This window comes from Streptomyces sp. NPDC059895 (assembly GCF_042731035.1).
GTDB lineage: Bacteria > Actinomycetota > Actinomycetes > Streptomycetales > Streptomycetaceae > Streptomyces.
Window position 1 is genome coordinate 1 of the sequence record NZ_JBHWKO010000051.1, and the last position, 52,768, is coordinate 52,768.

General features: G+C 72.4%; 51 protein-coding genes. 33 read left to right on the forward strand and 18 right to left on the reverse strand.

Annotated elements, in window-relative coordinates; genetic code table 11:
* Positions 1-55: 55 nt before the first annotated feature.
* The 3 genes from ACFV9M_RS35740 to ACFV9M_RS35750 form a co-directional block, all read right to left on the reverse strand.
* Positions 56-1,351, reverse strand: a complete 1,296-nt coding sequence (locus ACFV9M_RS35740) for a DUF5667 domain-containing protein (RefSeq protein WP_385075552.1) — start codon at positions 1,349-1,351, stop codon at positions 56-58.
* 233 nt (positions 1,352-1,584) lie between these two features.
* Positions 1,585-2,364, reverse strand: coding sequence for an ECF subfamily RNA polymerase sigma factor, BldN family (locus ACFV9M_RS35745; RefSeq protein WP_385075555.1), 780 nt, complete (start codon positions 2,362-2,364; stop codon positions 1,585-1,587).
* 625 nt (positions 2,365-2,989) lie between these two features.
* Entirely contained in the window at positions 2,990-3,892 is a 903-nt protein-coding gene (locus ACFV9M_RS35750; protein ID WP_385075557.1) for an HAD family hydrolase, read from the reverse strand.
* Between the two features lie 186 nt (positions 3,893-4,078).
* Here ACFV9M_RS35750 and ACFV9M_RS35755 point away from each other — a divergent pair, with 186 nt between their 5' ends.
* The 5 genes from ACFV9M_RS35755 to ACFV9M_RS35775 all read left to right on the forward strand — a co-directional run bounded on the left by ACFV9M_RS35755 (position 4,079) and on the right by ACFV9M_RS35775 (position 9,964).
* Positions 4,079-4,366, forward strand: coding sequence for a glutaredoxin family protein (locus ACFV9M_RS35755; protein ID WP_385075560.1), 288 nt, complete (start codon positions 4,079-4,081; stop codon positions 4,364-4,366).
* A gap of 420 nt (positions 4,367-4,786) precedes the next feature.
* Positions 4,787-5,572, forward strand: coding sequence for a redox-sensing transcriptional repressor Rex (locus tag ACFV9M_RS35760; protein ID WP_385075562.1), 786 nt, complete (start codon positions 4,787-4,789; stop codon positions 5,570-5,572).
* Positions 5,569-7,272 carry a glutamyl-tRNA reductase gene (locus tag ACFV9M_RS35765; protein ID WP_385075565.1) on the forward strand — a complete coding sequence of 568 codons (1,704 nt, stop codon included), beginning with the start codon at positions 5,569-5,571 and terminating at the stop codon, positions 7,270-7,272. Before ACFV9M_RS35760 ends, ACFV9M_RS35765 begins: the two co-directional genes overlap by 4 nt.
* Complete coding sequence (hemC, locus tag ACFV9M_RS35770; RefSeq protein ID WP_385075568.1) at positions 7,269-8,264, forward strand: hydroxymethylbilane synthase; 996 nt, start codon at positions 7,269-7,271, stop codon at positions 8,262-8,264. The genes ACFV9M_RS35765 and hemC overlap by 4 nt, the downstream gene beginning before the upstream one ends.
* On the forward strand, positions 8,261-9,964 hold the full coding sequence (locus tag ACFV9M_RS35775; RefSeq protein ID WP_385075571.1) for a uroporphyrinogen-III synthase: 1,704 nt from the start codon (positions 8,261-8,263) through the stop codon (positions 9,962-9,964). Before hemC ends, ACFV9M_RS35775 begins: the two co-directional genes overlap by 4 nt.
* 60 nt (positions 9,965-10,024) lie before the next feature.
* On the opposite strand, the gene ACFV9M_RS35780 is transcribed toward ACFV9M_RS35775, so the two are convergent.
* Positions 10,025-10,231, reverse strand: coding sequence for a DUF397 domain-containing protein (locus ACFV9M_RS35780; RefSeq protein WP_385075574.1), 207 nt, complete (start codon positions 10,229-10,231; stop codon positions 10,025-10,027).
* Positions 10,228-11,064 (reverse strand): helix-turn-helix transcriptional regulator, encoded by an 837-nt coding sequence (locus ACFV9M_RS35785; protein ID WP_385075576.1) that lies wholly within the window; start codon positions 11,062-11,064, stop codon positions 10,228-10,230. Before ACFV9M_RS35785 ends, ACFV9M_RS35780 begins: the two co-directional genes overlap by 4 nt.
* Positions 11,065-11,215: 151 nt before the next feature.
* Between ACFV9M_RS35785 and ACFV9M_RS35790 the strand changes: the two genes are divergently transcribed.
* Both ACFV9M_RS35790 and ACFV9M_RS35795 read left to right on the forward strand, forming a co-directional pair.
* The gene (locus ACFV9M_RS35790) at positions 11,216-11,659 is read left to right on the forward strand and encodes an ATP-binding protein (protein ID WP_385075637.1); all 444 of its coding nucleotides are present in this window, start codon (positions 11,216-11,218) and stop codon (positions 11,657-11,659) included.
* Between the two features lie 293 nt (positions 11,660-11,952).
* Positions 11,953-12,555 carry a hypothetical protein gene (locus ACFV9M_RS35795; protein WP_385075579.1) on the forward strand — a complete coding sequence of 201 codons (603 nt, stop codon included), beginning with the start codon at positions 11,953-11,955 and terminating at the stop codon, positions 12,553-12,555.
* Here the strand turns inward: ACFV9M_RS35795 and ACFV9M_RS35800 are convergent.
* Positions 12,525-12,893: a winged helix-turn-helix transcriptional regulator gene (locus tag ACFV9M_RS35800; protein ID WP_385075582.1), complete on the reverse strand. Its 369-nt coding sequence runs from the start codon at positions 12,891-12,893 to the stop codon at positions 12,525-12,527. The genes ACFV9M_RS35795 and ACFV9M_RS35800 overlap by 31 nt on opposite strands.
* Before the next feature lie 160 nt (positions 12,894-13,053).
* Between ACFV9M_RS35800 and ACFV9M_RS35805 the strand changes: the two genes are divergently transcribed.
* Complete coding sequence (locus ACFV9M_RS35805) at positions 13,054-13,404, forward strand: DoxX family protein (protein WP_385075584.1); 351 nt, start codon at positions 13,054-13,056, stop codon at positions 13,402-13,404.
* A 113-nt stretch (positions 13,405-13,517) separates the two neighbouring features.
* Here ACFV9M_RS35805 and ACFV9M_RS35810 read toward each other — a convergent pair whose 3' ends face one another.
* Entirely contained in the window at positions 13,518-14,909 is a 1,392-nt protein-coding gene (locus tag ACFV9M_RS35810; RefSeq protein ID WP_385075587.1) for an FAD-binding oxidoreductase, read from the reverse strand.
* A gap of 248 nt (positions 14,910-15,157) precedes the next feature.
* On the opposite strand from ACFV9M_RS35810, the gene hemB reads away from it, so the two are divergent.
* Both hemB and ACFV9M_RS35820 read left to right on the forward strand, forming a co-directional pair.
* Positions 15,158-16,150: a porphobilinogen synthase gene (hemB, locus tag ACFV9M_RS35815; protein ID WP_385075590.1), complete on the forward strand. Its 993-nt coding sequence runs from the start codon at positions 15,158-15,160 to the stop codon at positions 16,148-16,150.
* Between the two features lie 76 nt (positions 16,151-16,226).
* Positions 16,227-17,513 (forward strand): PLP-dependent aminotransferase family protein, encoded by a 1,287-nt coding sequence (locus ACFV9M_RS35820; protein ID WP_385075593.1) that lies wholly within the window; start codon positions 16,227-16,229, stop codon positions 17,511-17,513.
* A gap of 39 nt (positions 17,514-17,552) precedes the next feature.
* Here ACFV9M_RS35820 and ACFV9M_RS35825 read toward each other — a convergent pair whose 3' ends face one another.
* The 3 genes from ACFV9M_RS35825 to argS form a co-directional block, all read right to left on the reverse strand.
* Positions 17,553-18,410, reverse strand: coding sequence for a DUF4253 domain-containing protein (locus tag ACFV9M_RS35825; protein ID WP_385075596.1), 858 nt, complete (start codon positions 18,408-18,410; stop codon positions 17,553-17,555).
* A 37-nt stretch (positions 18,411-18,447) separates the two neighbouring features.
* On the reverse strand, positions 18,448-18,600 hold the full coding sequence (locus ACFV9M_RS35830; RefSeq protein ID WP_385075598.1) for a hypothetical protein: 153 nt from the start codon (positions 18,598-18,600) through the stop codon (positions 18,448-18,450).
* 93 nt (positions 18,601-18,693) lie between these two features.
* Entirely contained in the window at positions 18,694-20,460 is a 1,767-nt protein-coding gene (argS, locus tag ACFV9M_RS35835) for an arginine--tRNA ligase (RefSeq protein ID WP_385075601.1), read from the reverse strand.
* A gap of 135 nt (positions 20,461-20,595) precedes the next feature.
* Between argS and lysS the strand changes: the two genes are divergently transcribed.
* Positions 20,596-22,338 carry a lysine--tRNA ligase gene (lysS, locus tag ACFV9M_RS35840; protein ID WP_385075603.1) on the forward strand — a complete coding sequence of 581 codons (1,743 nt, stop codon included), beginning with the start codon at positions 20,596-20,598 and terminating at the stop codon, positions 22,336-22,338.
* 76 nt (positions 22,339-22,414) lie between these two features.
* On the opposite strand, the gene ACFV9M_RS35845 is transcribed toward lysS, so the two are convergent.
* From ACFV9M_RS35845 to ACFV9M_RS35855, 3 genes are all read right to left on the reverse strand, one after another.
* Positions 22,415-23,914 carry a DUF2637 domain-containing protein gene (locus ACFV9M_RS35845; RefSeq protein WP_385075606.1) on the reverse strand — a complete coding sequence of 500 codons (1,500 nt, stop codon included), beginning with the start codon at positions 23,912-23,914 and terminating at the stop codon, positions 22,415-22,417.
* A gap of 76 nt (positions 23,915-23,990) precedes the next feature.
* A complete protein-coding gene (locus ACFV9M_RS35850) occupies positions 23,991-24,950 on the reverse strand; it encodes a DUF3558 domain-containing protein (protein ID WP_385075609.1) in 960 nt (319 codons plus the stop codon).
* A 118-nt stretch (positions 24,951-25,068) separates the two neighbouring features.
* Positions 25,069-25,995, reverse strand: a complete 927-nt coding sequence (locus tag ACFV9M_RS35855) for a DUF3558 domain-containing protein (protein ID WP_385075611.1) — start codon at positions 25,993-25,995, stop codon at positions 25,069-25,071.
* Positions 25,996-26,216: 221 nt separating this feature from the next.
* Here ACFV9M_RS35855 and ACFV9M_RS35860 point away from each other — a divergent pair, with 221 nt between their 5' ends.
* Positions 26,217-27,410 carry an RtcB family protein gene (locus ACFV9M_RS35860; RefSeq protein ID WP_385075614.1) on the forward strand — a complete coding sequence of 398 codons (1,194 nt, stop codon included), beginning with the start codon at positions 26,217-26,219 and terminating at the stop codon, positions 27,408-27,410.
* A 105-nt stretch (positions 27,411-27,515) separates the two neighbouring features.
* Here the strand turns inward: ACFV9M_RS35860 and ACFV9M_RS35865 are convergent, their stop codons facing one another.
* Both ACFV9M_RS35865 and ACFV9M_RS35870 read right to left on the reverse strand, forming a co-directional pair.
* Positions 27,516-27,710, reverse strand: coding sequence for a hypothetical protein (locus tag ACFV9M_RS35865; protein ID WP_385075616.1), 195 nt, complete (start codon positions 27,708-27,710; stop codon positions 27,516-27,518).
* Complete coding sequence (locus ACFV9M_RS35870; RefSeq protein ID WP_385075619.1) at positions 27,710-28,486, reverse strand: SDR family NAD(P)-dependent oxidoreductase; 777 nt, start codon at positions 28,484-28,486, stop codon at positions 27,710-27,712. The genes ACFV9M_RS35865 and ACFV9M_RS35870 overlap by 1 nt, the downstream gene beginning before the upstream one ends.
* 286 nt (positions 28,487-28,772) lie before the next feature.
* Here ACFV9M_RS35870 and ACFV9M_RS35875 point away from each other — a divergent pair, with 286 nt between their 5' ends.
* From ACFV9M_RS35875 to ACFV9M_RS35930, 12 genes are all read left to right on the forward strand, one after another.
* Complete coding sequence (locus tag ACFV9M_RS35875) at positions 28,773-29,264, forward strand: hypothetical protein (protein ID WP_385075621.1); 492 nt, start codon at positions 28,773-28,775, stop codon at positions 29,262-29,264.
* A 137-nt stretch (positions 29,265-29,401) separates the two neighbouring features.
* Positions 29,402-29,875, forward strand: coding sequence for a MarR family winged helix-turn-helix transcriptional regulator (locus ACFV9M_RS35880; RefSeq protein ID WP_385075624.1), 474 nt, complete (start codon positions 29,402-29,404; stop codon positions 29,873-29,875).
* 144 nt (positions 29,876-30,019) lie between these two features.
* Entirely contained in the window at positions 30,020-31,030 is a 1,011-nt protein-coding gene (locus ACFV9M_RS35885; protein WP_385075640.1) for a permease, read from the forward strand.
* Positions 31,027-31,899, forward strand: a complete 873-nt coding sequence (locus tag ACFV9M_RS35890; protein WP_385075627.1) for a TIGR03943 family putative permease subunit — start codon at positions 31,027-31,029, stop codon at positions 31,897-31,899. The genes ACFV9M_RS35885 and ACFV9M_RS35890 overlap by 4 nt, the downstream gene beginning before the upstream one ends.
* A 237-nt stretch (positions 31,900-32,136) precedes the next feature.
* Positions 32,137-33,198 carry a terpene synthase family protein gene (locus tag ACFV9M_RS35895; RefSeq protein ID WP_385075629.1) on the forward strand — a complete coding sequence of 354 codons (1,062 nt, stop codon included), beginning with the start codon at positions 32,137-32,139 and terminating at the stop codon, positions 33,196-33,198.
* 319 nt (positions 33,199-33,517) lie between these two features.
* Positions 33,518-34,603, forward strand: coding sequence for an LLM class flavin-dependent oxidoreductase (locus tag ACFV9M_RS35900; protein WP_385075632.1), 1,086 nt, complete (start codon positions 33,518-33,520; stop codon positions 34,601-34,603).
* Positions 34,600-35,205, forward strand: coding sequence for an FMN reductase (locus ACFV9M_RS35905; RefSeq protein WP_385075635.1), 606 nt, complete (start codon positions 34,600-34,602; stop codon positions 35,203-35,205). Before ACFV9M_RS35900 ends, ACFV9M_RS35905 begins: the two co-directional genes overlap by 4 nt.
* Before the next feature lie 160 nt (positions 35,206-35,365).
* Positions 35,366-36,103, forward strand: coding sequence for a response regulator transcription factor (locus ACFV9M_RS35910; RefSeq protein ID WP_385078322.1), 738 nt, complete (start codon positions 35,366-35,368; stop codon positions 36,101-36,103).
* Between the two features lie 36 nt (positions 36,104-36,139).
* A complete protein-coding gene (locus tag ACFV9M_RS35915) occupies positions 36,140-37,594 on the forward strand; it encodes an ATP-binding protein (protein WP_385078320.1) in 1,455 nt (484 codons plus the stop codon).
* A gap of 288 nt (positions 37,595-37,882) precedes the next feature.
* Entirely contained in the window at positions 37,883-39,148 is a 1,266-nt protein-coding gene (locus ACFV9M_RS35920) for an ArgE/DapE family deacylase (RefSeq protein ID WP_385078317.1), read from the forward strand.
* 165 nt (positions 39,149-39,313) lie between these two features.
* A complete protein-coding gene (locus ACFV9M_RS35925; protein ID WP_385078315.1) occupies positions 39,314-40,069 on the forward strand; it encodes a hypothetical protein in 756 nt (251 codons plus the stop codon).
* A 198-nt stretch (positions 40,070-40,267) separates the two neighbouring features.
* Positions 40,268-40,921, forward strand: coding sequence for a sigma-70 family RNA polymerase sigma factor (locus ACFV9M_RS35930; RefSeq protein ID WP_385078313.1), 654 nt, complete (start codon positions 40,268-40,270; stop codon positions 40,919-40,921).
* A gap of 97 nt (positions 40,922-41,018) precedes the next feature.
* Here the strand turns inward: ACFV9M_RS35930 and ACFV9M_RS35935 are convergent, their stop codons facing one another.
* The 3 genes from ACFV9M_RS35935 to ACFV9M_RS35945 all read right to left on the reverse strand — a co-directional run bounded on the left by ACFV9M_RS35935 (position 41,019) and on the right by ACFV9M_RS35945 (position 43,509).
* The gene (locus tag ACFV9M_RS35935) at positions 41,019-41,957 is read right to left on the reverse strand and encodes a GlxA family transcriptional regulator (protein WP_385078310.1); all 939 of its coding nucleotides are present in this window, start codon (positions 41,955-41,957) and stop codon (positions 41,019-41,021) included.
* 327 nt (positions 41,958-42,284) lie between these two features.
* Positions 42,285-42,806: a toxin-antitoxin system HicB family antitoxin gene (locus ACFV9M_RS35940; protein ID WP_385078308.1), complete on the reverse strand. Its 522-nt coding sequence runs from the start codon at positions 42,804-42,806 to the stop codon at positions 42,285-42,287.
* Positions 42,807-42,861: 55 nt separating this feature from the next.
* Positions 42,862-43,509, reverse strand: coding sequence for a hypothetical protein (locus ACFV9M_RS35945; protein ID WP_385078305.1), 648 nt, complete (start codon positions 43,507-43,509; stop codon positions 42,862-42,864).
* A gap of 316 nt (positions 43,510-43,825) precedes the next feature.
* On the opposite strand from ACFV9M_RS35945, the gene hemL reads away from it, so the two are divergent.
* From hemL to ACFV9M_RS35990, 9 genes are all read left to right on the forward strand, one after another.
* The gene (gene hemL, locus ACFV9M_RS35950; protein WP_385078303.1) at positions 43,826-45,145 is read left to right on the forward strand and encodes a glutamate-1-semialdehyde 2,1-aminomutase; all 1,320 of its coding nucleotides are present in this window, start codon (positions 43,826-43,828) and stop codon (positions 45,143-45,145) included.
* A gap of 101 nt (positions 45,146-45,246) precedes the next feature.
* Positions 45,247-45,894: a histidine phosphatase family protein gene (locus tag ACFV9M_RS35955; RefSeq protein WP_385078326.1), complete on the forward strand. Its 648-nt coding sequence runs from the start codon at positions 45,247-45,249 to the stop codon at positions 45,892-45,894.
* A 279-nt stretch (positions 45,895-46,173) separates the two neighbouring features.
* Positions 46,174-46,803 carry a TlpA family protein disulfide reductase gene (locus tag ACFV9M_RS35960; protein WP_385078301.1) on the forward strand — a complete coding sequence of 210 codons (630 nt, stop codon included), beginning with the start codon at positions 46,174-46,176 and terminating at the stop codon, positions 46,801-46,803.
* 12 nt (positions 46,804-46,815) lie between these two features.
* Entirely contained in the window at positions 46,816-47,586 is a 771-nt protein-coding gene (locus ACFV9M_RS35965) for a cytochrome c biogenesis CcdA family protein (RefSeq protein WP_385078300.1), read from the forward strand.
* A gap of 3 nt (positions 47,587-47,589) precedes the next feature.
* A complete protein-coding gene (locus ACFV9M_RS35970; protein ID WP_385078298.1) occupies positions 47,590-49,455 on the forward strand; it encodes a cytochrome c biogenesis protein ResB in 1,866 nt (621 codons plus the stop codon).
* Positions 49,452-50,558, forward strand: coding sequence for a c-type cytochrome biogenesis protein CcsB (gene ccsB / locus ACFV9M_RS35975; RefSeq protein WP_385078295.1), 1,107 nt, complete (start codon positions 49,452-49,454; stop codon positions 50,556-50,558). Before ACFV9M_RS35970 ends, ccsB begins: the two co-directional genes overlap by 4 nt.
* 109 nt (positions 50,559-50,667) lie before the next feature.
* The gene (locus tag ACFV9M_RS35980; protein ID WP_385078324.1) at positions 50,668-51,261 is read left to right on the forward strand and encodes an RNA polymerase sigma factor; all 594 of its coding nucleotides are present in this window, start codon (positions 50,668-50,670) and stop codon (positions 51,259-51,261) included.
* Between the two features lie 5 nt (positions 51,262-51,266).
* A complete protein-coding gene (locus tag ACFV9M_RS35985; RefSeq protein WP_385102640.1) occupies positions 51,267-52,217 on the forward strand; it encodes a CU044_5270 family protein in 951 nt (316 codons plus the stop codon).
* Between the two features lie 39 nt (positions 52,218-52,256).
* Entirely contained in the window at positions 52,257-52,664 is a 408-nt protein-coding gene (locus ACFV9M_RS35990) for a hypothetical protein (protein WP_385078290.1), read from the forward strand.
* The last annotated feature ends 104 nt before the right edge of the window (positions 52,665-52,768 follow it).

A 52,768-nucleotide genomic window follows, 5' to 3' on the forward strand; every position in this document is an offset into this window, starting at 1 on the left:
GGGGTGCCCTTCCCGGGAAGGGCACCCCCACCGCCGTACCGGCCGGACGGGGCCGCTAGTCCGCGTCCTCGCTGTCGATGCCCAGGCCGGGCAGGAGGCCGGGGAGGAGGGGCGGGAGGGTGACGTCCGGGGCGGTGGTGGCGGGGTCGCTGGTGGACGGGAGGGCGCTGTCCGCGTCCTGGGGCGGGTCGAGCAGGCCGCCGGTGTCGCCGCCGAGCAGCCCGTCGTCGTCGGTGCCGGTGGAGGACGGCCTGCTCGGGCTGCTGGTGCCGCCGCCGGTGCCGTCGGAGCCGGAGGGGCTGTCGCCGGTGCTGGGGGCGGTGGAGCGGCCGGTGTGGGTGGTGCCGGGCGATGCCGGTCCGGTGCTCTGCCCGCTGCGGCCGCTTCCGCTCCGGGCCGGGGGCTCGGGGAGGAGGGACCGCAGGGGGGCGACTTCTTCGTCTATGGCGTCGAAGACCGACGAGACCTCTCGACTGACGTCGCCGAGCTGGACGGGGAGCCTGTCGCGCAGGGCGCCCCAGGCTTCGCGGTGCGAGCGGGAGAACGCGGACAGGGCCTGGATGGGGCCGAGCGAGTCCGGGTCGCGCTCGTACGCCTCGTGCAGCAGCCGGTGGCCTTCGGAGGCGTCGTGGCGCATGCCGGACAGGGCGCGGCGGATCTCGCCGAGGGACTCGTGGTCGAGGTGGGCGCCGCCGCGGCCGCGTTCCATGAGTCTGCGGGCCTCGCCGAGCCGTGTGGAGGCCTGGTCGAGGTAGGCCTCGCCGCGTTCGCTGTCGCCCTCGGCGAGGTAGTTGAGCTTGAAGTCCTCGATGCCGCGTTTGAGTCCGTAGAGCGAGTCACCGGGCAGCGCGTCGGAGCTCGCGGCGGCGACGCCGCCGAACGCGCCCGCGGCCACGCCGACGCTCAGGCCGCCCGCGGTGAGGCCCTTGGCGAGCCGTGTGCGCGGTCGGAGCTTTCCCAGGGGGCTCGCCCGGTGGGTGCCCCGCGCCCGGCGTGAGCGCTCGCCCGCCTCCTGCCGGCGCCCTTCGGCGGAGGGAGCGTTGCTCCCTCTCTGTCCGGGCACCGCGAAGTCCGGCGCCTCGCCCGTGGTGCCCGCCTGCAGCATGGCCTCCATCGCGGCGACCAACTGGGCGCGCTGGACGACCTTGACCTCGGGGTCCAGTTCCGGTTTGGGCAGCTCGGCGAGACTCGTCGCGAGGGCCAGGAGGCGGCCCCGCTCGGTCTGGTCCGCAGCGGCCGGGGCCGGTGCCGATCCTTCGGACTGCTCGGCCGCCGTGCCCCGGTCGGACTGCTCCTCCAGGGCCTGGGCGAAGGCGTTCGCCCGCCGGTGCGCCGATACGTTCGCGATCACTGGCGGCACCTCCTCTCGTCATGACGGTCGACTCCCCGGGGGTTCTGGGGGGTGCACGCCCTCGATCCTTTCCACCCGATCGAGTGAGCGGAGGTGGCGAGGACGTGTCCACAGGGAGCCTGTATCCCGCACAACGACTGGCGCGGCACTTGGGTTACGGACTGCCGACGACCGGATGCGAAAGTCAACCGACTTTCACGGAACGTGAGTTGAGGTGGCGGACGGTGAGCGGGTCAGCGCGCGTCGTCCGGGAGGAGACGGGCGAGGGTGCGTACGGCCCGGTACTGGAGGGTTTTGATGGCGCCTTCGTTCTTGCCCATCACGCGGGCGGTCTCGGCGACGGAGAGGCCCTGGAGAAAGCGGAGGGTGACGCACTCCTGCTGCTGCGGGTTGAGCCGTCGTACGGCGTCCAGCAGGGCGGCGTTGGAGAGGGACTCGAGGACGGAGTCCTCCGGGGAGCGCTCGACCTCGTTGGCGTCGAGCATCTCGCCGGTGGTGACCTCCAGGCGGAAACGGCTGGACTTGAAGTGGTCCGCCACCAGGTTGCGGGCGATGGTGACGAGCCAGGCGCCGAAGTCGCGGCCCTGCCAGGTGAAGGTGCCGATGCGGCGCAGGGCGCGCAGGAACGTCTCACTGGTGAGGTCCTCGGCGGTCGCCTTGCCGCCGACGCGGTAGTAGATGTAGCGGTAGACGGTGTCGCTGTACTGGTCGTACAGCCGCCCGAAAGCGTCGGCCTCGCCGTCCTGGGCCCGCTCGACGAGGTCCATCATCCGGGCGCTGTCGCTGTCGGCGGCCGGTCGGCGGGCGGTGGCCGCGCCGGCCGCGCGTCCTCGTCTGCCCACCGCGGCGCTGCCGTCGGCCAGTGCGTAGCACGGGCCCGCCGGAGCGGCGGTGGCGAAGGCGGGGACGGCGTACGCGGTGGGGACGAAGCCGCGCAACAGGTCCTGGACCGTAGCGACCGTTGCGCGCAGCGTAGCCAGGCCCGAGGTGTCAACCCCGACGTGTGGGTACACGGGACTCCCAGAGGCAGAGCTTCCATCACGTGCAGTGCGGAACCATTCACCCGTCGTAGCGACGGAGGGGTACCGGATTGCGTCTGAGGAGAATAACGCTTCGTACAGGCGCTGCTACACCGAGTTGCTCAAATCGACGATTACGTCGCTTCTCTAGCCGTTTGACGCTCGATCAGGTTGCTGGGAGTGAGCAGTTGTTGATCGAAACAGTCCGAGTTTCCGGTCGGTCCGGGGCGTGTTGTGGCGGTGCGCGGACAAGAGGGAACGGGCCGCCGATCGCGGGGGAACGGCGGTGGATCGGGTCGCGCGCGGGGCGTGCCCTCGTCGGCGCGACGGACGGGGCGGGTCGGCGCGACGGTCTCTCACCGGTCGGCGCGACGGGCGTCCGCGGGTGTGTGTGAGGCGGCGAGGGGGGGACACGTAGTGAGCCCCCGTGTGAGCGCCGTGTGCGTCAACCGCACGAGTCACCGTGTGCGTCAACCGCACGGGTCACCTACGCGGAGCGGGGGCGCTCCGGGGTCCCGGCGGCGGGGCGGCGGTGGTGGGTCGGCTGGCGGGTCGGCGGCGGCGGGTCGGCGGCGGGTCAGCGGCGGCGGGATAGCGGCGGCGGAGCGGCGGCGGCGGGTCAGCGGCGGCGGCGGTGCAGGGCGATCGCCGCCGCCGTGCCGCCGGCCACCGCGCCCACGCCGGCCGCCGCCGGGATGCCGACCTTGGCCGCCTTGCGGCCCGTGCGGTAGTCGCGCAGCCGCCAGTCCAGCTCGCGGGCGTGCTTGCGGAGCTTGGCGTCGGGGTTGATGGCGTAGGGGTGGCCGACCAGCGAGAGCATCGGGATGTCGTTGTGGGAGTCGCTGTAGGCGGCGCAGCGGGAGAGGTCCAGGCCCTCCGCCGCGGCCAGTGCCCGGACCGCCTCCGCCTTGGCCGGGCCGTGCAGCGGCTCGCCGACCAGCCTGCCGGTGTAGACCCCGTCGACCGACTCGGCGACCGTGCCCAGCGCCCCGGTCAGGCCGAGCCGGCGCGCGATGACCTGGGCGATCTCCACCGGCGCGGCGGTGACGAGCCACACCTTCTGGCCGGCCTCCAGGTGGGCCTCGGCCAGGGCGCGGGTGCCGGGCCAGATCCGCTCGGCCATGTACTCGTCGTAGATCTCCTCGCCGATCGACTGGAGCTCGGCGACGCGGTGGCCCTTGACGATCGACAGGGCGGAGTCGCGGGCCTCCTGCATGTGCTCCGGGTCCTCGACGCCGGCCAGCCGGAACCACGTCTGCTGCCAGGCGAACTTGACGAGGTCGCGGGTCTCGAAGAACTTCCGCTTATACAGGCCCCGGCCGAAGTGGAAGAGGGCGGCGCCCTGCATCACGGTGTTGTCGAGGTCGAAGAACGCGGCGGCGCGGTCGTCGCCGTGCACGGGGAACGGCGGTTCCTGCGTGGAGACGTCCTTGCGGGCGGCCTCCGCCGATGCTTCGCCTGCCAACACGCTCCGCGCCGTGGCGGAGCGCCTACGGGGAGTGAGCCATCCGAGAGCGGCCATGGCGTGAGCATAGCCAGTCTGTTCGGTGGGTTCCGGTTTCACGAGGTTGGGACGCTGTGAACTCTCCGCGACCGGGTCGTTAAAGGCACCGTGAGGGCGGTGCGGCAGGGCGGTGCGGCGGTCCGTCGCCGGGTCGTGTCACGATCGCGCGCACGGCCGCGGCCAGGTGCGCGAGGGCGCGCGAGAATGGCTGGCATGAGTCCCGTGTTTCGCCGGAAGGGCCCCGCCCCGCAGGACCGGCTGGTGACGTTGATCGGTAAGCCCGGCTGCCATCTGTGCGACGACGCGCGGGTGGTGGTCGAGAAGGTGTGCGGTGATCTCGGGGTCCCGTGGGAGAGACGGGACATCACCGAGGACCCGCGCCTCCACGACCAGTACTGGGAGCAGATCCCCGTGGTGCTCGTGGACGGGAAGCAGCACACCTTCTGGCGCGTTGACGAGGAGCGGCTGCGCAGGGAACTCTCGGGGAACTGAGGGAGCCGCCGGAAGGCCGAGTGGCTCGGCGCGTCGAGGGGCCGCTCGGAAGGGGCCCAGGGGCCGCTGGGAGGGCCGAGGGGCCCCCGCGGAGGGGGCGCGCAGCCGCTCGGGGAGCTGACAGGAAACTGACCGGCTAGTCCAAGAGTCCCGAAAAGTCGCTTAAAATCGACGGCGACCAGGTCTCGGGGGCGGGATTCGTGAGGAGAGTGTGCGACTTTGCCCCCAATAAGGAAGGAACGTGGGCGCGAGTGCGCCGGTTCCCCACGAACGCGCCGGGGGCGCGTGAGCCCGGTCACGTTGGCCGGGCAAATCGGACACCATCTTTGTGCACGCGTTCACAAAGACATAGCCTGCTGTCGACGGGGCGGTCTGGGGACGTATGACCGCCTGCAGCCCCGCTCTACCCGCAGGAGCACCGTGGCAACTGGCCGAACTCACCGACCGGCGACCCGCAGCCGAGGCATTCCCGAGGCCACCGTCGCCCGTCTTCCGCTGTACCTCCGTGCCCTGACCGCGCTCTCCGAGCGGTCGGTCCCCACGGTCTCCTCCGAGGAGCTCGCGGCCGCGGCGGGGGTCAATTCCGCGAAGCTGCGCAAGGACTTCTCGTACCTGGGCTCCTACGGGACGCGAGGGGTCGGGTACGACGTCGAGTATCTCGTCTACCAGATCTCCCGCGAGCTGGGCCTGACCCAGGACTGGCCGGTCGTGATCGTCGGTATCGGTAACCTCGGCGCGGCGCTGGCCAACTACGGCGGGTTCGCCTCCCGTGGCTTCCGGGTCGCGGCCCTCATCGACGCCGACCCCGCGATGGCCGGGAAGCCCGTCGCCGGGATCCCCGTCCAGCACACCGACGACCTGGAGAAGATCATCCAGGACAACGGCGTGTCGATCGGTGTCATCGCGACGCCCGCCGGTGCCGCCCAGCAGGTCTGCGACCGGCTCGTGGCCGCCGGCGTCACCTCCATCCTGAACTTCGCGCCGACCGTGCTGTCCGTCCCGGACGGCGTCGACGTGCGCAAGGTCGACCTCTCCATCGAGTTGCAGATCCTCGCCTTCCACGAGCAGCGCAAGGCCGGCGAGGAGGCCGCGGTCGACGCCGCGCCCGCCCCGGCCGCGACGGCCGTCCCGGCCACCGCCGCGACCCGCGGGAAGACCACCGACCAGGGACCCGACGGGGACGTTCCCGCCGTGATGCCGGCATGAGTCTCCTCGTCGTCGGGCTGAGCCACCGCAGCGCCCCGGTCAGCGTCCTGGAGCGGGCCTCGCTCTCCCTGGACGCCCGGTTCAAGCTGCTCCAGGACACGGTCGCCGCCGAACCGGCCACCGAGGCCGCGGTGCTCGCCACCTGCAACCGCATCGAGCTGTACGCCGACGTCGACAAGTTCCACGCCGGTGTCGCCGAGCTGTCCACCCTGCTCGCCCAGCACAGCGGCGTGGGGCTGGAGGAGCTCACCCCCTACCTCTACGTGCACTACGAGGACCGTGCCGTCCACCACCTGTTCTCGGTGGCCTGCGGCCTGGACTCGATGGTCGTCGGCGAGGGCCAGATCCTCGGCCAGATCAAGGACTCCCTGGCCCGCGCCCAGGAGCTGCACACCGCCGGACGGCTGCTGAACGACCTGTTCCAGCAGGCCCTGCGGGTCGGCAAGCGCGCCCACTCCGAGACCGGCATCGACCGCGCCGGCCAGTCCCTGGTCACCTTCGGCCTGGAGCAGCTGGCCGCGGGCGGGGACGTGGCCGGGTGGGCGCGCGGCAAACGCGCCCTGGTCATCGGCGCCGGCTCGATGTCCTCGCTGGCCGCGGCGACCCTGGCGCGCGTGGGCGTCGCCGAGGTCGTCGTCGCCAACCGCACCTTCGACCGCGCCGAGCGCCTCGCCCGGATCCTCACCGACGCCGAGGACACGGACGTCGTGGCCCGCGCGGTGCCGATGGAGTCGGTGGCCGAGGAGCTGACACGTGCCGACGTCGCCGTCTCCTGTACGGGGGCGACGGGACTCGTCCTGAGCGCTGCGGCGGTCGCGGCGGCGGTCGAGGCCCGCGCCGGGACGCCCGTCGCCGCGGGGGACGCCGTGGGCACCGAGCCGGTGCCGGCGGACGTACGGCCGCTGCCGCCCACCTCCGTGGGCACCGACGACGGCTGCCCGCTGGACCTGTCGGCCGTGCAGCAGTCCGGCTTCTCCGTGATGGGCGAGGCCGCCGTGGCCGGCATGGACGCGGCGACGCTGGAGCAGCACGCCGCGTGGGCGGCCGGCACCGCCGTCGACCGCCGGGAGGCCGCCCGCCGGCCCGAGGCCGACTCCGGGCTGATCACCGCGCTGGCCGCGACCGCCGCGACCGTGGGCCGCATCCCCGAGCTGCGCAGGCCCGAGCCGGTCGCCGTGCCCGTACGGCCCGAGCCGGTGCTGTTCCTGCTGGACCTGGCGATGCCGCGGGACGTCGACGCGGCCGCGCACCGGCTCGCCGGGGTGCGCCTGGTCGACATCGAGTCGCTCGCCGAGGCCTCCGCGGACGCGCCGATGGCGTCGGACGTGGACCATGTGCGGCGGATCGTGGCCGACGAGGTCGCCGCGTTCGGCGCCGCGCAGCGGGCCGCGCACATCACGCCGACCGTCGTCGCGCTGCGCGCGATGGCCGCCGACGTCGTGGCGAGCGAGATCGCCCGGCTCGACGGCCGGCTGCCCGGGCTGGACGACAAGCACCGCGCGGAGATCACACAGACCGTACGGCGCGTCGTGGACAAGCTGCTGCACGCGCCGACCGTCCGGGTCAAGCAGCTCGCGGCCGAGCCCGGCGGCGCCGGGTACGCGGACGCGCTGCGCACCCTGTTCGACCTCGACCAGGAGACGGTGGCCTCCGTCTCGCGCGCCGAGGACAGCACCGAGAAGAACCGAGGGCCACGATGACCAAGAAGGCACTGAGACTGGGCACCAGGCGGAGCAAACTCGCCATGGCCCAGTCCGGGCAGGTGGCGGAAGCCGTGAGCCAGGTGACCGGACGGCCCGTCGAACTCGTCGAGATCACCACCTACGGCGATGTCTCCCGCGAGCACCTCGCGCAGATCGGCGGCACGGGCGTGTTCGTCACCGCGCTGCGGGACGCGCTGCTGCGGGGCGAGGTCGACTTCGCGGTTCACTCGCTGAAGGACCTGCCGACGACGCAGCCCGAGGACCTGGTCCTGGCCGCCATACCGGAGCGCGAGGACCCGCGGGACGTGATCGTCGCCCGGGACGCGCTGAAGTTCACCGACCTGCCCCGCGGGGCGCGCATCGGTACCGGTTCGCCGCGCCGGATGGCGCAGCTGAACGCGTACGCGCGCAGCCATGGGCTGGACATCGAGACCGTGCCGATCCGCGGCAACGTCGACACCCGGATCGGGTTCGTGCGCAGCGGGGAGCTGGACGCGGTGGTGCTGGCCGCGGCCGGCCTGAACCGCATCGGCCGCAGTGAGGAAGTGACCGACTTCCTGTCGGTCGACACGGTTCTGCCCGCTCCCGGCCAGGGGGCGCTGGCGATCGAGTGTGCCGCGCACGACGCGGAACTCGTCGCGGCACTCGGCGAACTCGACGACCCGTACACGCGGGCCGCCGTGACCGCCGAACGGTCACTGCTCGCCGCCCTGGAGGCCGGCTGCAGCGCTCCCGTGGGAGCGCTGGCCGACCTTCCCCCACTCTCGGCTCCGCTCGAGCGGGGGGACCCCCAGGCCGACAGGCAGATTGTCAACGAAATGCGCCTGCGCGGCGTCGTCGGCACCACCGACGGCACGCGCATGGTGCAGCTGTCCACCACCGGTCCCGTGCCCGAGACGCACGACCGGGCAATGGCGCTCGGTCGCGAACTCGCCGCCGAGATGCTTGCCCAGGGCGCGGCCGGTCTGATGGGGGAGCGAGCACAGTGAGCCCCACCACCCTTCCCACCGGCCTCGAGCACGGGCACGTCACCTTCCTGGGTGCCGGACCCGGGGATCCGGGGCTGCTGACTCTGCGCGCCGTGGAGGCGCTGGCCAACGCGGACGTCCTCGTCGCCGAGCACGAGGTGCTCGACGTCGTGCGGACGCACGCCCGGCCGGGCGTCGCCGTCGTGAACGCGGAACCGGATCCCTCGTCGGATCCGCTCCCGGGCACGGGCACGCCTCACCCCAAGCTCGTTGACGGCACGTCAACAAGCGCTGTGGTACCCGCTGTGCGGGATGCGGCACATCTTGTCATGGAGGCCGCGCGGGGCGGCAGGCGGGTCGTCCGTGCGGTGACCGGGGACCCGGGACTCGATACGTACGCGGCGAAGGAAATGCTCGCGTGCGCGGCGGCCGGTGTGCCGTTCGAGGTCGTCCCCGGTGTCGCGGCGGCGGTCGGCGTGCCCGCGTACGCCGGTGTGCCGCTGCGGGACGCGCAGGGAGCGGACGTCCGGTTCGTGGACGCGCGGACGGCGTCCGACCGGTGCTGGACCGAGGTCGGCGCCTCCGACGGGACCGTCGTCGTCTCCACCACGCTGGACGCGGTGGCGGCCGCGGCGGGCGAGCTGGTGTCGGCCGGTCGCAAGCCGGACACTCCGCTGACGGTGACGGTCGCCGGTACGACGACCCGGCAGCGGACGTGGAGCGCCACCCTCGGGACGATCGCGCAGACGCTGAAGCAGGCGAAGGTGCTGCCCTCCCCCGAGGGCGGCCGGCCGGTGATAGCCGTGGTCGGTGACCGTTCCGCCCCCGCCCAGCGCGACCAGCTGGCGTGGTTCGAGTCCAAGCCGCTGTTCGGCTGGAAGGTGCTCGTGCCGCGCACGAAGGAGCAGGCGGCGTCGCTCTCCGACCAGCTGCGGTCCTACGGTGCCGTGCCGCACGAGGTGCCGACGATCGCCGTCGAGCCGCCGCGCACGCCCCAGCAGATGGAGCGCGCGGTCAAGGGCCTGGTCACCGGCCGCTACGAGTGGATCGCCTTCACCTCGGTGAACGCCGTCAAGGCGGTCCGCGAGAAGTTCGAGGAGTACGGGCTCGACGCCCGCGCCTTCGCCGGGATCAAGGTCGCCGCGGTGGGCGAGCAGACCGCCAAGGCGCTGATCGCCTTCGGCGTGAAGCCGGACCTGGTGCCGAGCGGCGAGCAGTCGGCCGCCGGGCTGCTGGAGGACTGGCCGCCCTACGACCCCGTCTTCGACCCGATCGACCGCGTCTTCCTGCCCCGCGCCGACATCGCCACGGAGACCCTGGTCGCCGGGCTCATCGAGCTCGGGTGGGAGGTCGACGACGTCACCGCCTACCGCACCGTGCGCGCCTCGCCGCCGCCCGCGGAGACGCGCGAGGCGATCAAGGGCGGCGGCTTCGACGCCGTTCTCTTCACGTCGTCGTCCACCGTGCGGAACCTCGTCGGTATCGCGGGCAAGCCGCACAACGTGACGGTGATCGCCTGTATCGGCCCGGCGACGGCCAAGACCGCCGAGGAGCACGGGCTCCGGGTCGACGTCATGGCTCCCGAGCCGTCCGTGCACAAGCTGGCGGAGGCACTGGCGGACTTCGGCCTGCGGCGCCGGGCCGCCGCGCTGGACGCCGGGGACCCGGTGACCCGGCCCAGCGAACGGCGTCCGGGGTCGCGCCGGCGCCGGGCGACCTGAGGCACACGAACGGCCCCGCATCCGAGCAGTCGGATGCGGGGCCGTTTCGTTTTCGCCCGCTCAGGCCTCGGAGGCGTACGGGAGGAAGGCAGCCCAGGTGGTGGGGGTGAGGGCGAGGCGGGGGCCGACGGGGTTCTTGGAGTCGCGGACGAGGATGTGGTCGGGGGCTGCGGCCACTTCGACGCAGTCGGGGCCTTCAGCGGTGCTGTAGCTGCTCTTTATCCAATCGAGTTCACGATCGGCTTGGGTGGAGGAGGTACGCATCATGTGTCTCCCAGCACTTTCTCGATGAAGGCCAGTGACTCACTCGGTGTGAGAGCCTGCGCCCGGATGATTCCATAGCGCATCTCCAGGACCTGCACGTGCTTCGGGTCAGTGATCATTCGACTGATCTCCTGAACTTCGACGTGCCCCACAGTGGCCCCCTCCCTGAGCCTGAGCAGCCTGAACGAGCCACCCAGGCCGGAGTTCTCATGGCGGCCCAGGGGGAGGACCTGGAGGTCCACATTGCGGAGCCGGCCGATTTCCAGCAAGTGTTCGAGTTGGGCTCGCATCACCATCTTGCCCCCGATGGGCCGACGGAGCGTCGACTCGCACTGGACGAAGCTGAAGAGGGGCCGTCCTGCCGACTCGTTCACGATCTCCTGGCGAGACATGCGAGCGGTCACACGCTGCTCCAACTCCTCCTCCATGAGGGGCGGCCGACTGCCGAGGTAGACCGCCCGCGCATACTCCACGGTCTGCAACAACCCGTGCACCACGGAGTTGTTGTAGGCGCAGAGCTCGACCGCGTCCGCCTCCAGCTTCTTCAGGTCCCGTACCTTCTTCGGGTACCGGACCTCCGCCACGTCCTCCTTCAACGCGGCGATCCTGCCGCCCGCGTTCAGGGCCTCGTCGGCGCGGTCCAGGTACTCGGGGCGGGGGATGCGCCGCCCCCGTTCCACGGAGGAGACCAGTTCCTCGCCGTACCCGATGGCTGCCCCGAACTCGGCCTGGGTGAGGCCGGCCGACTCCCGCCACAGCTTCAACTGCCGCTGGACGGCCCTCATCACGGCCCCGGCCTCCTCGTCGTCCGCCGGTCCCGCGTCCCACTCGTTCACGTCCGTCACCCTCCCGCCGTGCCCTTCCCGGTCCAACCCCGGCGCCCGCTCCCCGTCACCCCGTACGGTCCGGACGGAAACCGGACGCCGCACGGACGGACACCGTCAGCACGGGCCGCCCGTCTTCACAGAGTACGCATGCGTAAACACGCTGAGTGACGTGAATCAGCAAACCGCGCCTTCCGCGCCCGCCCCTGCCCGCCAGTTCTCGGTGTCGCTCTCCGCCACCCGGCGGGGCGCCCGTCTCGCCCGCCTGTTCGCCGCGCAGCAACTGCTCGACTGGGGGCTGCCGTTGGATCCGGCCCGGCTCGTCGTCGCCGAACTGGCCGCGAACGCCGCACTGCACGGCCGTGTCCCCGGCCGGAGCTTCCGCCTCACTCTCTCGGTCACCGCTTCCGGGACGTTGCGCGTCGAAGTCGGCGACAGCCGGGGCGACCAGGTGCCCTCACGGGCGCCGGCGGCGGCCGGGGTGCCCGCCGAGTCCGGCTACGGCCTGCTGCTCGTGGAGGAGTTGGCGGACCGCTGGGGTGTGCGGCCGGGGCCGGTGCCGTACAAGACGGTGTGGGCGGAAATCGATCTGGCGTCCCCTCGGTGAACGCCTGTCCATGAGTCCCGTGCCGGAGCCCGGAAACAGGTCACCCGGTGAGGCGCGGGCCGGGGCGGCGGGCGGTAAAAGACCAAAGAACCCGGGGAAAAAACCTACCCAACCAACCAAACCTCGCGTCCGTCACTCGGGCGGGTGAAACCGGTCGATCTGAGTGGCGGGCGGGGGGCACATGCGTGCAGGCTCGGCGCAGACAACTCCACAGCCCCACACATGCATCGGCCCCCGCCGGGACGGCAATCCCAGTGCGAGGGCCTGACCAACGAGGAAGCAGACCCTTCCCCATGGCTAAGAAGAAGCCTAACGCCGTCGCGCGCCCGAATCAGGGTGTTCGGCCCACCGCCACCCCCTCCGGTGTCACCCACGTACGGGCGTTCCAGTCGGGCCAGTACACGGTCGTCGGAAACCATCTCGCCCAGCACCGCGAGCTGTCGCTGACCGCGATCGGACTGGCCACGCACATCCTGTCGCTGCCGGAGGGCGCCCCGGTCGACATCCGCAGCCTCGCCGACCGCTTCCCCGAGGGGCGGGACCGGATCGCGTTCGCGCTGCGGGAATTCGACAAGGGCAGGTACGGCGAGCTCCTCCAGGCGCTTCCTGACCTCCTCTCCACGGCTCACACCCAGATTCGGGAACGCGCTGAGATCAGCTACGCGCGTCTGTCCGCCTGCTACTCGTTGACTGCTCAGGTGCTGGTGAAGGTCGGACGTTACGACCAGGCGCGTCTCACGGCGGATCGAGCGAGCCTGTACGCGGACTTGTCCGGCTCTCCGCTCGCGGGCCGCCGCCGCTCCTGCCCCTCGCTCAAGCCACTCCTTGACCCCGACCAGTACGCGCCCTACGCGCCCTACGCGCCCTATGCGTCCTTCGCCTCGGCCGCCTCGTGAAACGTGGCGATGGCCGCGCCGTTGGATCTCGCCCATTCGGTCAGCCTCGCGATGGGCTCCTCAAGGGTGCGTCCGAGTTCGGTCAGGCTGTATTCCACGCGTGGTGGTGCTTCGGCGTACGCGCGCCGCTCGACGAGGCCGTTGTCCTGGAGGCGGCGCAACGTCTGCGTCAGCACTTTGCGCGAGATGCCTCCGATCAGCTCGACCAGCTCGCCGTGCCGCAAGGGGCCGTCGCTCAGTGCGAAGAGCGTGACCACGGCCCATTTGCTGGCGATGATCTCGATGGCCAGGCGAGCGGGGCAGTCGGCGAGGAAGACGGTTCCGGGGCGGAGGCTCACGAGCTGAAGGTTACCTTCAGGTACCTATCGGCTGCCTAACGTCGAAGGCATGCAGCGCACCATCCCGATGGCCCAGGCAGGGCTGGACGTGTGACCAGGTCATCCGATGCGTAGCCGCTCTTCCTTTTTCCTTCCTCCGTCGGACAGTTGAGGTTCCGTCATGTTCATCGCCTATGCCGTCGTCGCCGCACTCATGTCGGTGGTGCTGCTGGCCTCGGCCGGTGCCAAATTCACCCGGCCGAAGCGGCTCGTCGACCAGATGTCCACCCTCGGACTGCCCTACAGCATGTTGCCGCCCTTGGGCGTCGCTCAGATCGCCGGCGCGGGCGGCCTCGTCGTCGGACTCTGGTGGGGGCCCCTCGGAATCGCCGCCGCCGTCGGCCTGACGCTCTACTTCATCGGCGCGGTCGTCACACACGTGCGCGTCGGCGACTACAAGGGCACACCCCCGGCAGCCGTCCTCGCGACAGTGGCCCTGGTCCTCATCGCATTGCGCGCCGCCACCCTCTGACCGCCCTCCGCAGCCACCTCGGCCACGAGATCCATCCGAGCGCCGCCGCCATCGGCACGCTCACCGGGCCACCGTGGCCCTCGTCGAAGGGGTCGTCGGCCGCGGGTGAGCCGTCAGGGGGCGGGGGTCACCGTGTGGCCGTAGCGCAGCAGGTCCGCCGGGTCGTAGCGCGACTTCAGGGTGCGGAGGCGGTCGTAGGTCTCCGGGGTCCAGGCGCGGGCGCGGTCGGTCTCGTCGCCCGGGGTGCCGTGGATGTTGACCAGGGTGCGGCCCGTCCCGTAGGGGGCCATCGCGGCGGCGAGTGCCGCCGTCTCCCGTTCGACCGCCTCGGCGGCCGGTGGGGCGGACAGGACGCCGACCGCGGCCATCGCGTACGCGGCGTCCCGGCCGCACACGGCGTCCGGCACGGCGGGCGGGCGGGCCAACGCGGCGCCCAGATGACGCAGTTCGGTCATCAGCAGGGGGTGGTCGGGGCCCGCCGAGGGGCCGGTCCGGTCCACGAAGGCGCGGACGGCGTCCGGCGGGAGGTCGCGGAGCAGGGCGCACGACTCCCGGGCGGGCAGCGGGTCCTGGGGTTCGAGGTGGATGCGGTCCAGAGCCGTGTGGTCCATCACCTCCACCGTGTCGACCGTCAGCGGTGCCGCCGCGCGCAGCGGCGCGATCAGCTCCTCGCCCTCCGCCGGATCGCCGGGCCAGGCGAGGGCGACACGGGCCCAGAAGCCGCCGCGAAGAGGTTCGGGGAGCTGCGGGATGGGCGGCAGGCGCAGGACGGAGAACGCGCTGCACATCTCGTCCGGCACTGTGCGCGTCCAGTCGACCCACGCCCGCAGGAGCGCCTCGGTGTGCTCGCCGGGGGTGTACAGGCCGCCGCCGAGGAAGCGGGGCAGTGGCAGCAGCTCGCAGACCAACGACGTCACGATGCCGACGTTGCCCTTGCCGCCGCGCAGCGCCCAGAACAGGTCGGGTTCGTGGTCGGGGTCGGTCTCGTGCAGGGTGCCGTCCGGTGTGACGACCCGGAGGGAGCGGACCAGGTCGGAGGAGTGGCCGTAGGCGCGGCCGAGGACCGGCAGCCCGCCGCCCAGCGTGTAGCCGACCACGCCCGCGCCCGTGGAGGTGCCGCTGAGTCCGGCGAGTCCGTGCGGTGCCCCCGCCGCCATGACGTCGCTCCACCTCGCTCCGGCGGCGACCGTCGCGGTGCGCCGCTCGGGGTCGACCCGCACCTCCCTCATACGGGCGGTGCTGATCAGCAGGCCCCGCTCGACGGGGAAGTTCGCGCCGTGCCCGGTGGCCTGGACGGCGACCGGGGTGCCGGTGGCGCTCGCCCAGCGCAGCGCGGCCACGACGTCGTCGGCGCCCGTCGCGCAGACCACCACGTCGGGGGTGTGCAGGGCGGCCAGGTTGAAGCCGGTGACCTCGGCGGCGTAGCCGTCGTCGCCGGGGCGCAGCACCGGGCCGCGGACGCCGGAGAGGGCGAAGAGGTAGGGGGTGTGGTGGATGGTGGTCATCGCGTCCTCCGTGCTTCTTCCGTGGCGTGCTTCTTCCGTGGCGTGCTTCTTCCGTGGCGGGCGGGCGGGAGGGCGGGCAGGCGTGCGTGCGGAGGGACGGCGGCGGTCGGGGCGGCCGGCCGTCGGGGTCCTTGTTCCGGGACCCTTCCAGGATCTCCCCGAGGGGCGCCGGATGCCCGCCGTGGAGGGCGCGGAGCACCGACGGCTCGTCGGTAAGGGCGGGGGTGGGGCGGGCGTAGCGTAGGCGTATGACGAAGTACGGATCCTTCCCCGGTACGCGTCCCCGGCGGCTGCGCACCACCCCCGTGATGCGGCGCATGGTCGCCGAGACCCGGCTGCACCCGGCCGACTTCATCCTGCCCGCGTTCGTGCGGGAGGGCGTGAGCGAGCCGGTGCCGATCGAGGCGATGCCCGGGGTCGTGCAGCACACCCGGGACAGCCTGAAGAAGGCCGCCGCGGAGGCGGTGGAGGCCGGGATCTCCGGGATCATGCTCTTCGGCGTTCCGGAGGAGGAGAAGAAGGACGCCCGCGGCACCGTCGGGACCGATCCGGACGGCATCCTCCAGGTCGCGCTGCGGGACGTGCGGGCCGAGGTCGGGGACGACCTGCTGGTCATGTCCGACCTGTGCCTGGACGAGTTCACCGACCACGGCCACTGCGGCGTCCTGGACGCGGACGGGCGCGTCGACAACGACGCCACGCTGGAGCGGTACGCCGAGATGGCGCAGGTGCAGGCCGACGCGGGCGCCCATGTGGTCGGCCCCAGCGGGATGATGGACGGTCAGATCGGCGTCGTCCGCGACGCCCTGGACCAGATCGGGCGGGAGGACGTGTCCGTCCTCGCCTACACCGTCAAGTACGCCTCCGCCTTCTACGGGCCCTTCCGGGAGGCCGTCGGGTCCTCGCTGCAGGGGGACCGGAAGACGTACCAGCAGGACCCGGCCAATCTGCGGGAGTCGCTGCGCGAGCTCGCCCTCGACCTGGAGGAGGGGGCCGACATGGTGATGGTGAAGCCGGCCGGCCCCTACCTCGACATCCTGGCGCGGGTCGCCGACGCCGTGGACGTGCCGGTCGTCGCCTACCAGATCTCCGGCGAGTACTCGATGATCGAGGCCGCCGCCGAGAAGGGCTGGATCGACCGCGACCGGGCGATCGTCGAGGCACTGACCGGCATCAAGCGGGCCGGGGCGCGGACCATCCTGACCTACTGGGCCACCGAGGTGGCGCGGAAGCTCCGGTAGGCACTCCGCAGGGGCGCAGACGTCCACATCCCGAAAAGGTTCTTGTAGACGGCATGTATTTCTCTAGGGTGCGGTCATGATCCTTCCCGCCGCACCCGGCACCGCACCCGGCACCGCTCCCGGCACCGCTTCCGGTACCGCATCCGGCATCGCACCTGTCGCGGTGCCGCCCGCGCCCGCCTCTCCGCCGCCGCTCGCCCTGCGGGTCCGTGCCACCGGGGGGTCGCCGGTGCGGGACATCCTCGCCGTCACCGCCCGCCCCGAGGTGATCAACTTCGCGGGCGGGCTGCCCGCGCCCGAGCTGTTCGACCGGGAGGGCGTCGCGGACGCCTTCCGGCACGTGCTGGAGGAACTGCCGGGCCGGGCCCTCCAGTACGCCACCACCGAGGGCGAGCCCGCGCTGCGCGAGCGGCTCGCGCAGCGGACGACGGCACGGGGACTGCCGACGGACGCCGACGACATCCTCGTCACCACCGGGTCTCAGCAGGCGCTGTCCCTCCTCGCCACCGCCCTCCTCGACCCCGGCGACACCGTCCTCGTCGAGGACCCCTGCTATCTCGCCGCCCTCCAGGTCTTCGGCCTCGCGGGCGCGCGGGTCGTCGCCGTCCCCGGGGACGCGGACGGGCCGGACCCGCAGGCGCTGGCCGACCTGGTCGTGCGGGAGCGGCCCAAGCTGCTCTACACCGTGCCCACCTTCCAGAACCCCACCGGCCGCACCCTCTCCGCCGAGCGCCGGTCCGCCCTCGCCGCCGTCGCCGCCGTCCACGGCCTGTGGATCGTCGAGGACGACCCGTACGGCGAACTCCGCTACGAGGGCGAGCGCGTCCCCTGGATCGCCGCCCACCCCAAGGCCCGCGACCGGACCGTGCTCCTCGGCTCCTTCTCCAAGGTGATGGCTCCCGGCCTGCGGCTGGGCTGGCTGCGCGCCCCGGCGGAGCTGCGGCGGGCCTGCGCGGTCGCCAAACAGGCGGCCGATCTGCACACCCCGACCGTCAACCAGCTCGCCGCCGCCCGCTACCTGGCCGACCGCGACCTCGACGCGCACGTCGCCCGCGTCGCCGCCGCCTACCGTGAGCGCCGGGACGCCATGCTCGCCGGGCTGCCCGACGCCCTTCCCGAGGGCTCCGTGTGGAACCGGCCCGAGGGCGGCATGTTCCTCTGGGCCCGGCTGCCGGAGGCGTACGACACCACCGCGCTGCTGCCGAGGGTGGTCCGGGAGGACGTCGCCTACGTGCCCGGCGCCCCCTTCCACGCCGGCCGGCCCGACCGGTCGACGCTGCGGCTGTGCTTCGTGACGCAGTCGCCGGAGGAGATAGCGGAGGGGCTGCGCAGGCTCGGACGGGGGCTTGGACGGGGGCTTTGACAGGGGCTGGGACGGGGGCTCAGAGGCTGACCGGTGGGCTCAGTCCCACCAGAAGTGCCAGACGCGCGCCCCGACCAGTTCCCGGGCGTACTCCCGCAGACTGCCCGGACCCTGGGTGATGTTGTCCGGGCAGAACGCGAAGTGCTCGGCCGCCACCGCCTCCGCCTCGTCGGCGGTGGCGGGCGGGGCGGCCACGGAGACCGCGAGCAGGTCGAAGCCGAGCGCGACGACCCGTATGCCGAAGCGGTCCTCCCAGGAGCGCAGCACCGCGCAGAGGCGGGCCACGTCGTCCGTGTGGTTGAGGGGGCCGGGCCAGCCGAGGGCGGCCGGGATGTCGGCGGAGCGGCGGGCCGGGACGAGCGCCAGGTGCGCCTTCTCGGGCCAGGACGCGGAGCCGTCGGTCAGCAGGTCGGCGACCTGGGCGGCGCAGGCGGCCGGGTCCATGGTGAGGGCGGGGGAGGGGGCGAGGCCCGGCCAGTCGGGGCCGAAGGGCGCGAGCAGCTCGGCGGTCTCGTCGTCCCAGGCCCCCTCGGGCTCCCCCTCGCCCTCGTCCGCCTCCTCGTCCTCCGCGTCGGCCTCCCAGAAGTCCGCCAGGACGTCCTCGGCGTGGTGGTCCCCCGGGTAGGACGCCTCCCCGGGCATCAGCTCCCACTTCTCCGGGCCGCCCTGGCCGCCGCCCACGTCGACGAGCACCGGCAGCAGTCCGGCCCGCGCCGCCCTCCCGCCCAACGCGGTCCAGTTGCCGGGGGCCGCGGCCTGCTCGGCATGCCACAGCACCGGCCCGTCCGACGAGTCGTCGAAGGCGTCGATCAGCCTGCCGGGCGGCAGTTGGAGCCCGAGGGACCGCCCGCTCGGGTCGGAGGCCAGCCTGGGCAGCGGGTTGGGAAGAGTCGCCATGCCCGTGACTGTAGGGGCCGGCACTGACAGTCCGCGCTCACCTGCGGCGACGCCGAATGAGGTGGGCGACCCAGATGCCCAGGCCGATCACCGGCAGGACGATGGTGGCCGGGATGAGCACGCCCGCCCCGGCGATCACCAGGAGGCTGATCAGGGCCTCGCCGAGCGACGGGTCGTCCTGGCCGCCCAACGGCTTCTCCTCGCACTCGTGTTCTCGCTCCTCTCGGAGCGGGACGCACGGGTGCGAGGAGCGGTTCCGGCGCGCGGGCGGGCCGGCGGGCCGTCAGAGCTTCTCGGGCGTCCGGATGCCCAGCAGGGCCATGCCCCGCTGGAGGGTACGGGCCGTCAGGTCGACCAGGAACAGGCGGTTCTCCCGCTGCTCGGCGGTCTCCGCCTTCAGCACCGGGCACTGGTCGTAGAACGTCGTCAGGTGCGAGGCCAGCTGGTACAGGTAGGCCGCGAGCTTGTGGGGCTCGTAGGAGGCCGCGACCTCCAGGACCGTCTCGCCGAACTGGTCCAGGTGCAGGCCCAGCGCCCGCTCCGCCGGGGCCAGTTCCAGCTCCGGGTGGGCGACCGGGCGGGCCTCGCCGGACTTGCGCAGGATCGACTGGATACGGGCGTAGGCGTACTGGAGGTAGACGGAGGTGTCGCCGTTCAGCGAGACCATCTGGTCCAGGTCGAACTTGTAGTCCCGGACGGCGGAGGTCGACAGGTCGGCGTACTTCACCGCGCCGATGCCGACGTACCGGCCGTTCTCCACGATCTCCTGCTCGCTCAGGCCCACCTTCTCGGCCTTCTCCCGCACGACGGTCGTAGCCCGCTCGACGGCCTCGTCGAGGAGGTCGACCAGCTTGACCGTCTCGCCCTCACGGGTCTTGAACGGCTTGCCGTCCTTGCCGAGGACCGTGCCGAAGGCGAGCTGGAAGGCCTTGACGTCCTCGTTGAGCCAGCCCGCCCGGCGCGCGGTCTCGAAGACCATCTTGAAGTGCAGGGACTGCCGGGCGTCCACGACGTACAGGAGCGTGTTCGCCTTGTGGTGGAAGACGCGGTCGCGGATCGCGGACAGGTCCGTGGCCGCGTAGCCGTAGCCGCCGTCCGACTTCTGCACGATCAGCGGGACCGGGTTGCCGTCCGGGCCCTTGACGTCGTCGAAGAACACGCACAGGGCGCCCTCCGAGCGCACCGCGACGCCCGACTCCTCCAGCAGGCGGCAGGTCTCCGCCAGCATGTCGTTGTAACCGGACTCGCCGACGATGTCCGCGTCCCGGATCTCCATGTCCAGCTTCTCGAAGACGGAGAAGAAGTAGATCTTCGACTCGTCGACGAACTTCTGCCACATGGCGAGCGTGTGCGGGTCCCCCGCCTGGAGGTCCACCACCCGGCGCCGCGCCCGCGTCTTGAACTCCTCGTCGGCGTCGAACAGCTTGCGCGCGGCCTTGTAGAGGCGGTCGAGGTTCGACATCGCCTCCTCGCCGCTGACCGCGGACTCCTTGTGGTCCAGCTCGTGCGGGTGCTCGTCCAGGTACTGGATCAGCATGCCGAACTGGGTGCCCCAGTCGCCGATGTGGTGCCGGCGGACCACGGTCTCGCCGGTGAACTCCAGCAGCTGGACCACCGCGTCGCCGATGACGGCGGAGCGCAGGTGGCCGACGTGCATCTCCTTCGCCACGTTCGGCTGGGCGTAGTCGATGACCGTCGTGCCCGGGGCGTCCGCGTGCGGGACGCCGAGGCGGTCGGTGTCCGCGTACCGCGCGGCGAGGTTCTCGGTGATCGCCCGGTCGGTGACCGTGACGTTGAGGAAGCCGGGGCCGGAGACCTCGATGTCGCCGATCACGCCACCGGTGACGACCTGGGAGACGACCTGCGTCGCCAGCTCCCGCGGGTTGGCCTTCGCCTTCTTCGCCAGGGCGAGGATCCCGTTGGCCTGGAAGTCCGCCCGGTCGCTGCGTCGCAGCAGCGGGTCCGCGCCGGCGGCCTCCGGCAGGGTGGCCGAGAGGGCGGACGCGAGGTGCTGTTCGACGGAGTGGCTGAGGGACGTGACCGGGGCCATAGGAATGGGTGCCGTTCTCCTCGTGGGGATGGATAGACACGGCCAGTATCCCATGGGGGGTAAAGCGGTTTTCCCGGGCGCGGGACCGTCTGGGAGTATGGAGGGGCCAATCCAGAGTTCGAGCTTCAAGAGGACGTGCCGATCGTGGCTCAGAGCACCGAGACCACCGACTGGGTCTCCCGTTTCGCGGATGAGGTCATCGAGGAGTCGGAGCGCCGGGCCCCGGGCAAACCGGTCGTCGTCGCGTCCGGCCTGTCCCCGTCCGGCCCCATCCACCTCGGGAACCTCCGCGAGGTCATGACGCCCCACCTGGTCGCCGACGAGATCCGCCGGCGCGGGTTCCAGGTCCGGCACCTGATCTCCTGGGACGACTACGACCGCTACCGCAAGGTGCCGGCCGGCATCGCGGGCGTGGACGAGTCCTGGGCCGAGCACATCGGCAAGCCGCTGACCTCCGTCCCGGCCCCGAAGGGCTCCGCGCACCCGAACTGGGCCGAGCACTTCAAGGCCGCGATGGTCGAGGCGCTGGCCGAGCTGGGCGTCGAGTTCGACGGGATCAGCCAGACCGCGCAGTACACCTCCGGCGTCTACCGCGAGCAGGTCCTGCACGCCATGCGGCACCGGGGCGACATCGACGCCATCCTCGACCAGTACCGGACCAAGAAGGCCCCGGCGAAGAAGCAGCAGCAGAAGCCTCTCGACGAGGCCGAGCTGGAGGCCGCCGAGGGCTCGGGCGCCGCGTCCGAGGACGACGGCAGCTCCGGCACCGCCGGCTACTTCCCGTACAAGCCGTACTGCGGCAACTGCGAGAAGGACCTCACCACCGTCACCTCCTACGACGACGACAGCACCGAGCTGACGTACGCGTGCGACGCCTGCGGCTTCTCCGAGACCGTCCGGCTGAACGAGTTCAACCGCGGCAAGCTGGTCTGGAAGGTCGACTGGCCGATGCGGTGGGCGTTCGAGGGCGTCGTCTTCGAGCCCAGCGGCGTCGACCACTCGTCCCCGGGGTCCAGCTTCCAGGTGGGCGGCCAGATCGTCGGGATCTTCGGCGGCAAGCAGCCGATCGGGCCGATGTACGCCTTCGTCGGCATCAGCGGCATGGCGAAGATGTCGTCGTCGAGGGGCGGGGTGCCGACCCCGGCGGACGCGCTCAAGATCATGGAGCCGCAGCTCCTGCGCTGGCTGTACGCCCGGCGCCGGCCCAACCAGTCCTTCAAGATCGCCTTCGACCAGGAGATCCAGCGGCTGTACGACGAGTGGGACAAGCTCGACGCGAAGGTCGCCGACGGGACCGTGCTGCCCGCGGACGCTGCCGCGCACGCCCGCGCGGTGCGCACGGCCGGCGGTGAGCTGCCCCGCACCCCGCGGCCGCTGCCGTACCGGACGCTGGCCTCCGTCGCCGACATCACCGCAGGTCACCAGGACCAGGCGCTGCGGATCCTCAGCGAGCTCGACCCGGACAACCCGCTCGGCTCGCTCGACGAGGCCCGGCCGCGGTTCGACAAGGCCGAGGCCTGGATCAACACGCACGTCCCCGCCGACCAGCGGACCATCGTGCGCGACGAGCCCGACACCGACCTGCTGAAGTCCCTCGACGACGCCTCCCGGCAGTCGCTGCGGCTGCTGCTCGACGGGCTGGCCTCGCACTGGTCGCTCGACGGGCTGACCCACCTCGTGTACGGCGTGCCCAAGGTCCAGGCCGGGTTCTCGGCCGACGCCACGCCCAAGGAACTGCCCGCCGAGATCAAGACGGCCCAGCGCACGTTCTTCGCGCTGCTGTACCACCTGCTGGTCGGGCGCGACACCGGTCCGCGCCTGCCCACGCTGCTGCTGGCGGTGGGGCAGGAGCGGGTACGGACCCTGCTCGGGGCGTAGGCCCCGGACAGGCCCCGGACACGACGGAGGGGGCGCCCGGTGTTCGCCGGGCGCCCCCTCCGTCATGCCGTGGGGGTCACGCGATGTGGTCCTCCTCCAGCTCCGCCGAGTGGCGCTGCTGGAAGCGCTCCGCGAGGGTCTTCAGCTCGCTGGGGCTCAGCGTCCTGCCGTAGGTCGCCTGGATGTTGTCGCCGAGGACGCGGGGCGTGGGGTAGCTGCCGTCTATCGACTGGCGGAACACCTGGTAGTACGCGTCGTCGTCCGGCTCCGGGCTGCCGCCGCCGTCACCGAGTTCGCGGGTGCGGTTCGGGCCCACGGGGATGGGGAACGTGCCGGTCTCCTCCGGGGCCGGTTCCTGGCCGGGGGCCGGCGGCTCCTCCTCGTACTGCTCGCGGTACTCGTCGGCCTGGACCTGCTCCTCGTACCACTGCTCGTACTGCGCCTCGGGGTCGTACTGAGGGTCGTACTGCGGGTTGTACTGAGGGTTGTACTGGGGGTTGTAGCCGCCGTGGTACTCGACCTGGTGCGGGTGCCGGGCGTGGAGCCAGGGGTTCACTTCCGGGTCGGGGGCCTTGTCGGGGGAGCCGGGGTCCTGGTCGCCGCCGGGGGGAGTGTGCTGCCCGCCGGAGGGCGCGGCCGCGCCCACCCGTGCCGCCCCGGCGGCACGACTGCCCGTGGCCGTGGCTGCGGCTGCGGCTGCGGGAGCGGGATTCTGCGCCGTGGTCGTGGCCGTGGCCGTGGCCGCGGGGGCCTGGGGCGTGGCTGTGGCGGCCTGGTCGGCGGGGGTGGTGTTCGGGTCGGTCGATGTGGCCGTCGGGGCCGGGGGGAGCTGCTGCGGGGATGCCGCGGGCAGTTCCTGGTGGGGGGCCGGGGGGAGGAGGGCCGGTTCGATGCCCGCCGCCGCCAGGCCCGCCGGGGCCGTCTCCGCCAGCGGTACGCCGTACCGTGCCAGGCGCAGCGGCATCAGGGACTCCACGGGGGCCTTGCGGCGCCAGGCGCGGCCGAAGCGGGAGCGGAGGCGGGCCTGGTAGACGAGACGTTCCTGCTCCAGCTTGATCACCTGCTCGTAGGAGCGGAGCTCCCAGAGCTTCATCCGGCGCCACAGCAGGAACGTGGGGACCGGGGAGAGGAGCCACCGGGTGAGGCGGACCCCCTCCATGTGCTTGTCCGCCGTGATGTCGGCGATCCGGCCGATGGCGTGCCGGGCGGCCTCGACGGCGACCACGAACAGGATCGGGATCACCGCGTGCATGCCGGTGCCCAGCGGGTCCGGCCAGGCGGCGGCGCCGTTGAACGCGATCGTCGCCGCCGTCAGCAGCCAGGCCGTCTGCCGCAGCAGCGGGAACGGGATCCGGATCCACGTCAGCAGCAGGTCCAGGGCGAGCAGGACGCAGATGCCCGCGTCGATGCCGATCGGGAAGACGTAGGAGAAGTTCCCGAAGCCCTTCTGGATGGCCAGTTCCCGGACCGCCGCGTAGGAACCCGCGAAGCCGATTCCGGCGATGATCACGGCGCCGGTCACGACCACGCCGATGAGAACGCGGTGCATCCGGGTCAGCTGTATTGGCGCGGCCACCCGCACTCCCCTCCCCTTGCGTGTTGTTGCGCGCAACAGGGTGGCACATGTGTGCGGCTCACGTGTTGCCGGTCCGTCAGCTCTTCTTGGCGGAGGTCTTCGACGACGACGTGGTGGAGGCCTTCGTCACGGTCGTCGAGGCCGCCTTGGAGGCGGTCGCCGAGGAGGCCGCGGAAGGGGTCGCCGAGGAGGTCGCCGAGGAGGTCTTCGACGACGACTTCGACGGGGACGGGGACGCCGAACCGCCGCTCGTTCCCTCGCCGTTGGCCGACCGGACCGACGCCACCGCCTCCTTGGCGGCCTTCTCCGCCGCCTTCGTCAGGGTGTCCGCGTTCGGCGTCTTCTCGCCCGCCAGACCCGCGCCGTTGTAGTCGACGGTGACTACCACGTTCTCCACGCGCGCCACGACCGTCTGCTGCTTGAAGGCGCCTTCCTTCTTCTTCAGGTCGTAACGCACGGTCGTCGCCTGGTCGCCGGCCCCGGTGAGCGCCTGCGTCTTGGTGTTGGCCGCGCCGGACACCGTCTTGGCGCCCTGCACCTGCTTGGCGTAGTACTCCTGCGCCTGCTGCTCGCCCGAGGTCGAGGTGTCCGACGCGAAGCGCAGCAGGGAGACGTTCAGCCAGCGGTACTGGGAACCCTTCACCCCGTTGTTGTCCAGACTGGACCAGGAGCAGGACGCCCGGGTCGCGGTGTCGCTCGACGTGCCCTCCTTGCCCTTCGTGTCCTTGGGCACCAGGTCGGTCAGCGTCTTCTTCGACAGCACCGCGCACGCCTCCGGCAGCGCCTGGTACGCCGCCGCCTGCACCGTCGGCGTGGCGCTCACCGTGGCACCCGCCTCGGCTTCGGCGCCGGCACTGGCAGCGGCCTTCTGCGCGTCGTCGCCGGAGCCGGAGTCCGAGGAGCAGCCGGCGACGATCAGCATCACGGGGAGTGCGGCTGCCGCGGCGAGGAGACGGTTCAGGCCTCCGGCACGCTGGGTTCGCTGGTCTCGCTGGTCGTCTCGCTGGGCTCGTCGCTGCATGGTTCCTTCACTCATGACGCTCGTGGTTCCTGCGGTCGGATCGGGTCCGAGGGGCCACGGTACGCGGTGGAAAAGCTGTGCGGCTGCGGTTCGGGAGCTGAGCGGGCGGGCGGCGGGCCGGCGCGAAGTGGCCTCAGCCCGCGAGGGAGTCGGCGATCCGGGCGGCCAGTTTCCGTGCCCTGTCCTGCATTTCCTCGCTGTCCGGGACCGCGCCGACGGTCGCCGGCTGCTCCTCGTACTGGATGGTGACGATGACGTTGGACGTGCGGAACGCCACAGTCACGGTGCGCTGCTTCGCCGTCGAACCGGAGCTGGAGAGCGCGTCGTCGACGAACGCCTCGTCGCCGAGGTCGTCGAGGAGGCGGGGCTGGAGGTCGGCCGGGGTGACGGACGGGGACGGGGAGGGGGAAGCGGAGGTCGAGGCGGAGGCCGAGGCGGAGGCGGACGGGCTCGTCGACGCCGAGGGGGCCGGACTCGCGGGCGCGCCCTTGGACGTGCCCGGGGCGGTGCTGGTGCTGGTGCCCGTGCCCGTGATGGTGTTCGTGGCCGTGGTGGTGCTCGTGTCCGTGGAGGGGGTCGGCTGCCCGCTGCCGGTGCCCGAGGCCGCGGGCGCCGGGAGGTCGGCCGCCGTCACCTTCTCGGCGAACAGCGTCTCGGCCTGGTTGTCGTCGCTGACCGCGTTGTCGTACGACACCACGCGCTCGAAGTCGACGAAGAGGTGGTCGGTGGCCTCCGCCGACGACACCTTCCAGCGGCAGCCGGCCTTGCGGTCCGTGTCGTACGTCAGGGTCGCCTCGCCCGCGTAGACGGCCTCGCGCTGGGTCTCGTCGGCGACCGCGCTGATGCCGGGGAGGAGCGAGTCGAGGGTGGAGCGGGCGACGCTGCCGCAGGCCTGCGGCAGCGAGTCGTACCGGCCGGGCTGGGCGGCGGCCGTCGCCGTGCCGGCCTCGCCCGGGTTGGAGTCGTCCGTCGTGCCGTCGTCGGCGGAGCCGCCGGTGCAGCCGGCCAGCAGCGCCGCGAGGAGTGCGGCGACGCCGGATACGTACGCCTTCCGCTGCACGGTCGGCTCCTCTCGACGGTCACAACATGGGTGGCTGGTCGGGCAGGGGCCCGTCCCGCCGGTTCCCGCTGGTTATTCGCTTGCCGGGCGGGGGCGGCCCCTGGAGACAATGTGTATCGCACGCACCACCGTGGATGCCGGTCCGTCGTCCTGTTCGTCGACCTTGGCGCCGGTTTTGCGATTCGAGACTTCTGTTGTGCTTCCGGGGGAATGAGGACGATATGTCGTATGTCGAGATGCCGGGTGCGAAGGTTCCCATCCGGATGTGGACCGACCCCGCGACGGTGGAGGACGTGGCCCTCCAGCAGCTGCGCAACGTCGCCGGCCTCCCCTGGATCGAGGGCCTCGCCGTGATGCCGGACGTGCACTACGGCAAGGGCGCCACGGTCGGGTCCGTCATCGCGATGCGGGGGGCCGTGTGCCCGGCGGCGGTGGGCGTCGACATCGGCTGCGGGATGTCGGCGGTGCGGACGTCCCTGACGGCGAACGACCTGCCGGGCGACCTGTCGCGGCTGCGGTCGAGGATCGAGCAGGCGATCCCGGTGGGGCGGGGGATGCACGACGACCCGGTGGACCCGGGGCAGCTGCACGGGTTCGCGACCGCGCGGTGGGAGGACTTCTGGGGGCGGTTCGACGGGGTCGCCGAAGCGGTCAGGTTCCGTCAGGAGCGCGCAAATAAGCAGATGGGAACGCTCGGAAGCGGCAACCACTTCATCGAGGTGTGCACGGACACGACCGGTTCGGTCTGGCTGATGCTGCACTCCGGGTCCCGCAACATCGGCAAGGAACTCGCGGAGTTCCACATCGGCGTGGCCCAGAAGCTCCCGCACAACCAGAACCTGATCGACCGTGACCTCGCGGTCTTCGTCGCGGACACCCCGCAGATGGCGGCCTACCGCAACGACCTGTTCTGGGCGCAGGAGTACGCCCGGTACAACCGCACGATCATGATGGCGCTGCTCAAGGGCGTGGTCCGCAAGGAGTTCCGGAAGGCGAAGCCGGCCTTCGAGCCGGAGATCAGCGCGCACCACAACTACGTCGCCGAGGAGCGCTACGACGGGATGGACCTGCTCGTGACCCGGAAGGGCGCGATCCGGGCCGGTTCCGGCGAGTACGGCATCATCCCGGGCTCCATGGGCACGGGCTCGTACATCGTGAAGGGCCTCGGCAACGAGAAGGCGTTCAACTCGGCGTCGCACGGCGCCGGCCGGCGCATGAGCCGGAACGCGGCGAAGCGGCGCTTCACGACCAGGGATCTGGAGGAGCAGACGCGGGGCGTGGAGTGCCGCAAGGACTCCGGTGTCGTGGACGAGATACCCGGGGCCTACAAGCCGATCGAGCAGGTCATCGACCAGCAGCGGGACCTGGTGGAGGTCGTGGCGAAGCTGAAGCAGGTCGTCTGTGTGAAGGGCTGATCCCGGCCCGGCCCGGCCCGGCCCGGCCCGGCCGTGCCCTGGCCGCGCGGTTCGGGGCGTGCCCTGGCCGCGCGGTTCGGGGGAACGCGCGGGGGCGGGGGTCCGTCAGTTCCCGTGCCTGACCGCCCAGATCATCACGAACGCGATGACGTGGATGCCGAAGAGGAAGTACGCCAGGAAGTACCAGACCTGGCGTTCGTCCCGGGTCTCCTGGGCCAGGCGGCGCTGTTCCGCCGCCCGGGCCGTCTCCTCCCGCGTCGTCTCCTCCCGCGTCGTCTCCTCCCGCGTCGGGTCCGGCATCACGCCTCCCGGTGGACCTTCGTGTTGGACGCCTGGGCGCGCGGGCGCAGGATCAGCAGGTCGACGTTGACGTGGCTGGGCCGGGTCACCGCCCAGGTGATGGTCTCGGCCACGTCGTCGGCGGTGAGCGGCTCGGCCACGCCCTCGTAGACCTTCGCCGCCTTCTCCCGGTCGCCCCCGAAGCGGGTGAGGGCGAACTCGTCGGTCTTGACCATGCCGGGCGCGATCTCGATCACCCGGACGGGCCGGCCGACGATCTCCAGGCGCAGGGTCTCGGCGAGGACGTGGGCGCCGTGCTTGGCGGCGACATAGCCCGCGCCGCCCTCGTAGGTGCCGTGGCCGGCGGTCGAGGAGACGACCACGACCGTGCCGTCGCCGCTCGCCTCCAGCTTCGGCAGGAGGGCCTGGGTGAGGTTGAGGGTGCCGATGACGTTCGTCTCGTACATGGTGCGCCAGTCGGCCGGGTCGCCGGTGGCCACCGGGTCGGCGCCCAGCGCGCCGCCCGCGTTGTTGACGAGGACGCCGACGGTCCTGAACGCCGTCGCGAACTCGTCCACCGCCGCGCGGTCGGTGACGTCCAGCTGGTACGCCGCCGCCGAGCCGCCCGCCGCGGTGATCTCCTCGGCCAGCGCCTCGATGCGGTCCTTGCGGCGGGCGGTGAGGACCACGCGGTAGCCGGCCGCGGCGAGCTGCCGGGCGGTGGCGGCGCCGATCCCGCTGCTCGCACCGGTCACGACGGCGATGCGGGAGGCGGCGGACGGTGCGGCGGTGGCCATGGGGGCTGCTCCTCGGGTGCGGGGGGTGCGGGGGGTGCGGGGGTGCGTGGTGCGGGTGGGCTCGAAAGCCTGCTCGGCCAGGATAGGCGGGGGGCGGTGCGGGGTGGGCGGTGATCTCGATCTCTGGTCGCCGTGGTCGCCGTGGTCGCCGTCGTCGCCGTGGCTGCCGTCGTCGCTGTGGTCGCTGTGGTCGCTTCACCTGATGGACGGCGCCTGCCGTCCCGGCCCGGCGGGGATACATGGGTACGTTCCTGTCCCTGTCCTGGCCGACCGAGGAGTGGATGGCATGCGCCGGATGCGGATTCCCGCCGTGCGAGGCGCGGTGGTGGGTGCGGTGGTGGCCGGGGCGCTGGCGGCCGGCGGGGCGGTGTCGCCGGCCGTCGCGGACGTTCCCGAGGCCGATCTGTCGTACCACGGCTCCGCCGTGCTGGACCGCGGCCGGGTCGAGGTGCGGCTGACTCCGCGCAACCACGGTCCGGGCGACGTCTCGGACGCCACCGTACGGCTGCGCTGGTCGGCGCCGTTCGCGGACCGGCCGCCGGTGCTGCCGGAAGGGTGCGCGCGGACGGGGGCGCGGGAGGTGATGTGCCGGACGGGCGCGCTGGCCGCCGACGCGCCGGGGGAGCGGATCGTGGTGGAGGTGTGGCTGGCGGACGGGCCGACGGAGGTGACGCTGTCGGTGGAGACGGTGTGGGGTGGCGGGGCGGTGGACCGCAACCGCGCCAACGACCGGCAGCAGGTGCTGGTGCTGGACACCGGGGACGCCTATTTCTTCTGACCGGGCCGCGACTGTCTTCCGACCGGGCCGCGACGGGCGGTGGGCGACGGGCGACGGGCGGTGGGCGACGGGCGGTCGGTCGGGGCGCGGCACGTCGTACCATCTGCGGACGGCGCTGACGAAGGGGTGTGCGGGCGATGTCCGGGAACGTGCGGTCGCGGTTGCTGGACGAGCTGTCCACCGTCTCCCGGCGGTACGTGGCCGCGTTCGCGCTGTTCAACCAGGCCGTCGCAGACCGGCTCGGGCTGCACCCCACCGACCTGCAGTGCCTGAACCTGCTCTCGCTGGAGCGGGCGCCGGTGACGACGGGCCGGGTCGCGGAGCTGACCGGGCTGACGACGGGGTCGGCGACCCGGCTGGTGGACCGGCTGGAGAAGGCCGGGTACGTCGTGCGGGAGCGGGACGCCACCGACCGGCGGCGGGTCCTGGTGGCGACGGTGCCGGAGCGGATCGCCGAGTTCGGGCGGACGTGGGAGCGGCTGGGCGGTGACTGGGGTCATCTCTTCGCGGACCTGGACGATGCCGAGATCGCCGTGATCGTGCGGCACATGAGGCGGACGGTGGAGTTCAGCGGGGAGCAGGTCGGGCGGTTGCGAGGGGGCCTGGTCTAGGTCATGGGGACGACGCGGGGCGCGGGCGCCGGCATCTCGGACACGGCGGGCGCCGGCATACCGGACACGGGCCTGCCGGACACGGGCCTGCCGGACACGGGCCTGCCGGACACGGCGGACGTCGGCGTACCGGATGCGCGGGGCATGTCGGGCGTGCGGGCGGGGGAGGCGGACGCGGCTCATCCGCCCGTGGGCCGCGGGCTGCCCCGCCACTGGTTGCTGCTGCTGGTCGGCGCGGCCGTACTGCCCGGCGCGCTGCTGGTGCTCGTCGGGCGGTCGCTGGACGACCCGGCCGTCGAGGCGTGGCGGACGGTGTGTCTGGCGGTGACCGTGCAGGCGGTGCCGTTCCTGCTGCTGGGCACGGCCCTGTCGGGGGCGATCAACGCGTTCGTGCCGGCGCGGGTGTTCCATCGGCTGCTGCCGAAGCGGCCTGCGCTGGCGGTGCCGGTCGCGGGTGCGGCGGGAGTCGTCCTGCCGGGCTGCGAGTGCGCGTCGGTGCCGGTGGCGAACAGCCTGATCGGCAGGGGGGTGACCCCGGCCGCCGCGTTCGCGTTCCTGCTGTCGGCGCCCGCCGTGAACCCGGTCGTGCTCACCGCCACCGCCATCGCTTTCCCGGGCAGCCCGGAGATGGTGCTGGCCCGGCTGCTCGCCTCCCTGGTCACGGCGGCCGTGATGGGCTGGCTGTGGCTCTGGCTGGGGCGCGCGGAGTGGCTGCGGCCGACCGTACGGCACACCGGGCACCGGCCCGGGCTGAGCAGGTGGACGGAGTTCCGGCGCGGCTTCCAGCACGACTTCCTGCACGCGGGGGGATTCCTGGTGGTCGGCGCGATGGCCGCGGCGACCTTCAACGTGGCGGTGCCGCGCTCGGTGGTCGACATGTTCGCCGGTTCGGCCTGGCTGTCGGTGCTGTTCCTGGCGGTGCTGGCGATCGTGCTCGCGGTGTGCTCGGAGGCCGACGCGTTCGTGGCGGCGTCGCTGAGCGGGTTCTCGCCGGTCGCCCGGCTGACGTTCATGGTGGTGGGGCCGATGGTCGACCTGAAGCTGATCGCCCTTCAGGCGGGCACCTTCGGCCGGGCCTTCGCGTGGCGTTTCTCCGCCGCCACGGCCGTGGTGGCGGTCGTGTGCAGCGCCGTGGTGGGAGGGGTACTGCTGTGAAGCGGTTCGCGCAGGTGGGGTTGCTGGTCCTGAGCGGGCTGGGGCTGTTGCAGGCCTCGCTCTTCACGGAGTCGTACCTGCGGTACGTGAAGGAGGGCATGCGGCCGCTGCTGATCGCGTCGGGGGCGCTGCTGATCCTGCTGGGGGCGGCCGAGGCATGGTCGGCGCGGCGGTGGGCGCGGGGCCGGGGGGACGGCTCCGACCACGGGGGCGGTGGGCGGGAGCACGGGCAGGACGAGATCGAGGAGCGGAAGCAGGAACAGGAACAGGAACAGGAACAGGAACAGGAACAGGAACAGGGTCACGACCACGGGCACGGGCACGGTCACGACCACGGGCACGGTCACGATCACTCCGGCGTTCCCCGTGTCGCCTGGCTGCTGTTCCTGCCCGCGCTGAGTCTGCTCTTCTACGCCCCGCCCGCGCTCGGTTCGTACACCGCCTCCCGTGAGGCGCCCAAGGCCGTGGCCGTGGTGGAGGAGGACGGTTTCGAGGCGCTGCCCGCGACCTCGCCGCTGCCGATCACGCTGACCGACTTCACCCAGCGGGTGCAGCAGGACACCGCGCGGGCCATCGAGGGGCGCCAGGTCCGGATGACCGGGTTCGTCACGCCCGTCGCGGGAGGCGACGGCTGGTATCTGACCCGGATCCTCCTGTCGTGCTGTGCGGCGGACGCGCAGTCGGTGAAGGTCCGCGTGTACGGGGTCGAGGCGCCCGCCGCCGACACCTGGGTGACGGTGACCGGGACCTGGCACCCGGCCGGCTCCCTGGGCACGTCCTCGGCGGCGGTCGCGCTGGACGCGGACACCGTGGAGAAGGTCGAGCGGCCGACGAACGGGTACACGGACGCGCTGCCGATCGGATCGTGACGCCGGGCGGGCCGGGGCGCGCCCTTGACGTGACGAAACCTGTTCGAGTGACTCCGCGGTTCTGCCTCGCCCGAGGCGGGCGGGCCGCGATTAGCGTGAGGGCCGTCGACCAGGTCCGGCAGTCCAGTGGAGTATCAGATGACTTCTTCCCGTCACGCGCTCGTATCGCCGGCGCCGGCGCCGGCGCCGGCGCCAGGAACTCGCTTCGAGTTGCCGCGCATCCAGAAGCGGCTTCCTGTGCGCGCCCATCCGAAGCACGCGCAGATCGAGGAGGAGTGTCATCGCTGGGCCCGTCCCCACCTTGTGGACCACTTCGGTGACGAACACCTCGCCGATCGCCATGTCGGGCAGCGGATGGCCTACTGGGCCTGCCTGTGCTACCCGCACATGCTGGACGACCGGTGCTTCGTCCTGCCGAACATCATGATCGCGGCCGGCATCTGCGACGACTCGTTCTCCGGCCCCGCGTTCCAGAAGGACCTCGAGCGGACGGAGGACCTGCGGCGGCGGTGGCTCGGCGTGCTCGACGACGAGCCGGTGGCACCCGACTTCCCCGCCGGCCGGATGCTGTACGACGCCCTCGCTCCGGCGTGGCCGCAGATGCCGCGGGCGCTCGCGGCCCGCTACCGCGACGCCTTCCGGGACGTCGTCGCGTCGTCCGTCGTCGAGGCCGACGACCGCGTCCACGACGGGATCCTGCCGTTCGACGCCTACCTGGAACTGCGGCTCACCGACCTGTTCGGCCACTGGGCCACCTGCCAGACCGAGTACGCCCTCGGATGCGACCTCACCGCAGAACTCGCCACGGACGCCACCCTCGCCAAGGCCCGGGACCTGGCCATCAACCACATGACCCTGGTCAACGACCTCTTCTCCTCCCCCGAGGAGAACCACCTCTTCCCCTCCGCCGACGAGTGCGAGGCCGGGGAGGCCATGAACTCCCTGGGGCTCCTCATGCGCACCGAGTCGCTCACCCTCCAGCAGGCGGCCGACAGACTCGCCGAGCTCATCGCGTGGACCGAGGACGCGTTCTGCCGCGCGTGCGCCGACATCGTCCACCGGGACGGGCCGGTCCACCCCGACGTGCCGCGTTACCTGAACGAACTCGGGCACCTCATCAGCGGCAACCGGCACTACCGCACGCTCGTCACCCGCTACCGCGGCGACGCCGTGGGCGAGGGGAAGAAGGGGAAGACGTCCGGGACGGTGACCCTCGGGCGCCTCGGAACCGTCCACACGCCACGCACTCACCGGGAAGCGGGTGCCGCACGGCATCCCGACGGCACGGACCGGGACTGACACCGCACCGCACCGCACCGCACCGCGCAGCCGCGCCACTCCCGGCCGCTGCCTGAACTCCCGCGGCCCAGCCCGAGCACCCGCTCGCGCGTGCATCGCTCCTCGCCCTCGCTCTCGCACTGGCTCTCGCCCTCGCCCTCGGCCGACACCCTGCCGAGGACGAGGGCGAGGGCGTATCCGTCGGCCCCACCCTCCGGAAGACGGCTGATGACGGCCGATGACGGCCGATGACGGCCGATGACGGCCGGGGAATACCTGGCGCCGGGGCACAGTTCCAGGGGTATAGTTGAAGCATCAACAACTTGAAGGGTGAGCGGCCATGCAGTTCGGGATCTTCACCGTCGGCGACGTCACGCCGGACCCCACCACGGGACGTACGCCGACCGAGCGCGAGCGGATCAAGGCCATGGTCGCCATCGCGCTGAAGGCCGAGGAGGTCGGCCTGGACGTCTTCGCGACCGGCGAGCACCACAACCCGCCGTTCGTGCCGTCGTCGCCGACCACGATGCTCGGCTACATAGCCGCGCGGACGGAGAAGCTGATCCTCTCCACCTCGACCACCCTCATCACCACCAACGACCCGGTGAAGATCGCCGAGGACTTCGCAATGCTCCAGCACCTGGCCGACGGGCGCGTCGACCTGATGATGGGACGCGGCAACACCGGGCCGGTCTACCCCTGGTTCGGGCAGGACATCCGGCAGGGCATCAACCTCGCCGTCGAGAACTACGCCCTGCTGCACCGGCTGTGGCGCGAGGACGTCGTCGACTGGGAGGGCAAGTTCCGCACGCCGCTCCAGGGCTTCACCTCGACGCCCCGGCCGCTGGACGGCGTCGCGCCGTTCGTCTGGCACGGTTCCATCCGCTCGCCGGAGATCGCCGAGCAGGCCGCCTACTACGGCGACGGCTTCTTCCACAACAACATCTTCTGGCCCGCCGACCACACCAAGCGCATGATCGAGCTGTACCGGAAGCGGTACGCCCACTACGGGCACGGCACGCCCGAGCAGGCCATCGTCGGCCTCGGCGGCCAGGTGTTCATGCGGAAGAACTCGCAGGACGCCGTCCGCGAGTTCCGGCCGTACTTCGACAACGCGCCCGTGTACGGGCACGGGCCCTCGCTGGAGGAGTTCACCGAGCAGACCCCGCTGACCGTCGGCTCGCCGCAGCAGGTGATCGAGAAGACGCTGTCCTTCCGCGAGTACGCCGGCGACTACCAGCGCCAGCTCTTCCTGATGGACCACGCCGGGCTGCCGCTGAAGACCGTGCTGGAGCAGCTCGACCTGCTCGGCGAGGAGGTCGTGCCCGTGCTGCGCAGGGAGTTCGCCAAGGACCGCCCGGCCGACGTGCCGGAGGCCCCGACCCACGCTTCCCTCAAGGCCGCCCAGGAGGTGACCGTCGCATGAAGCTCGTCGTCGTCTCGGCGGGGCTGAGCGTCCCGTCGTCCACCCGGCTGCTGGCCGACCGGCTGGCCGCGGCCACCGCCGAGCGGGTCTCGGCGGCGGGAGCGGAGCCGCAGGTGCGGGTCGTGGAGTTGCGCGACCTCGCCGTGGAGATCGCGCACAACTTCACCAACGGTTTCCCCGGGCGGGCGCTGGCGGCCGCGCTGGACGCGGTCGCGGACGCGGACGGGCTGATCGTCGTCACGCCGGTGTTCTCCGCGTCGTACAGCGGACTGTTCAAGTCGTTCTTCGACGTCATGGAGAAGGACGCGCTGGCCGGGAAGCCGGTCCTGGTCGCCGCCACCGGAGGGACGGCCCGGCACTCGCTGGTGCTGGAGCACGCCCTGCGTCCGCTCTTCGCCTACCTGCGGGCCGTCGTCGTCCCGACCGGGGTCTACGCCGCCTCCGAGGACTGGGGCGCGGAGGGGCTGCCGGAGCGGATCGAACGGGCGGCGGGGGAGCTGGCGGCGCTGATGAGCGGCCTGTCGGCGGCCCGTCCCGCCCGGGCGGCCCTCGACGTCGTGCCGTTCGAGGAACAGCTCGCCGCGCTGCGGCCGGCGGGGTGAGACGCGCCTCGGGACGGGGCACGGGACGGGGCACGGGGGGTGCCGGGGTGGGGCTCCGGCACCCCCCGTGCCCCCGTCCCCGGGTGAGAGGCACGTAAGAAGGGCGCCGGGTGAGCCGCCCGTCACGGCGACGGCCGGGGCGGCTTGGCAGACTGACCCCGTGCCTCCCACCGTGCTCCTCGCCGAAGACGACCGCGCGATCCGTCACGCCCTGGAACGGGCCCTGACCCTGGAGGGCTACCGGGTGACGGCGGTCGCCGACGGCGTCGAGGCGCTCGCGCACGCCCACCGGACGCCCCCGGACGTGCTCGTCCTGGACGTGATGATGCCCGGCATCGACGGCCTCCAGGTCTGCCGGGTGCTGCGCGCCGAGGGCGACAGCACGCCCATCCTGATGCTGACGGCGCTCGTGGAGACCGCCGACCGGATCGCCGGGCTGGACGCGGGCGCCGACGACTACGTCGTGAAACCCTTTGACGTCGAGGAGGTCTTCGCCCGGCTGCGGGCACTGCTGCGCCGCACCGGCCCGACACCCCCGACGCCCCCGACGCCCCCGACGGCCCCCGTCGACGTACCCAGGCCGGCCGCGGCCTCCGCCCGCCACCTGGAGGCCGCCGGACTGCGCATGGACCCGCAGGCGCGGCGCGCCTGGCGCGGGGAGCGGGAGCTGGAGCTGACCCGCACCGAGTTCGAGCTGCTGGAACTGCTCGTGCGCCACGCCGGTGTCGTCCTCGACCACTCCACGATCTACGACCGCATCTGGGGCTACGACTTCGGCCCCGGCTCCAAGAACCTCGCCGTCTACGTCGGCTACCTGCGCCGCAAGCTCGACGCGCCCGGGGCCCCGCAGCTGATCCACACCGTGCGGGGCGTGGGTTACGTGCTGCGGGAAGACTGAGGGGCGGACCCGGTGGGCGGCCGCCCGAGGCGGTGGATGTCCCGGCGGCGCCGGCGGCTCGCCTCCCTGCGCACCACCTTCGCGGTGTCCTTCGCCGCCGTGACCGCCGCCGTCACCGTCCTCGTCGGCGTGCTCTCCTACTCGGCCGCCGCCCGGCTGGTGCGGGTGGACCAGGAGTCGGTGTTCGACGAGGTCGTGCAGGACCTGCGGGACGAGGTGCGCGAGCGGGCGATGCACCCCGAGGACTTCTCCTCCGCCGCGCCGGGCCACGACATCGTGCGCCCGGCCCGCACGGACGTGCAGGTGCTCGGCCCGGACGGGGCGGTCGTCGACCCGGGCAACCCCGGGCTGCCGGTCGTGGCCGCCGACCGGGACGTCGCCGCCGCCCCGATGGCGGGGACGCTCACCGAGCACGAGGACGTCGACGTCGGCAGCGACGTCTACCGCGTCGCGACCGTCGCGCTGGGCGGCGGGCGGGGCGCGGTGCAGGTCGCCCAGGAGTTCAGCGACACGGAGGACCTGCTGCGCGCGCTCCAGCAGCGGACGCTGCTGCTGATGGCCGCGGTCGTGACGGCCGCGGGCCTGTTCGGCTGGTGGCTGGCCCGGCGCATCACCCACCGCCTGGTCATCCTCACCACCGCGGCGGAGGACGTCGCCCGCACCCGCCGGCTGGGCGTCCAGGTGCCCGTCACCGGCTACGACGAGGTCGGCCGCCTCGGCCGCGCCTTCGACCGCATGCTGGGCCGCCTCGCCCAGTCCGAGGAGGACCAGCGGCGCCTGGTCCAGGACGCGGGCCACGAACTGCGCACCCCGCTGACCTCACTCCGTACGAACATCTCGCTGCTGCGCCGCATCGACGAGCTGCCCCCCGCCACCCGGGACGAACTCGTCGCCGACCTCGGCCAGGAGGCCCGCGAACTCACCGACCTCGTCAACGAGCTGGTCGACCTCGCGGCCGGCCAGTCCGACACCGAACCGCCCCGCCGCGTCGACCTCGCCGACCTCGCCGAGGAGGTCGCCGGCCTCGCCCGCCGCCGCACCGGCCGGCAGATCCTGGTCCGCGCGAGCGGCGACACCACCACCCACGGCCGGCCGGGCATGCTCCAGCGGGCGCTGTCCAACCTCGTCGAGAACGCCACCAAGTTCGACCGCGGGGGCCGGGCACCCGTCGAGATCAACGTCACCGGCCCCGCCCTCCCCCACTCTCGGCTGCGCGCGAGCGGGGGGACCCCCATCGGCCCGGTCCGCGTGGAGGTCCTCGACCGCGGCCCCGGCATCACCGACGCCGACCTCACCCGCGTCTTCGACCGCTTCTACCGCGCGGCGGACGCACGCTCCCTGCCGGGCTCCGGCCTGGGCCTGTCCATCGTCCGCGAGGTGGCCCTGTCCCACGGCGGGGCACCGTTCGCCCACGGGCGGGAGGGAGGCGGTTCGGTGATCGGGTTCACGGTGGGCGGACACCGGGGGGAGCGGGGGGCGAGCGAGGGGTGAGCGGGGGTGATCGGGGGGGGATCGGGGGTGATCGGAGGTCGTCTTACGGCCGGGGTGTGAGTGGGGCTGGTTCTACGGCCGGGGTGTGAGTGGGGCTGGTTCTACGGCCGGGGTGTGAGTGGGGACCGTTCGGGCCCGGGAGCCGCCGGGGCGGGCGGTTTCCACGGCGGACGCGGACACTGCGGCCTCGGCCGCGGCGTACGTGCGGGCCGGGACGAGCAGGTATGCCTTTGGGGCGCCGAGCGAGGGCGGGCCGGACGGTCCGCCGGTCAGGGAGGGAGTCGACGCATGCTGAACAACCAGGAAGCCGCCGTGCTGGCGGCGATCGACGAGGCCGCCGCCGCGCGGACCTTGCTGGAGCTGATCGCGATACCCAGCGTCACCGGCAGCGCCGCCGAGTCCGAGATCCAGCACCACCTCGCCGGACGGCTGGAACGGCTCGGGCTGGACGTGGACCTGTGGGGCATGGACCTGCCCGCCCTGTACGCGCACCCCGGATTCCCGAGGACGGAGGCGCCCCGGGAGGAGGCCTGGGGGCTCGTGGGACACACGCCCGACGGAGGTGACGGGCCGACGCTGATCCTCCAGGGGCACGTGGACGTCGTACCGCCCGGGGACCTCGCGGCCTGGGAAGGCGACCCGTTCGCGCCCCGGGTGAACGGGGACGTGGTGCACGGGCGTGGTGCCTGCGACATGAAGGCCGGGCTCGCCGCCCACCTGGCCGCGCTGGCGGCGGTCCGGACGGCCGGCGTGCGGCTGCGCGGTCGGGTCGCGGTGCACTTCGTCGTCGGGGAGGAGGACGGCGGGCTCGGCACGTTCGGCACGCTGCTGCGCGGTCACGCCGGCGACGCGTGCCTCATCGCCGAGCCGACGGCCGGGACGGTGATCACCGCCAACGCCGGCGCGCTCACCTTCCGGATCGCCGTCCCCGGCAGGGCCGCGCACGCCAGCTCGCGCGAGGCCGGGGTCAGCGCGATCGACGCCTACCTGCCGCTGCACCGGGCGCTGGCCCGGCTCGAAGCCGTACGCAACCGGGCCCCCGACCCACTCCTCGCCGAATATCCGATCCCCTACTCCCTCTCCGTGGGCACCCTGCGCTCCGGTGACTGGGCGAGCAGCGTGCCGGACCTGCTCGTCGCCGAGGGGCGGCTGGGGGTGCGGCTGGGGGAGGACCCGGCGGAGGCGCGGGCGGCCCTGGAGCGGTGCGTGGCCGAGGCCTGCGCGGCCGACCCCTGGCTGCGCGAGAATCCGGCGAGGGTGACCTGGCCGGGCGGGCAGTTCGCGAGCGGGCGGCTCCCGGCGGGGCATCCGCTGCGCGACGCCGTGGCGGGGGCGTACGCCGACGCGACCGGTGCCCCGCCCCCGAGGGAGCGCGGGGCGACGTACGGCAGCGACCTGCGGCTGTACACCGCGGCCGGGATCCCGGCCCTCCAGTTCGGCCCGGGCGACATCGCGGTCGCGCACAGCGCGCGGGAGCACGTGTCCGTACGGGAGGTGGTGGACGCGGCGCGTGCGGTGGCGCTGACGGTGCTGCGGACGGTCGGGACCAAGTGAGAGCCGGGTGCGGCCGGTGGACCCCAGCTCTCCCGCGGCGAGGGCGGGGCCAGGCCGGGCCGGCCGGTGGTGTTCTGGATCACATGCCATGAGGTGAGTGCGGACCCGGGGTGATTCCCGTACCCACCCTTGACGGGCGAAGTCCGGATGCGACGATGAGGCGTCATGACGGCAGGGTGGTGTTCCCGCACGGTTCGGGCCGCGGTGTTCGCGGCCGTCTGCGTGCTGCTCGCCGCCCTGGGCCACGTCATGATGTCCGGCGGTTCCGTCCCCGCGGGGGCACTGGCCGCCGGAGCGGCCGTGACCGGTGCGGCGGGTTGGTGCCTGGCGGACCGGGAGCGCGGACTGCCGCTGATCGTGACGGTCGTGGTCGCCGCCCAGACGGCACTGCACACGGCGTTCTCCCTCGCACAGCCGACGGCTACGGGAACGACCGGACCGGCCGCCGGCGGCATGGACTCCATGGACATGGACCCCATGGACATGGGGTCCATGTCCATGGAGTCCATGGGCTCGATGCACCTCACCCACTCCCTGCACTCCGCGGGACCGATGCACTTCGCGGGGTCGACGCCCGCCGCGCGGTCGATGGACGTCCCGGACGCCATGGACCTGGGGCACGCGGGGACGGGCGGCTTCATGGGCGGCTCGTCGTCGTTCGGCATGCTCGCCGCCCACCTGCTCGCCGCGCTGCTGTGCGGCCTGTGGCTGGCCCACGGCGAGAAGGCCGCGTTCCGCATCCTGCGTGCCGTCGCCGGATGGCTGGCCGCGCCGCTGCGGGTGCCGCTCGCCCCGCCCGCTGTCCAGGACCGCCCCCGCCCGCGCCCGCGCCGCCCCCGGTCGGACCGGGCTCCGGGCCTCCTCCCGCTCGTCCACGCCATCACCTCTCGGGGTCCCCCGGTGGGGACGGCTGTCGCCTGAAGACAGCTGGTGTCCCGAGGCCGCCCGTGCGCGCCTCGGGCCTGGTCTGGTCGTACGCCCGGACAACCGTCGCCGCGTGCCGCGTGCCGCGTGCCCGTCGCCGCGCCGTAGGGCCGACCGACCTTCCCCTTTCACCGGACCGACCGCCCGCGCCCGCGTGGGCCCGGACCGGATCTCGCATCCCGAGAAGGACACCTGGTGACCAGTAGTACTGCTGTGCCTGCCTCGCGCGGCACAACCGGCGAACCGCCATCGCTCGACGACTCGATCACGGCCTGGGCGCTCGCCGCGCGAGGCGGTGACGCGGACGCCGTCGAGCAGTTCGTGCGTGCCGTGCACCGCGACGTCCAGCGCTACGTCGCCCATCTGTGCGGCGATCCGCAGGCCGTCGACGACCTCGCGCAGGACACGTTCCTGCGGGCGCTCGGCAGCCTGCACCGCTTCGAGGGCCGCTCCTCGGCGCGCGCCTGGCTGCTGTCCATCGCCCGCCGCGCGGTGATCGACAGTTTCCGGTGCGCCGCCGCCCGGCCCCGTCTGTCCGACGTGTCGGACTGGCAGCTGGCCGTCGAGCGGGCGCAGCCGCAGGACCTGCCCGGTTTCGACGACGGCATCGCCCTGCTGGATCTGCTGGCGTCGCTGCCGGACGAGCGACGGGAGGCGTTCGTCCTCACCCAGCTGGTCGGCCTGCCCTACGCGGACGCGGCCGAGGTCAGCGACTGCCCCGTGGGCACGGTCCGCTCCCGGGTCGCCCGGGCCCGGGCGACCCTGATGGATCTGCTCGACGCCGCAGGCACCTCCCACGCCCTGGAGGCGGTGGGGGAGGAGAAGAGGCCCGCCGTTCTGGCGGCCTGAGCCGGCAGCGCACGGTCAGCCGAGCCACGGCCGGTCGGCGTCACGGTCAGCCGGCGTCAAACGGGTCAGCCGATGTCACGGTCAGCCGGCGTCACGGTCAGCTGAAGGTGCGGCGGTAGGCGTGCGGGCTGACCCCCGTGGTGCGTTTGAAGCGTTCGCGGAAGGCGGTGGGGGAGCCGAAGCCGACTTGGCCGGCGATGCGGTCCACGGAGTGGTCGGTGGTCTCCAGCAGGTGCTGGGCCTGGCGGACGCGGGCACGGTGGAGCCACTGGAGCGGCGTGGTGCCGGTCTGTTCGCGGAAGCGCCGTATCAGGGTGCGCGTGCTGGTCCCGGCGCGGGAGGCGATGTCGTCGAGGCTGAGGTCGCGGCCCAGGTTCTCCTGCAACCAGGCGAGCAGTGGTTCGAGTACCGACCCCTGGGGCCGGGGCGGGTGGTCGTGGACGATGAACTGCGCCTGCCCGCCCTCCCGTTCGAGGGGCATCACGGACAGGCGGGCGGCGTCTGCGGCGACGGCCGAGCCGTAGTCCCGGCGGATCATGTGCAGGCACAGGTCCAGTCCCGCGGCGGCGCCGGCCGAGGTGAGGAGCTGCCCGTTGTCCACGTACAGGACCGCCGGGTCGACCTCGACGTCCGGGTGGGCGGCGGCCAGGAGGTCGGCCGCGATCCAGTGGGTGGTGGCCCGCAGGCCGTCGAGGAGACCGGTGGCGGCGAGCGGGAAGGTGCCCGAGCAGATGGAGGCGATCCGCGTGCCCTTCCCGGCGGCCGCCCGCAGCGCGTCCCGGACGGCCGGGGAGAGCGGGGCCGCGGTATCGGCCGTGCCGGGCACGATGATCGTGTCCGCGTCCTCGAGCCCCTCCAGTCCCCACGGCGCGCGCAGGGTGAAGACTCCCGCGTCCACCTCCGGCCGCTCCGCGCACACCCGGACCCGGTAACCGGACCGCCCGTCCGGCAGCCGGGTGCGGGCGAAGACCTCGATCGGCGTGGACAGGTCGAACGGGATCACCTGGTCCAGCGCGAGTACGGCGACGGTGTGCATGGCGGGAACGTACCGTGCCACCGGCCCGACGATCGGACCCCGGCGCGCCCCCGCCGGCCGTCCAGCCCGCTCCGGTGAACGCCTTCCGGCCCGCCCCGGCCTCTCGCCGACCGCTGGCACTTTTCCGTCGGAGGGTGTCACTCATGCCACTGGGAGGCGCGCCGGAGGCCGCATAACGTCGAGTGCGTACCCGGCCCGCCCAGGACCGACTCCCCCGTACCCCCGTACCCCCGAGACCCCCTGCATCTGCCGTACCCGCCGGCGGACCGCTCACCACCCGGTGAGCGATCCTGTCCGTACGGCGGTGCGGCCCCGGCCCGGGTGGGCCTAGCGCACCCACCCGGTGTACTGCTGCCCACCGCTGCGGTTCGACGTGGCGGGGCGGGCCCGTATGTCGCCGCTCTCGACGGCTGCGTTCACCGCGCGCACCAGCCACGCGTTGACCGACAGACCCTCGCGTGCCGCCGCCTCCTCGGCGCGCGCCTTGAGAGGCGCCGGAAGACGCAGGTTGACCCGCGCGGTGGTGCTGTCCTCGTCGGTGGGTGCCGGAGCCGGGGCCTTCAGCGGCTCGGGGTGCCCGGCCGGCCTCTCGAAACCGGCGTCACCCGGCGGCGGTGTCACGACGAATTCGGGATCGAGCCCGCGCAGCCGTACGTCGACCGAGCCGGGGGCGAGTTCACGGGTGATCTCGTCCATGGCGGCGGACAGCACGTTCAGCAGGGTCAGCCGGGTCGCCGACTCCAGCGGAGCGGTCAGTCGCCCGGCCAGCTCGCGGGCGTCCTCCCCGCCGGCCTCGGCGGCCACCGCGAGTTCCCGGCGGAGTGTGTCGACATAGGGCGTGAGGTCCATGCCGCCATGGTGGCACCTGGCCGGGCGCATGGTGCCACCGCGGCCGTCAGGTGTCTCAGGGCCACACCAGGCAATAAGGCTGATGCCCCGCCTCATGCAACCGGTGGCTGAAGTCCTGCCACTCGTGCAGCAGTTGGTACACGTTGAACGCGTCCCGCGGCCCGCCCCGGTCCGGCACCGTCGACCAGATGAAGGCCGCCGCGCCGACCGCCTCCTCGCCGATGTCGCGGAGGGGGTCCACCACCGTCATGGGGAGTTTGACCACGGCGTAGTCGGGGTGCAGGACGACCAGTTCCAGCGGGGGCACCCGGTGCAGCGGGACGCCCTCGATGCCCGTCAGGACCATCGCCGCCATCGTCTCGGGCTTGATCTTGGTGAACATGCCGTTCATCCCGAGCTCGTCGCCGCCGAGTTCCTCGGGGCGCATCGAGATCGGGACGCGGGCCGCGGTCGCGCCGTCCGGTGCGCCGAAGTACTTGTACGTCACCCCCACCCGACCACCATTCCTGCTCCCCGCCCGAAGATCGTCCGTCCGGCGGTCGGTCCGCCGGTCGACCGGCTCGAGCTCACTCGGTACGCCCTGTGCCTGACGTGCTTCGGTACTGTCCGCAGCTGCCTCCGCGTCGCGCCGGTGCCTTCCCCGCCGGGCACGTCGAGGACCCAGGTCATCAGTCCCCTCGCCCAGTCCGCCACCGCGATGCATATCTCCACCCGACTGCTTTTCTGGGACGCGTGGCGCCTGCCGCGCAACCCGATCATCGTGTCAGTGACCTCCCCCACGGCCGCCCGCCGAAACGTGCGGTGAAACACCTGTCCGCAGGATCTTCGCAGCCCTCCGGCACATCGTCGGCGCGGGCCGCGTCCAGTGCCCACAGTTTCGCAGATGGCGGACGGGACGGACGGGTAAGCCGGGCGGCAGGTGGCGGCCCCGCTGCCGCCGGACCGCCCTGGCCTACCCTGAGGATGTCACTGGCAACCGCAGTCCCAGAAGTCGGAGAAGGTCGGAGTAGCCGCAGGTCATGAGCGAAATGCCTTATTCATACGATGCGCCCGTCTCGCAGGCCCTGTTCGACCGTGCGGCCGCCGTCACGCCAGGTGGTGTGAACTCCCCGGTGCGCGCCTTCCGCGCCGTGGGCGGTACGCCCCGGTTCATGGTGTCCGGCAGCGGTCCGTACCTGACCGACGCCGACGGGCGGGAGTACGTCGATCTCGTCTGTTCCTGGGGACCCATGATCCTCGGGCACTCGCACCCCGAGGTCCTCGCCGCCGTGCAGGAGGCCGTTGTCCGCGGCACCTCCTTCGGTACGCCCGGTGAGGGCGAGGTCGCGCTCGCCGAGGAGATCGTCGCGCGGGTCGGGCCGGTCGACCAGGTGCGGCTCGTCTCCAGCGGGACCGAGGCCACCATGTCGGCCATCCGGCTCGCCCGCGGGTTCACCCGGCGCACCAAGGTGATCAAGTTCGCCGGCTGCTACCACGGTCACGTGGACTCCCTGCTGGCCGCGGCGGGCTCCGGCGTCGCCACCTTCGCGCTGCCCGACACTCCGGGTGTCACCGGTGCCCAGGCCGGCGACACCATCGTGCTGCCGTACAACGACCTGGAGGCCGTGCAGGAGGCCTTCCACCGGCACCCCGGTGAGATCGCCTGCGTGATCACCGAGGCCTCCCCGGGCAACATGGGCGTCGTGCCGCCGCTGCCCGGGTTCAACCAGGGGCTCAAGGACGCCTGCGCGAACAACGGCGCCCTCTACATCTCCGACGAGGTCATGACCGGCTTCCGTACCAGCCGCGCCGGCTGGTACGGCGTCGACGGGGTCGAGCCGGATTTGATGACCTTCGGGAAGGTGATGGGCGGCGGGTTCCCGGCCGCGGCCTTCGGCGGCCGTGCCGACGTCATGGCGCACCTCGCGCCCGCCGGGCCCGTCTACCAGGCGGGCACCCTCTCCGGGAACCCGATCGCGACCGCCGCCGGGCTCGCCCAGCTCCGGCTCCTCGACGACGCCGCCTACGCCACGGTCGACGCCGTCTCGGAGCAGATCAGGGGGCTCGTGTCGGAGGCGCTGTCCAAGGAGGGCGTCGCGCACACCGTGCAGAACGCCACCAACATGTTCTCCGTCTTCTTCACGGACCGCGCGGTGCGCACCTACGAGGACGCCAAGGCGCAGGACTCCTTCCGCTACACGGCGTTCTTCCACTCGCTGCTGGCGAACGGCGTCTACCTGCCGCCGTCGTCCTTCGAGTCGTGGTTCGTGTCCACGGCCCACGACGAGCGGGCCGTCCAGCGGATCGCCGACGCCCTCCCGGCGGCGGCCCGAGCGGCGGCGGAGGCCACGGCGGCATGAGCGGCATCAGCGGAATCAACGGCGCCGGCGGCAACGGCAACAGCAGCGGCAGCGGCAACGGCAGCGGCAACGGCGACGACGACATCACCGTCGTCCATCTCATGCGCCACGGTGAAGTGGCCAACCCGGACGGCATCCTCTACGGCCGTCTCGCCGGCTACCACCTCTCCGAGCTCGGCCGGCAGATGGCCGACCGGGTCGCCGAGCACCTCGCCTCCCGGGACGTCACCCACGTCTGCGCCTCCCCGCTGGAGCGGGCGCAGGAGACGGCGACCCCGATCGCCAAGGCGCACGGCCTGGACCTCGCCACCGACGAGCGGCTCATCGAGGCCGACAACGTCTTCCAGGGCAAGACCTTCGGCGTCGGCGACGGCGCCCTGCGCCGGCCCGAGAACTGGCGGCACGTCTACAACCCGTTCAAGCCGTCCTGGGGCGAGCCGTACGTCGACCAGGTGGTGCGGATGATGGGCGCGCTGAACTCCGCCAAGGACCGGGCGCGGGGGCACGAGGCGGTGCTCGTCAGCCATCAGCTGCCGATCTGGACCGTGCGGTCCTACGTCGAGCGGCGGCGGCTGTGGCACGACCCGCGCAGGCGGCAGTGCACGCTCGCCTCCCTGACGACGTTCACCTACCGGGGCGACACGATCGTCTCCGTCGGGTACAGCGAGCCCGCCCTGGACCTGGTGCCGGCCCACCTCCGTGCCGGGGCCAAGCCGGTGCAGGGGAAGGGCAAGGCCTTCGGGGCGTAGGCGCCACCTGCTGCCGCGCCCGGGCGTCTTGCCCGTGTCCGTTACGGAAACGCGAGAATCGGCGGAGCCCTCCCGCAGTGGAACGGCGGCATCCGCAGGGACGCCGTCGAGGAGCCGCGGACGCTCGACGTCGGGCAGCGGCCGGCCGGCGGCTGGAAGGCCTTTCTGGCGGACACCGCCACGGGCGCCACCACAGCGGAAGCCGCCGCCTGAAATGCGCGTTTCTCCGGCGAGGGGGGGTGGGCAAGATCCCCAGAACGGGCATGCGAAACTTTTCACATGAGTGCCGCCAGCCGCGCCCCCCTGCGCTCGACCGCCAGGACCCGCTCGCGTCGCGCCGCCCTGACGACCACAGGTGGCGTCGTCGCGGCGCTGCTCGTCTCCGCCTGCACCTCCGGAGGCGTCTCCGGCGGAGGCGGTGACACCAACTTCGTCATGGGCGAGGACGGCATCTCCACCGTCGCGAAGGGGGAGCGCGACGCGGCACCCGACCTGTCCGGCGAGACCATCGACGGCGAGCAGCTCGCGGTCTCCTCCTACAAGGGCAAGGTCGTCGTCCTGAACGTCTGGGGGTCCTGGTGCGCCCCGTGCCGCGCCGAGGCCGCCAACTTCCAGAAGGTCTCCACGGACCTGGCGGCGAAGGGCGTGCAGTTCGTCGGCATCAACGTCGCCGACCCCCAGGTCAACAGCGCCCTCGCCTTCGAGAAGCAGTACGGCGTCACCTACCCGAGCCTGTACGACCCGAGCAGCAAGCTGATGCTCCGCTTCGAGAAGGGCACCCTCAACCCGCAGGCGATCCCCTCCACGCTCGTCCTGGACCGGCAGGGGAAGATCGCGGCGCGCTCGCTGGCCGCGCTCAGCGAGGAGAAGCTGCGCTCCATGATCAATCCGGTCCTCGCGGAGAAGTGACGGAGAAGTGACGTGACCTCAGTCACCACGCTCGCCGCGGAGGGCTACAACGGCACGGTGCTCAACGGCGCCCTGCTGGTCGCCCTGCCCCTCGCACTGCTCGGCGGACTCGTCTCCTTCTTCTCGCCGTGCGTCCTGCCGCTGGTGCCCGGCTACCTCTCCTACGTCACCGGCGTCACCGGCACCGATCTGGGCGAGGCCCGGCGCGGCCGGATGGTCGCGGGCGCCTCGCTGTTCGTGGCCGGCTTCACCGTCGTGTTCGTCTCCGGCGGGGCCCTGTTCGGCTACTTCGGCCAGACGCTCCAGGAGCAGCAGGGCGTCTTCTCCAAGGTGCTGGGCGCCCTCATGATCCTCCTGGGCGTGTTCTTCATGGGGCTGATGCCCTGGATGACCCAGCGGGAGTTCCGCTTCCACCGCCGGCCGGTGACCGGGCTGGTCGGCGCCCCCGTGCTCGGCGCGCTGTTCGGCATCGGCTGGACGCCGTGCATCGGCCCGACGCTCGCCTCCGTGCTCGCCCTGTCCTCGCAGCAGTCCAGCGCGGGCCGCGGGGCGCTGCTGACCGTCGCCTACTGTCTCGGCCTCGGCGTGCCGTTCGTGCTCGCCGCGGTCGCCTTCCGCAAGGCGCTCGGCGCCTTCGGCTGGGTCAAGCGCCACTATGTCTGGGTGATGCGGATCGGCGGCACGATGATGATCGTGACCGGTCTGCTGCTGCTGACCGGCGCGTGGGACAGCCTCGTGCAGGACATGCAGTCCTGGTCCACCGGCTTCACTGTGGGGATCTGATCCATGAGCAAGACCACTACGACCGGTGCGCCGACCGGTGACACACCGGCCGCCGCCGCCGACGACCAGGACCTCGGCGCGGCCGGCTCCCAGTTGTCCACCGCGCCCCAGGAAGGCCCGCCCACCCTGCCCTCCCTGGGCGTCGTCGGCTGGGTCCGCTGGTTCTGGCGGCAGCTGACCTCGATGCGGGTCGCCCTGCTGCTCCTGCTGCTGCTGGCGCTCGGCGCGATCCCCGGCTCGCTGATCCCGCAGACCGGCAACGACGCCACCAAGGTGGCCGAGTTCCAGGACGACCACCCCACCCTGGCGCCGATCTACGACAAGCTCGGTCTCTTCCACGTCTACGGCTCGGTGTGGTTCTCCGCGATCTACATCCTGCTGTTCGTCTCCCTCATCGGCTGCATCGTTCCCCGCACCTGGCAGTTCACGGGCCAGCTGCGCGGCCGTCCGCCGGGCGCGCCCCGGCGGCTGACCCGGCTGCCCGCGTACACGACGTGGAGTACGGAGGCGGAGCCGGAGCAGGTGCGCGAGGCCGCGCTGGCCCTGCTGCGCAAGCGCCGCTTCCGCGCGCACCTCGCCGGTGACGCGGTCGCCGCCGAGAAGGGCTATCTGCGCGAGATCGGCAACCTCGCCTTCCACATCGCGCTCATCGTGATGCTGACCGCCTTCGCCTGGGGCCAGCTCTTCAAGTCCGAGGGCAACAAGCTCCTCGTCGAGGGCAACGGCTTCTCCAACACCCTCATCTCCTACGACGACTTCAAGTCCGGCAACCTCTTCACGACGGACGACCTGACCCCGTTCAGCTTCTCCCTGAACGACTTCACCGGCACCTACGAGGTCTCCGGCCCCAACAAGGGCACCGCGCGCACCTTCAAGGCCTCCCTCACCTACTCCGAGGGCGCCTACGGCAAGGACCAGAAGACCGTCGTCGAGGTCAACCACCCCCTGGAGATCGGCGACTCCAAGGTCTACCTCACCGCACACGGCTACGCGCCCGTCATCACCGTCCGGGACGGCAAGGGCGAGGTCGTCTTCCAGGACGCCGTACCGCTGCTGCCGCTCGACTCCAACGTCACCTCCTCCGGCGTGATCAAGGTCCTCGACGGCTACAAGAACGCCAAGGGCGTCTCCGAGCAGCTCGGCATCCAGGCCTTCTTCCTGCCGAGCTACGCCGAGGGCAACGAGACGGCCTCCACCTTCCCCGCGCTGCTCAACCCGGTGCTGAACCTGGAGCCCTACCACGGCGACCTCGGCGTCAACTCCGGCATCCCGCAGAGCGTGTACCAGCTCGACAAGACGCACATGAAGGAGTTCAAGGACTCCAAGGACCTCCAGCTGCGGACGAACCTGACGCCCGGCGAGACCATGACGCTGCCCGACGGCGCCGGCTCGATCACCTACGAGGGCACCAAGGAGTGGGCGAACTTCCAGGTCACGCAGCAGCCCGGCAGCGGCTGGGCGCTGGGCGGCGCGATCGCCGCGATCTTCGGTCTGGCCGGTTCCCTGTTCATCCAGCGCCGCCGCGTGTGGGTGCGTGCGGTGAAGGGCGCCGACGGTGTGACGGTCGTCGAGATGGCCGGACTCGGCCGCAGCGAGTCCGCCAAGGTGCCCGAGGAGCTCGGTGACCTCGCAGGCCTCCTCTACGACCGGGCCCCCGGCGCGCCCGACCCGGACCCGGCCTCGGACCCCGGCCCGGACCCGGCCTCGGACCCCGGCCCGGACCCGGCCGCGAAACCCGGTCCGGACCCGGCCGCGAACCCCGCCCCGGACCCCGACATCGACGCCGCGCACGACGCCGCGCACGACGCCGCACACGACGCCACCACCCCCGACCCTCACGTCGTACCTGCCGAAGGGGCTGAGAAGTGACTCTCGCCGCCGCAACCGAGTTGGCCGCCGCGACCAACGAGAACCTCGCGAGCATCAGCAACACGCTGATCTACTCCGCGATGGCCGTGTACACCCTGGCCTTCTTCGCCTACATCGCCGAATGGCTCTTCGGCAGCCGCAGCAAGGTCGGCCGCACCGCCGCCGCGCTCACCGCCGACGCGAACGCGAACGCGAAGGCGAAGGGGCCGGCCGTCACCGTGCAGCGCAACGGCGGCACCGCCGTCCTGGAACGGCCGCAGGTCGTCGTACGCGCCGCGGCCGGCGCGCGGGACGTGCCCGACGGACCGGGCGCGCACGGCGGGGACGAGCAGGGCGACCTCTACGGGCGGATCGCCATCTCCCTCACGGTGCTGGCCTTCCTGGTCGAGCTGGGCGGGGTCGTCGCCCGCGCGGCCTCGGTGCAGCGGGCGCCGTGGGGCAACATGTACGAGTTCAACATCACCTTCTCGACGGTGGCCGTCGGCGTGTACCTCGCGCTGCTGGCGCTGAAGAAGAACGTGCGCTGGCTCGGCCTGTTCCTGATCACCACGGTCCTGCTCGACCTCGGTCTCGCCGTCACCGTCCTCTACACCGCCAGTGACCAGCTGGTCCCCGCCCTGCACTCGTACTGGCTGTACATCCACGTCTCCACCGCGATCTTCTGCGGCGCGGTGTTCTACGTCGGCGCGGTCGCCACGGTCCTGTACCTCTTCAAGGACTCCTACGAGAACAAGCTGGCGAGCGGCGGCACGCCCGGCCGGTTCGCGAACTCGGTCCTGGACCGCCTGCCCGCGTCGGCCTCGCTCGACAAGTTCGCCTACCGGGTCAACGCGGCCGTCTTCCCGCTGTGGACGTTCACGATCATCGCGGGCGCGATCTGGGCGGGCGACGCCTGGGGCCGCTACTGGGGCTGGGACCCCAAGGAGACCTGGTCCTTCATCACCTGGGTCGCCTACGCCGGCTACCTGCACGCCCGCGCCACGGCCGGCTGGAAGGGCCGCAAGGCCGCCTACCTGGCCCTGCTCGCCTTCGCCTGCTGGCTGTTCAACTACTACGGCGTCAACATCTTCGTCTCCGGCAAGCACTCGTACGCCGGCGTCTGAGAACGCGCCGCTCACGGCTGAGGCCGGTTCCGGTGACCTGGGTCAGGTCACGGGAACCGGCCTTCGTCGTGCGGACAGGTAGAGGGGCGTGGATACGACTCTGGGGACTCTGAGGAAACGCATCCGCGCGGGAGACCACGACGCCTTCGGCGAGCTCTTCGACGCGTACGCGCGTTCCGTCTACAACCACGCCTACCGGCTCACGGGGGAGTGGCCGATGGCCGAGGAGGTCGTGTCCCTGACCTTCCTGGACGCCTGGCGGCTGCGCGAGAAGCTCGACGAGGACGGCGGTTCGCTGCGCCCCTGGCTGCTGGGCATCGCCACCAACGTCACGCGCAACACCCGCCGCGCGGCCCGACGCCACGCGGCGGCCGTCGCCCGGCTCCCGCGCGGGGAGACCGAACGGGACTTCGCCGACGAGGTGGCCGGCCGGGTGGACGACGCCGCTCGGCTGGCCCTCGTGCAGGCCGCGCTGACGAGGCTGCGGCGGGCCGAGCGGGAGGTGCTGGCGCTGTGCGTGGGGGCGGGGCTGGACTACGCGGCGGCCGCCGAGGCGCTCGGCGTGCCGGTCGGGACCGTACGGTCCCGGCTCTCCCGGGCCAGGACGAAACTCGCGAAACATATGGAACCGCCTTCGAGTCCCGGACAGATGAGAGATGACCGCGGCACCGCGGTCGGGCCCCTGAGGGAGGGAACCCGATGAACCGAATGCCAGAGCACGACCTTCCGCCGGGCCGTCACCGACTCCTCAAGGAGCATCTGATGACCGAGATCCGGCAGCACCCCGAGGAAGCGCCCGCGCGCCCGAGAAGCCCGTGGCTGCGGCCCGCGCTCACGGCGGCGGCCGTGGCGACCGCGGCAGCGGTCGCCTTCACGGTCCTGCCGTCGTCCGGCGGAGCCGACGCCGGGCCGCGTGTGACGTCGGCGGCGACCTTGCTGGAGGACGCCGCGCTGGCGGCCGCGCACGACGACGGGTACGGCGAGATCCGCGACGACCAGTTCGTGTATGTCGAAAGCCAGGTGTCCTCCACGACGATCGGGCGCGACGGGAAGGTGGTCCACGTGCCCGAGCAGCGCATGGAGACCTGGGTCTCCGTGGACGGCACGGACGAGACCCTGGTGCGATACGGGTCGGACGGCCACGAGGTGCGCCATGCGGCCACTGCGCCGGGAATGGAGCTGTTCAGCTGGTACGTCGGCTACAACTACCTGAAGTCCCTGCCCACCGAGGCCGACGGGATGTACGACCTTTTGCTCGAGGCCCGTCCCCGGATCGGCTTCGGCTCGTTCATCGCGTCGAAGGAGGGGTTCTACGACAGGAACCAGACCCTGCTCCTGCTGGCCGGTGGTCTGCTGAACAACTCGATCGTGCCGCCGGCGCAGAGCGCCGCGCTCTACCGGGCCGCCGCCCGCGTCCCCGGTGTGACGGTGGTCGCGGACTCGGTCGACGCCCAGGGGCGGCACGGCGTGGGGATCACGCGCGCGGATTCCAAGCTGCCGATGCGCCTCGAGTGGATTTTCGACGAGGAGACGCATGAGCTTCTCGGGCAGCGGACGACCCTCACCCGGGACTACCGGGGCCTGAAGAAGGGGACGGTGCTCAGCGAGACCGCCGTTTCGCGCCGCGCCGTCGTCGACAAGGCGGGCGAGCGGCCGTAACCGCGTGCACAACCCCGGGCCAGGGGTCAGGCTGGTGTCATGAGCGGTTCCATCGAGCAGGGCACCAGCCAGACCCACGGGAACACGCACATCCTGCACTTCCGGGTGCGGCTCCCGCGGCCCATGGAGGCGGTCTGGCCGGCGTTCGCCACCCCGGAGGGGCTGGGCGGCTGGTGGACCGCCGTCGACGTCCTCGAACCCCGGCTCGGCGGCACGGTCGCGCTGCGCGGCGTGGGCGGCGGGCAGGTCACCGCGTGGGACGTGGACCGGGTCGCCGAGTACACGGTGGAGGGCGGCGGCCGGGTCCGGTTCCACCTGGAGCACGACGAGCAGGGCGGGTCGGTCCTGCGCTTCACGCGCGAGGTCCAGGGCGAGGGGGAGACCGAGCCCACCTGGCGGGCTCGGTTCGAACGCCTGATCGACCAGGTGGGGGCCGTCGGTGCCTAGCCAGGTCGGCTAGTACTGCAACCGCATCTGGAGGGTGTGGCCTCGGCGTTTGTAGTGGGATCGGCGGGCTCGGGCCTGGCTGCGCCGTCGGTAGCGTGACCAGT

Excerpts from the sequence above, each read along its gene's own strand:
- ACFV9M_RS35990 (WP_385078290.1), top strand. The coding sequence starts at position 52,257 with ATGAGCGGTTCCATCGAGCAGGGCACCAGCCAGACCCACGGGAACACG.
- ACFV9M_RS35915 (WP_385078320.1), top strand. The coding sequence starts at position 36,140 with ATGTCCCGGCGGCGCCGGCGGCTCGCCTCCCTGCGCACCACCTTCGCG.
- ACFV9M_RS35970 (WP_385078298.1), top strand. The coding sequence starts at position 47,590 with ATGAGCAAGACCACTACGACCGGTGCGCCGACCGGTGACACACCGGCC.
- ACFV9M_RS35985 (WP_385102640.1), top strand. The coding sequence starts at position 51,267 with ATGCCAGAGCACGACCTTCCGCCGGGCCGTCACCGACTCCTCAAGGAG.
- ACFV9M_RS35920 (WP_385078317.1), top strand. The coding sequence starts at position 37,883 with ATGCTGAACAACCAGGAAGCCGCCGTGCTGGCGGCGATCGACGAGGCC.
- ACFV9M_RS35885 (WP_385075640.1), top strand. The coding sequence starts at position 30,020 with ATGTCGGGCGTGCGGGCGGGGGAGGCGGACGCGGCTCATCCGCCCGTG.
- ACFV9M_RS35810 (WP_385075587.1), bottom strand. The coding sequence starts at position 14,909 with ATGACCACCATCCACCACACCCCCTACCTCTTCGCCCTCTCCGGCGTC.
- ACFV9M_RS35805 (WP_385075584.1), top strand. The coding sequence starts at position 13,054 with ATGTTCATCGCCTATGCCGTCGTCGCCGCACTCATGTCGGTGGTGCTG.
- ACFV9M_RS35820 (WP_385075593.1), top strand. The coding sequence starts at position 16,227 with ATGATCCTTCCCGCCGCACCCGGCACCGCACCCGGCACCGCTCCCGGC.
- ACFV9M_RS35870 (WP_385075619.1), bottom strand. The coding sequence starts at position 28,486 with ATGGCCACCGCCGCACCGTCCGCCGCCTCCCGCATCGCCGTCGTGACC.
- ACFV9M_RS35825 (WP_385075596.1), bottom strand. The coding sequence starts at position 18,410 with ATGGCGACTCTTCCCAACCCGCTGCCCAGGCTGGCCTCCGACCCGAGC.
- ACFV9M_RS35900 (WP_385075632.1), top strand. The coding sequence starts at position 33,518 with ATGCAGTTCGGGATCTTCACCGTCGGCGACGTCACGCCGGACCCCACC.
- ACFV9M_RS35935 (WP_385078310.1), bottom strand. The coding sequence starts at position 41,957 with ATGCACACCGTCGCCGTACTCGCGCTGGACCAGGTGATCCCGTTCGAC.
- hemC (WP_385075568.1), top strand. The coding sequence starts at position 7,269 with ATGACCAAGAAGGCACTGAGACTGGGCACCAGGCGGAGCAAACTCGCC.
- ACFV9M_RS35755 (WP_385075560.1), top strand. The coding sequence starts at position 4,079 with ATGGCTGGCATGAGTCCCGTGTTTCGCCGGAAGGGCCCCGCCCCGCAG.
- ACFV9M_RS35925 (WP_385078315.1), top strand. The coding sequence starts at position 39,314 with ATGACGGCAGGGTGGTGTTCCCGCACGGTTCGGGCCGCGGTGTTCGCG.
- ACFV9M_RS35905 (WP_385075635.1), top strand. The coding sequence starts at position 34,600 with ATGAAGCTCGTCGTCGTCTCGGCGGGGCTGAGCGTCCCGTCGTCCACC.
- ACFV9M_RS35750 (WP_385075557.1), bottom strand. The coding sequence starts at position 3,892 with ATGGCCGCTCTCGGATGGCTCACTCCCCGTAGGCGCTCCGCCACGGCG.
- ACFV9M_RS35795 (WP_385075579.1), top strand. The coding sequence starts at position 11,953 with ATGGCTAAGAAGAAGCCTAACGCCGTCGCGCGCCCGAATCAGGGTGTT.
- argS (WP_385075601.1), bottom strand. The coding sequence starts at position 20,460 with ATGGCCCCGGTCACGTCCCTCAGCCACTCCGTCGAACAGCACCTCGCG.
- hemL (WP_385078303.1), top strand. The coding sequence starts at position 43,826 with ATGAGCGAAATGCCTTATTCATACGATGCGCCCGTCTCGCAGGCCCTG.
- ACFV9M_RS35850 (WP_385075609.1), bottom strand. The coding sequence starts at position 24,950 with ATGAGTGAAGGAACCATGCAGCGACGAGCCCAGCGAGACGACCAGCGA.
- ACFV9M_RS35960 (WP_385078301.1), top strand. The coding sequence starts at position 46,174 with ATGAGTGCCGCCAGCCGCGCCCCCCTGCGCTCGACCGCCAGGACCCGC.
- hemB (WP_385075590.1), top strand. The coding sequence starts at position 15,158 with ATGACGAAGTACGGATCCTTCCCCGGTACGCGTCCCCGGCGGCTGCGC.
- ACFV9M_RS35780 (WP_385075574.1), bottom strand. The coding sequence starts at position 10,231 with ATGATGCGTACCTCCTCCACCCAAGCCGATCGTGAACTCGATTGGATA.
- ACFV9M_RS35880 (WP_385075624.1), top strand. The coding sequence starts at position 29,402 with ATGTCCGGGAACGTGCGGTCGCGGTTGCTGGACGAGCTGTCCACCGTC.
- ACFV9M_RS35865 (WP_385075616.1), bottom strand. The coding sequence starts at position 27,710 with ATGCCGGACCCGACGCGGGAGGAGACGACGCGGGAGGAGACGACGCGG.
- ACFV9M_RS35765 (WP_385075565.1), top strand. The coding sequence starts at position 5,569 with ATGAGTCTCCTCGTCGTCGGGCTGAGCCACCGCAGCGCCCCGGTCAGC.
- ACFV9M_RS35945 (WP_385078305.1), bottom strand. The coding sequence starts at position 43,509 with ATGCATCGCGGTGGCGGACTGGGCGAGGGGACTGATGACCTGGGTCCT.
- ACFV9M_RS35940 (WP_385078308.1), bottom strand. The coding sequence starts at position 42,806 with ATGGACCTCACGCCCTATGTCGACACACTCCGCCGGGAACTCGCGGTG.
- ACFV9M_RS35955 (WP_385078326.1), top strand. The coding sequence starts at position 45,247 with ATGCGCCACGGTGAAGTGGCCAACCCGGACGGCATCCTCTACGGCCGT.
- ACFV9M_RS35875 (WP_385075621.1), top strand. The coding sequence starts at position 28,773 with ATGCGCCGGATGCGGATTCCCGCCGTGCGAGGCGCGGTGGTGGGTGCG.
- ACFV9M_RS35860 (WP_385075614.1), top strand. The coding sequence starts at position 26,217 with ATGTCGTATGTCGAGATGCCGGGTGCGAAGGTTCCCATCCGGATGTGG.